This is a genomic window from Aeromicrobium senzhongii, assembly GCF_014334735.1.
Lineage (GTDB): Bacteria > Actinomycetota > Actinomycetes > Propionibacteriales > Nocardioidaceae > Aeromicrobium > Aeromicrobium senzhongii.
Genome location: NZ_CP060587.1, coordinates 1352851 through 1409335 on the forward strand (window position 1 = coordinate 1352851; position 56485 = coordinate 1409335).

General features: G+C 70.4%; 59 protein-coding genes and 1 pseudogene (2 of these 60 running past the window's edge). 43 read left to right on the forward strand and 17 right to left on the reverse strand.

Going from position 1 to position 56485, the window contains the following annotated elements:
• The 11 genes in view from alaS to nusB are tightly spaced (at most 36 nt apart) and all read left to right on the forward strand, a layout consistent with a single transcriptional unit that may run on beyond the window.
• A protein-coding gene (alaS, locus tag H9L21_RS06815; RefSeq protein ID WP_154595153.1) for an alanine--tRNA ligase crosses the window boundary here: on the forward strand, positions 1-1412 show its 3' portion. The gene continues 1246 nt to the left of window position 1, outside the view; the window shows 1412 of its 2658 coding nt (coding positions 1247-2658); its start codon lies off the left edge, out of view; the stop codon is at positions 1410-1412.
• Entirely contained in the window at positions 1409-1897 is a 489-nt protein-coding gene (gene ruvX / locus H9L21_RS06820; RefSeq protein WP_154595152.1) for a Holliday junction resolvase RuvX, read from the forward strand. The genes alaS and ruvX overlap by 4 nt, the downstream gene beginning before the upstream one ends.
• Entirely contained in the window at positions 1894-3033 is a 1140-nt protein-coding gene (mltG, locus tag H9L21_RS06825) for an endolytic transglycosylase MltG (protein WP_154595151.1), read from the forward strand. Before ruvX ends, mltG begins: the two co-directional genes overlap by 4 nt.
• A complete protein-coding gene (locus H9L21_RS06830) occupies positions 3026-3838 on the forward strand; it encodes a shikimate dehydrogenase (RefSeq protein ID WP_154595150.1) in 813 nt (270 codons plus the stop codon). The genes mltG and H9L21_RS06830 overlap by 8 nt, the downstream gene beginning before the upstream one ends.
• Positions 3839-3857: 19 nt before the next feature.
• Positions 3858-4511: a prepilin peptidase gene (locus tag H9L21_RS06835; RefSeq protein ID WP_230081381.1), complete on the forward strand. Its 654-nt coding sequence runs from the start codon at positions 3858-3860 to the stop codon at positions 4509-4511.
• A gap of 36 nt (positions 4512-4547) precedes the next feature.
• Positions 4548-5726 carry a chorismate synthase gene (gene aroC / locus H9L21_RS06840; RefSeq protein WP_154595148.1) on the forward strand — a complete coding sequence of 393 codons (1179 nt, stop codon included), beginning with the start codon at positions 4548-4550 and terminating at the stop codon, positions 5724-5726.
• Entirely contained in the window at positions 5723-6235 is a 513-nt protein-coding gene (locus H9L21_RS06845) for a shikimate kinase (RefSeq protein ID WP_187411882.1), read from the forward strand. The genes aroC and H9L21_RS06845 overlap by 4 nt, the downstream gene beginning before the upstream one ends.
• Entirely contained in the window at positions 6232-7314 is a 1083-nt protein-coding gene (gene aroB / locus H9L21_RS06850) for a 3-dehydroquinate synthase (protein WP_154595147.1), read from the forward strand. The genes H9L21_RS06845 and aroB overlap by 4 nt, the downstream gene beginning before the upstream one ends.
• Entirely contained in the window at positions 7307-8380 is a 1074-nt protein-coding gene (locus H9L21_RS06855; RefSeq protein ID WP_187411883.1) for a M24 family metallopeptidase, read from the forward strand. The genes aroB and H9L21_RS06855 overlap by 8 nt, the downstream gene beginning before the upstream one ends.
• Positions 8377-8943, forward strand: coding sequence for an elongation factor P (gene efp / locus H9L21_RS06860; RefSeq protein ID WP_255467504.1), 567 nt, complete (start codon positions 8377-8379; stop codon positions 8941-8943). Before H9L21_RS06855 ends, efp begins: the two co-directional genes overlap by 4 nt.
• The gene (gene nusB, locus H9L21_RS06865; protein ID WP_154595145.1) at positions 8943-9389 is read left to right on the forward strand and encodes a transcription antitermination factor NusB; all 447 of its coding nucleotides are present in this window, start codon (positions 8943-8945) and stop codon (positions 9387-9389) included. The genes efp and nusB overlap by 1 nt, the downstream gene beginning before the upstream one ends.
• Here nusB and H9L21_RS06870 read toward each other — a convergent pair.
• From H9L21_RS06870 to H9L21_RS06890, 5 genes are all read right to left on the reverse strand, one after another.
• Complete coding sequence (locus H9L21_RS06870; RefSeq protein ID WP_154595144.1) at positions 9331-10038, reverse strand: class F sortase; 708 nt, start codon at positions 10036-10038, stop codon at positions 9331-9333. The two genes, nusB and H9L21_RS06870, sit on opposite strands and share 59 nt — an antisense overlap.
• A 9-nt stretch (positions 10039-10047) precedes the next feature.
• Positions 10048-11289 (reverse strand): iron uptake transporter deferrochelatase/peroxidase subunit, encoded by a 1242-nt coding sequence (gene efeB / locus H9L21_RS06875; RefSeq protein ID WP_154595143.1) that lies wholly within the window; start codon positions 11287-11289, stop codon positions 10048-10050.
• Complete coding sequence (gene efeO / locus H9L21_RS06880) at positions 11286-12497, reverse strand: iron uptake system protein EfeO (RefSeq protein ID WP_154595142.1); 1212 nt, start codon at positions 12495-12497, stop codon at positions 11286-11288. The genes efeB and efeO overlap by 4 nt, the downstream gene beginning before the upstream one ends.
• Positions 12494-13348 carry an iron uptake transporter permease EfeU gene (efeU, locus tag H9L21_RS06885; RefSeq protein ID WP_154595141.1) on the reverse strand — a complete coding sequence of 285 codons (855 nt, stop codon included), beginning with the start codon at positions 13346-13348 and terminating at the stop codon, positions 12494-12496. The genes efeO and efeU overlap by 4 nt, the downstream gene beginning before the upstream one ends.
• Positions 13349-13470: 122 nt before the next feature.
• Positions 13471-13827 (reverse strand): nuclear transport factor 2 family protein, encoded by a 357-nt coding sequence (locus H9L21_RS06890; protein ID WP_154595140.1) that lies wholly within the window; start codon positions 13825-13827, stop codon positions 13471-13473.
• A gap of 187 nt (positions 13828-14014) precedes the next feature.
• On the opposite strand from H9L21_RS06890, the gene H9L21_RS06895 reads away from it, so the two are divergent.
• A complete protein-coding gene (locus H9L21_RS06895) occupies positions 14015-14833 on the forward strand; it encodes an alpha/beta hydrolase (protein ID WP_154595139.1) in 819 nt (272 codons plus the stop codon).
• Between the two features lie 142 nt (positions 14834-14975).
• Complete coding sequence (locus H9L21_RS06900; protein ID WP_154596202.1) at positions 14976-17369, forward strand: immune inhibitor A domain-containing protein; 2394 nt, start codon at positions 14976-14978, stop codon at positions 17367-17369.
• A 71-nt stretch (positions 17370-17440) separates the two neighbouring features.
• Here H9L21_RS06900 and H9L21_RS06905 read toward each other — a convergent pair whose 3' ends face one another.
• On the reverse strand, positions 17441-17956 hold the full coding sequence (locus H9L21_RS06905; RefSeq protein WP_154595138.1) for a DUF1269 domain-containing protein: 516 nt from the start codon (positions 17954-17956) through the stop codon (positions 17441-17443).
• A gap of 302 nt (positions 17957-18258) precedes the next feature.
• Between H9L21_RS06905 and H9L21_RS06910 the strand changes: the two genes are divergently transcribed.
• From H9L21_RS06910 to H9L21_RS06935, 6 genes are all read left to right on the forward strand, one after another.
• Complete coding sequence (locus H9L21_RS06910; RefSeq protein WP_154595137.1) at positions 18259-19212, forward strand: NAD(P)-dependent alcohol dehydrogenase; 954 nt, start codon at positions 18259-18261, stop codon at positions 19210-19212.
• A 20-nt stretch (positions 19213-19232) separates the two neighbouring features.
• Positions 19233-19688, forward strand: coding sequence for a GNAT family N-acetyltransferase (locus H9L21_RS06915; protein WP_154595136.1), 456 nt, complete (start codon positions 19233-19235; stop codon positions 19686-19688).
• A gap of 4 nt (positions 19689-19692) precedes the next feature.
• Positions 19693-20547: a GNAT family N-acetyltransferase gene (locus H9L21_RS06920; protein ID WP_154595135.1), complete on the forward strand. Its 855-nt coding sequence runs from the start codon at positions 19693-19695 to the stop codon at positions 20545-20547.
• A 63-nt stretch (positions 20548-20610) separates the two neighbouring features.
• The gene (locus H9L21_RS06925; RefSeq protein WP_187411884.1) at positions 20611-21279 is read left to right on the forward strand and encodes an enoyl-CoA hydratase-related protein; all 669 of its coding nucleotides are present in this window, start codon (positions 20611-20613) and stop codon (positions 21277-21279) included.
• Positions 21280-21354: 75 nt separating this feature from the next.
• Complete coding sequence (locus tag H9L21_RS06930; protein WP_154595134.1) at positions 21355-22338, forward strand: RNA polymerase subunit sigma-70; 984 nt, start codon at positions 21355-21357, stop codon at positions 22336-22338.
• Positions 22335-22778, forward strand: a complete 444-nt coding sequence (locus tag H9L21_RS06935) for a DUF6069 family protein (protein ID WP_154595133.1) — start codon at positions 22335-22337, stop codon at positions 22776-22778. Before H9L21_RS06930 ends, H9L21_RS06935 begins: the two co-directional genes overlap by 4 nt.
• A gap of 20 nt (positions 22779-22798) precedes the next feature.
• Here H9L21_RS06935 and H9L21_RS06940 read toward each other — a convergent pair whose 3' ends face one another.
• Positions 22799-23938 carry an HNH endonuclease signature motif containing protein gene (locus tag H9L21_RS06940; RefSeq protein ID WP_154595132.1) on the reverse strand — a complete coding sequence of 380 codons (1140 nt, stop codon included), beginning with the start codon at positions 23936-23938 and terminating at the stop codon, positions 22799-22801.
• Between the two features lie 103 nt (positions 23939-24041).
• Between H9L21_RS06940 and H9L21_RS06945 the strand changes: the two genes are divergently transcribed.
• Positions 24042-24521: a hypothetical protein gene (locus H9L21_RS06945; RefSeq protein WP_154595131.1), complete on the forward strand. Its 480-nt coding sequence runs from the start codon at positions 24042-24044 to the stop codon at positions 24519-24521.
• A gap of 3 nt (positions 24522-24524) precedes the next feature.
• Positions 24525-24941 (forward strand): NAD(+)--rifampin ADP-ribosyltransferase, encoded by a 417-nt coding sequence (gene arr / locus H9L21_RS06950; RefSeq protein ID WP_369412450.1) that lies wholly within the window; start codon positions 24525-24527, stop codon positions 24939-24941.
• Here arr and H9L21_RS06955 read toward each other — a convergent pair.
• Complete coding sequence (locus H9L21_RS06955; protein ID WP_154595130.1) at positions 24934-25635, reverse strand: alpha/beta fold hydrolase; 702 nt, start codon at positions 25633-25635, stop codon at positions 24934-24936. The two genes, arr and H9L21_RS06955, sit on opposite strands and share 8 nt — an antisense overlap.
• Before the next feature lie 191 nt (positions 25636-25826).
• On the opposite strand from H9L21_RS06955, the gene H9L21_RS06960 reads away from it, so the two are divergent.
• Both H9L21_RS06960 and H9L21_RS06965 read left to right on the forward strand, forming a co-directional pair.
• A complete protein-coding gene (locus H9L21_RS06960) occupies positions 25827-26864 on the forward strand; it encodes an alcohol dehydrogenase catalytic domain-containing protein (protein ID WP_187411886.1) in 1038 nt (345 codons plus the stop codon).
• A gap of 122 nt (positions 26865-26986) precedes the next feature.
• A complete protein-coding gene (locus H9L21_RS06965) occupies positions 26987-28090 on the forward strand; it encodes a ScyD/ScyE family protein (RefSeq protein ID WP_154595129.1) in 1104 nt (367 codons plus the stop codon).
• Between the two features lie 15 nt (positions 28091-28105).
• Here H9L21_RS06965 and H9L21_RS06970 read toward each other — a convergent pair whose 3' ends face one another.
• Entirely contained in the window at positions 28106-29797 is a 1692-nt protein-coding gene (locus tag H9L21_RS06970; RefSeq protein ID WP_154595128.1) for a TolB-like translocation protein, read from the reverse strand.
• Between the two features lie 21 nt (positions 29798-29818).
• Entirely contained in the window at positions 29819-30034 is a 216-nt protein-coding gene (locus H9L21_RS06975) for a hypothetical protein (RefSeq protein WP_154595127.1), read from the reverse strand.
• A gap of 500 nt (positions 30035-30534) precedes the next feature.
• Between H9L21_RS06975 and H9L21_RS06980 the strand changes: the two genes are divergently transcribed.
• The 5 genes from H9L21_RS06980 (at position 30535) to H9L21_RS07000 (ending at position 35204) form a co-directional block, all read left to right on the forward strand.
• Complete coding sequence (locus H9L21_RS06980; protein WP_187411887.1) at positions 30535-31680, forward strand: sensor histidine kinase; 1146 nt, start codon at positions 30535-30537, stop codon at positions 31678-31680.
• Positions 31677-32333 carry a response regulator gene (locus H9L21_RS06985; RefSeq protein ID WP_187411888.1) on the forward strand — a complete coding sequence of 219 codons (657 nt, stop codon included), beginning with the start codon at positions 31677-31679 and terminating at the stop codon, positions 32331-32333. The genes H9L21_RS06980 and H9L21_RS06985 overlap by 4 nt, the downstream gene beginning before the upstream one ends.
• Before the next feature lie 94 nt (positions 32334-32427).
• Positions 32428-33327 carry an ABC transporter ATP-binding protein gene (locus H9L21_RS06990; protein ID WP_154595124.1) on the forward strand — a complete coding sequence of 300 codons (900 nt, stop codon included), beginning with the start codon at positions 32428-32430 and terminating at the stop codon, positions 33325-33327.
• A complete protein-coding gene (locus H9L21_RS06995; RefSeq protein ID WP_154595123.1) occupies positions 33324-34088 on the forward strand; it encodes an ABC transporter permease in 765 nt (254 codons plus the stop codon). Before H9L21_RS06990 ends, H9L21_RS06995 begins: the two co-directional genes overlap by 4 nt.
• Positions 34089-34253: 165 nt before the next feature.
• Positions 34254-35204, forward strand: coding sequence for a class II glutamine amidotransferase (locus H9L21_RS07000; protein ID WP_154595122.1), 951 nt, complete (start codon positions 34254-34256; stop codon positions 35202-35204).
• A 6-nt stretch (positions 35205-35210) separates the two neighbouring features.
• On the opposite strand, the gene H9L21_RS07005 is transcribed toward H9L21_RS07000, so the two are convergent.
• Positions 35211-35678 (reverse strand): SAM-dependent methyltransferase, encoded by a 468-nt coding sequence (locus tag H9L21_RS07005; RefSeq protein ID WP_154595121.1) that lies wholly within the window; start codon positions 35676-35678, stop codon positions 35211-35213.
• Between the two features lie 343 nt (positions 35679-36021).
• Here H9L21_RS07005 and H9L21_RS07010 point away from each other — a divergent pair, with 343 nt between their 5' ends.
• From H9L21_RS07010 to H9L21_RS07015, 3 genes and pseudogenes are all read left to right on the forward strand, one after another.
• Complete coding sequence (locus tag H9L21_RS07010) at positions 36022-36702, forward strand: DUF2238 domain-containing protein (protein WP_154595120.1); 681 nt, start codon at positions 36022-36024, stop codon at positions 36700-36702.
• A 128-nt stretch (positions 36703-36830) separates the two neighbouring features.
• Positions 36831-37103 (forward strand): annotated as a pseudogene (locus H9L21_RS15600) (DUF6281 family protein); the annotation flags it as partial.
• Between the two features lie 73 nt (positions 37104-37176).
• A complete protein-coding gene (locus H9L21_RS07015) occupies positions 37177-38124 on the forward strand; it encodes a DUF2510 domain-containing protein (RefSeq protein WP_187411889.1) in 948 nt (315 codons plus the stop codon).
• A 20-nt stretch (positions 38125-38144) separates the two neighbouring features.
• Here H9L21_RS07015 and H9L21_RS07020 read toward each other — a convergent pair whose 3' ends face one another.
• Entirely contained in the window at positions 38145-38702 is a 558-nt protein-coding gene (locus H9L21_RS07020) for a hypothetical protein (RefSeq protein ID WP_154595118.1), read from the reverse strand.
• Positions 38703-38819: 117 nt separating this feature from the next.
• On the reverse strand, positions 38820-39191 hold the full coding sequence (locus H9L21_RS07025) for a hypothetical protein (RefSeq protein ID WP_154595117.1): 372 nt from the start codon (positions 39189-39191) through the stop codon (positions 38820-38822).
• A gap of 350 nt (positions 39192-39541) precedes the next feature.
• On the opposite strand from H9L21_RS07025, the gene pyrR reads away from it, so the two are divergent.
• From pyrR to pyrF, 6 genes are read left to right on the forward strand one after another with little or no spacing between them, the layout of a single operon-like run.
• Entirely contained in the window at positions 39542-40099 is a 558-nt protein-coding gene (pyrR, locus tag H9L21_RS07030; RefSeq protein ID WP_439647307.1) for a bifunctional pyr operon transcriptional regulator/uracil phosphoribosyltransferase PyrR, read from the forward strand.
• A complete protein-coding gene (locus H9L21_RS07035) occupies positions 40096-41028 on the forward strand; it encodes an aspartate carbamoyltransferase catalytic subunit (protein ID WP_154595116.1) in 933 nt (310 codons plus the stop codon). Before pyrR ends, H9L21_RS07035 begins: the two co-directional genes overlap by 4 nt.
• Positions 41025-42302, forward strand: coding sequence for a dihydroorotase (locus tag H9L21_RS07040; protein WP_154595115.1), 1278 nt, complete (start codon positions 41025-41027; stop codon positions 42300-42302). The genes H9L21_RS07035 and H9L21_RS07040 overlap by 4 nt, the downstream gene beginning before the upstream one ends.
• Entirely contained in the window at positions 42299-43423 is a 1125-nt protein-coding gene (gene carA / locus H9L21_RS07045; protein WP_187411890.1) for a glutamine-hydrolyzing carbamoyl-phosphate synthase small subunit, read from the forward strand. The genes H9L21_RS07040 and carA overlap by 4 nt, the downstream gene beginning before the upstream one ends.
• Positions 43407-46721, forward strand: a complete 3315-nt coding sequence (gene carB / locus H9L21_RS07050; RefSeq protein ID WP_187411891.1) for a carbamoyl-phosphate synthase large subunit — start codon at positions 43407-43409, stop codon at positions 46719-46721. The genes carA and carB overlap by 17 nt, the downstream gene beginning before the upstream one ends.
• Positions 46718-47539, forward strand: a complete 822-nt coding sequence (gene pyrF / locus H9L21_RS07055; protein WP_154595114.1) for an orotidine-5'-phosphate decarboxylase — start codon at positions 46718-46720, stop codon at positions 47537-47539. The genes carB and pyrF overlap by 4 nt, the downstream gene beginning before the upstream one ends.
• Here the strand turns inward: pyrF and H9L21_RS07060 are convergent, their stop codons facing one another.
• From H9L21_RS07060 to H9L21_RS07075, 4 genes are read right to left on the reverse strand one after another with little or no spacing between them, the layout of a single operon-like run.
• Positions 47540-49990 carry a CHAT domain-containing protein gene (locus H9L21_RS07060; protein WP_187411892.1) on the reverse strand — a complete coding sequence of 817 codons (2451 nt, stop codon included), beginning with the start codon at positions 49988-49990 and terminating at the stop codon, positions 47540-47542.
• Between the two features lie 7 nt (positions 49991-49997).
• Positions 49998-51626: a S8/S53 family peptidase gene (locus tag H9L21_RS07065; protein WP_154595112.1), complete on the reverse strand. Its 1629-nt coding sequence runs from the start codon at positions 51624-51626 to the stop codon at positions 49998-50000.
• A gap of 8 nt (positions 51627-51634) precedes the next feature.
• On the reverse strand, positions 51635-52081 hold the full coding sequence (locus tag H9L21_RS07070; RefSeq protein WP_154595111.1) for a hypothetical protein: 447 nt from the start codon (positions 52079-52081) through the stop codon (positions 51635-51637).
• Entirely contained in the window at positions 52078-52674 is a 597-nt protein-coding gene (locus H9L21_RS07075) for an RNA polymerase sigma factor (protein ID WP_255467395.1), read from the reverse strand. Before H9L21_RS07075 ends, H9L21_RS07070 begins: the two co-directional genes overlap by 4 nt.
• A gap of 103 nt (positions 52675-52777) precedes the next feature.
• Between H9L21_RS07075 and H9L21_RS07080 the strand changes: the two genes are divergently transcribed.
• The 6 genes from H9L21_RS07080 to metK all read left to right on the forward strand — a co-directional run.
• On the forward strand, positions 52778-53209 hold the full coding sequence (locus H9L21_RS07080; protein ID WP_154595109.1) for a hypothetical protein: 432 nt from the start codon (positions 52778-52780) through the stop codon (positions 53207-53209).
• A gap of 10 nt (positions 53210-53219) precedes the next feature.
• Positions 53220-53540, forward strand: a complete 321-nt coding sequence (gene mihF, locus H9L21_RS07085; RefSeq protein ID WP_187411893.1) for an integration host factor, actinobacterial type — start codon at positions 53220-53222, stop codon at positions 53538-53540.
• On the forward strand, positions 53533-54129 hold the full coding sequence (gene gmk / locus H9L21_RS07090; protein ID WP_222865873.1) for a guanylate kinase: 597 nt from the start codon (positions 53533-53535) through the stop codon (positions 54127-54129). The genes mihF and gmk overlap by 8 nt, the downstream gene beginning before the upstream one ends.
• 26 nt (positions 54130-54155) lie before the next feature.
• Positions 54156-54446: a DNA-directed RNA polymerase subunit omega gene (gene rpoZ, locus H9L21_RS07095; RefSeq protein WP_187411894.1), complete on the forward strand. Its 291-nt coding sequence runs from the start codon at positions 54156-54158 to the stop codon at positions 54444-54446.
• Positions 54447-54456: 10 nt separating this feature from the next.
• Complete coding sequence (coaBC, locus tag H9L21_RS07100; protein WP_154595107.1) at positions 54457-55659, forward strand: bifunctional phosphopantothenoylcysteine decarboxylase/phosphopantothenate--cysteine ligase CoaBC; 1203 nt, start codon at positions 54457-54459, stop codon at positions 55657-55659.
• Positions 55660-55737: 78 nt separating this feature from the next.
• Positions 55738-56485, forward strand: partial view of a methionine adenosyltransferase gene (gene metK / locus H9L21_RS07105; protein WP_187411895.1) — the 5' portion only. The gene runs 440 nt beyond the window's last position; the window shows 748 of its 1188 coding nt (coding positions 1-748); its start codon is at positions 55738-55740; the stop codon falls past the right edge of the window.

Below are 56485 nucleotides of genomic sequence, written 5' to 3' on the forward strand. Positions count from 1 at the left end.
AGGGCCTGTCGGTCGACCAGGAGGGCTTCCGGGCGCTCATGGCCGAGCAGCGGGCCCGCGCCAAGGCCGACGCGAAGGCCAAGAAGGGCGTCCACGCCGACACGACGATCTACCGCCAGACGATCGACGCCTTCGGGCCGACGGACTGGCTGGCCTACACGAACCTCATCACCGAGTCCAAGGTGCTGGCGCTGCTGTCCGGCGGCGCGCAGGTCCCCGTCCTGTCCGAGGGACAGGTCGGCGAGGTCGTCCTCGACCGCACGGGCTTCTACGCCGAGTCCGGCGGCCAGAACGCCGACGCCGGCATGCTGCGCTGGGACGGCGGCCAGGCCGAGGTCCTCGACGTCCAGCGGCCCATCCGCGGTCTGGTCGTCCACCAGGTCCGGGTCCAGTCCGGCGAGCTGACCACGGGCGCCGACCTGTCCGCCGAGGTCGACCACGACTGGCGCCTCGGTGCCCGTCAGGCGCACTCGGGCACGCACGTCGTGCACGCGGCGCTGCGCGAGGTGCTCGGCCCGACGGCGCTGCAGTCCGGCTCGTACAACCGTCCGGGCTACCTGCGCCTCGACTTCGGCTGGGGCGGTGCGCTCGATCCCGAGCAGCTGCACCAGGTCGAGCACGTCTCGAACCGGGCCCTGCGCGAGGACCTGCAGGTCTCGCAGCACTGGATGAGCCTGCCCGAGGCCAAGGAGTTCGGTGCCCTGGCGCTGTTCGGCGAGACCTACGGGGAGCAGGTGCGCGTCATCGAGATCGGCGGCCCCTGGTCGCGCGAGCTGTGCGGCGGCACCCACGTCGAGCGCTCGAGCCAGATCGGCACCGTCGTCCTGACGTCCGACACGTCCGTCGGCGCCGGCCACCGCCGCGTCGAGGCGTTCGTCGGCATCGAGGGCTTCGAGTACCTCGCCCGTGAGCGCGACCTGGTCTCGCAGCTGACCGAGATGCTCAAGGCCAAGCCCGACGACGTGCCCGCGAAGGTCAACGACCTCGTCTCGCGCCTGAAGGCGACCGAGAAGGAGCTCGAGAAGATCAAGAGCGCTCAGTTGCAGGGTGCGGCCGGCGACATCGCCGCGGCCGCGGTGGACGTCGACGGTGTCGCGTTCGTCGGTCACCGTGCCGAGGGCGTCGGCGGCGGTGACGTGCGTCAGCTCGCGCTCGACATCCGTGGTCGCCTGCAGGACCGCCCCGCGGTCGTCGTGGTCGTCGGCACCGCCGGTGACAAGCCGTCGGCCGTCGTGGCGCTCAACCCGCAGGCGGTCGACCGTGGCCTCTCGGCGCAGCAGCTGATCACGGTCGTGGGCCAGCACATCGGCGGACGCGGCGGCGGCAAGGCCGACGTCGCCCAGGGCGGCGGCACGGACCTCGGTGGCATCGAGCCCGCGTTCGGCGCGGTCCGGGAGGCCCTGCGCGGATGACCTGGCGCCGAGGACGCCGGCTCGGCGTCGACGTGGGGGATGCCCGGATCGGGGTCGCGTCGTGCGACCCCGACGGGATGATCGCCACGCCGGTCGAGACGGTGCCCGCCGGACCGCAGTCGATCGCTCGTCTCGTGGCCCTGGCGCAGGAGTACGAGGTGCTCGAGGTCGTCGTCGGCCTGCCGCTCGGGATGTCGGGTCGCGAAGGCCCTGCCGCCGTCAAGGTGAGGGCGTTCGCCGACACCCTCGCGGCGGCGGTCCATGCAGCGATGCCGGGCGTTTCGGTACGGTTGGTCGATGAACGTCTCTCGACCGTGGCGGGCCAGGCCCAGCTGCACGCGAGCGGACGGACGACGAAGTCGTCTCGTGCGGTCATCGATCAGGCGGCTGCCGTGGTGATTCTGCAGTCGGCGATCGACGCCGAGAAGACGCGGGGGACCGCCTCCGGCGAGGTGGTCGCCGTGACTGAAGGGAACGACGGATGAGTGGTGGCGACGGCGGTCTGACGATGCTGACCGGACCGGAGGAGCCCCGGCCCTCCCGACCCGGTTCGCGGCGCAAGGCCGAGCCGCCCGCGAAGAAGAAGTCGGGCTTGAAGAACATCATCGCGCTCATCGCGGTGGCCGCGATCCTCGTCGGCGGCTACGTCGTCGTCACGAAGGTCATGGACCGCATGGGCGGCGCCGACGACTACTCCGGCTCGGGCACGGGCACCGTCGAGGTGACCATCCCCTCGGGAGCCAGCGGCATCGACATCGCCCGGATCCTGGCCAAGGACGACGTGGTCAAGTCCTCCGAGGCGTTCTACCAACTCAGTCTCAGCGACAGCCGCGCCCAGCAGGTCCAGCCGGGCACGTACCGGCTCCGCAAGCAGATGTCGGCCGAGGCCGCGCTGACCGTGCTGGTCGACCCCTCCGCCCGCATCCAGGCCAAGTTCACGGTCCCCGAGGGCGCCCGGGTCGGGCAGATCGTCGAGATCATCTCCAAGAACACCCAGCTGAAGGCCGAGGACCTCGAGGCCGCGCTCGACGATCCCGCCACGATCGGCCTGCCGGACTACGCGAACGGCAACCCCGAGGGCTACCTGTACCCCGAGACGTACTTCGTCGAGCCCGGTGATGATGCCAAGGCCGTGTTGTCGCGCATGGTCAAGCAGACGCTGAAGGTGGCCAAGGACCTCGACATCGGCTCGCGCGCCCCCGCGCTGGGCCTGTCGGGCGAGGAGGTCCTCACGGTCGCCAGCATCCTGGAGTACGAGGGCCAGAAGGACGAGGACTACGCCAAGATCGCGCGGGTCCTCTACAACCGCATCGAGCAGGGCATGCCGCTGCAGCTGGACTCGACGGTCTCGTACGTCAGCGAGCGCAAGGGCGATGTCTGGACGACGGCCGAGGAGCGCGCCAACCCGTCGCTCTACAACACCTACCAGCACGCGGGCCTGCCCCCGGGACCGATCGGCTCGCCCGGCGAGGCCTCGATCCAGGCGGCGCTCAACCCCGCCCAGGGTCCGTGGCTGTACTTCTTCGCCACGAAGGACGGCTCGGTCATCTACAACGAGGACTTCGGCAAGCACACGCGTGACTGTCAGGCAGAGTACGGCGCCGGTTCGTGCGGTGGCTGAGGTGAGGTGCGCCGTCGTCGGCTCGCCCATCGCCCATTCGCTGTCGCCGGCGATGCACCGGGCGGCCTACCGGCTGCTCGGCCTGGACTGGAGCTACGGCGCGTTCGACGTGCAGGCGGGCGAGCTCACCGAGTTCGTCTCCGAGCATCGTGAGGGATGGCGGGGCTACTCGGTCACGGCCCCGCTCAAGCGCGAGGCGGCCGCACTCGCCGCTCGGCGCGACCGGGAGGTCGAGGCCCTCGGGGTGGCCAACACGCTCGTCGCGATCGATGGTGGCTGGTCCGCGGTCAACACCGATGTCCCCGGCGCGGTCAACGCCCTGCGCGACGTCGGCGTGGAGTCGCTCTCGACGGTGCGCATCCTCGGCGCCGGCGCGACCGCGGCGTCCATGGCCCTGGCCGCTCTGCGGCTCGGCGCACGCGAGGTCGAGCTGCGCGTACGCGACCAGGCGCGGGCGGCCCGCACGGCCGCGGCGATCGAGCAGCTGGGGCTGGCCGTGTCGGTCGTCCCGTTCCACGTCGACGTGACCGAGTCCGTCGACCTGCTGGTCTCGACGGTGCCCGGCGCGGCGATCGCGGGGCACGAGCACACCTTCGTGGGCACGGCGGACGCGGTGTTCGACGTCGTCTACGACCCGTGGCCCACCGGGCTGATGGCGTCGGCGCAGTCCGAGGGCCGGCCGCTCGTGAGCGGCCTCGACCTGCTGGCCCACCAGGCTGTGCTGCAGATCGAGCTCATGACCGGCGAGGCGGTCCAACCGGACGTCTTGGTGACAGCGGCCATGGAGGCGCTCGCCAGCCGTTAGGGTGCACCTCGTGCCCGTCATGACGATCGTCGCCATCGTGCTCGCCGGTCTGCTGGGCGGGGTCTCTCCGCGCCTGCTGGCCCGCCTGCCGGAGCCGACCGCCGAGCCCGAGCCGGACATGCCCGAGAAGATCGCGTACGCGGTCCTGGGCTCCACCCCGAGGTTGGGCTTGTGGCTCGCGTTGGCCGCGGCCTTGCTCGCCGCGATCGCCGCCGCCACCATCACCGAGCCGAAGTTGCTGCCGGTGTGGATCCCGATCGCTGCGGCCACGCCCGTCCTGGCGTGGGTCGACTGGAAGGTGCACCTGCTGCCGTACCTGATCGTCGCGCCGCTGTACGTCGTCACCTGGCTGCTCGTCGGCGTCAGCGCGCTGGTGATGCGGGACGCCTCGGTGCTGCTGCACGCGCTGCTGGGCAACCTCGCGGTGTTCGGCTTCTACTTCGTCATGGGCCTCATCGGGCCGATGGGCTACGGCGACGTGCGGCTCTCCGCCGTGGTCGGCACGGCGCTGGGCCCGCTGGGCGTCATGGCCACGTTCTACGGGGTGTTCTTCGGCATGGTGATCGGTGCGGTGGTGGGCCTGGCGCTCGTCCGTGGCCGGCTCGGCACGAAGACGCCGATCGCGTTCGGTCCCTACCTGCTGCTCGGTGCGTTCGCCGCACTCTGGGTCTGACAGATGGGTGCGGGGCGGGTCTGAGACAATCGCCGCATGCTTCGTTGGTTGACCGCCGGAGAGTCACACGGCCCCGCCCTTGTCGCCACCCTCGATGGCCTGCCGGCCGGGGTCGAGGTGACCAGCAAGGAGATCCAGGCCGCCCTGGCGCGCCGTCGCCTCGGCTACGGCCGCGGCGCCCGCATGGCGTTCGAGGCCGATGAGCTCGAGATCATCGGCGGCATCCGCCACGGCCGCACGCTCGGCAGCCCCATCGCGATGCGCATCGGCAACAGCGAGTGGCCCAAGTGGGAGCAGGTCATGGCGGCCGATCCCGTCGACCCCGAGACGCTCGCCGGGCTCAAGCGCAACGCGCCGCTGACCCGTCCGCGACCCGGTCACGCCGATCTCGCCGGCATGCAGAAGTTCGACTTCGACGAGGCCCGGCCGATCCTCGAGCGCGCCAGCGCCCGCGAGACCGCCGCCCGCGTCGCCCTGGGCGAGATCGCGGCGCAGTTCATCGCCCAGACGACGGGCGCCACGATCGTGAGCCACGTCGTCGAGCTGGGCACCGTCAAGGCCCCCGCCGGTCTGCTGCCGCGCCACCGCGACGTCGAGCGCCTCGACGCCGACCCGCTGCGCTGCTTCGATCCCGAGACGTCGACCGCGATGGTCGCCGAGGTCGACGCCGCGCACAAGGACGGCGACACGCTCGGCGGCGTCGTCGAGGTCATCGTCGAGGGCCTCCCGCCGGGTCTGGGCTCGCACACGCAGTGGGACCGTCGCCTCGACAGCCGTCTGGCCGCCGCGTTGATGGGCATCCAGGCCATCAAGGGAGTCGAGCTCGGCGACGGCTTCGAGCTGGCGCGCACCCGCGGCTCGTTGGCGCACGACGAGATCGTCCCCACGCCCGACGGCATCCGGCGCGTCTCGGGCCGCGCAGGCGGCACCGAGGGCGGCATGACCACCGGCGAGCTGCTGCGCGTCCGCGCGGCGATGAAGCCGATCGCCACGGTCCCGCGCGCGCTGCGCACGATCGACGTCCAGACCGGCGAGGAGACCCGGGCGCACCACCAGCGCTCCGACGTCTGCGCCGTCCCCGCCGCCGGCATCGTGGCCGAGGCGATGGTCGCGCTCGTCGTGGCCGACGCCCTGCTGGAGAAGTTCGGCGGCGACTCGGTCCGCGAGACCGCGCGCAACGTCCGCACCTACCTCGAGAACCTGAGCTACCGGTGACCACGAGCCGTCCCGTCGTCGTGGTCGTCGGCCCGCCCGGGGCCGGCAAGACCACGGTCGCCGAGCTGCTGGCCGAGCGGCTCGGGGTCGAGGTCCGCGACACCGACCAGGACGTCGAGGCCGCCGAGGGCGAGAGCGTCCAGGACATCTTCGTCGGCCGTGGCGAGCCGGTCTTCCGCGAGTTGGAGGCGGCCGCCGTCGCCGAGGCGCTGCGCTCCCACGGGGGCGTGCTGGCGCTGGGCGGCGGCGCCGTGATGGACGCCGGCACCCGCGCGCTGCTGGCCGACCACACGGTCGCGCACCTCGACGTCGGCCTGGCTCGTGCGGCCGCCCGCGTCGGCATGAACTCGGGCCGCCCGCTGCTGCTGGGCAACGTGCGGGGCCAGCTCAAGGCGCTCATGGACGCCCGCCGTCCGCTGTACAACGAGGTCGCGACGTTCACCGTCGACACGAACGACCTCACGCCCGATGAGGTCGTCGACCGCGTCCTGGCCGAGTTGGGCCGATGACGCGCCGCGTCGCCGTCCGGACGGCCGAGCCGTACGAGGTCGTCGTCGGCCACCACGTCCTGGCCGAGCTCGGGACGCTCGTCCCCGACGACGCGCTGCGCGTCGCGATCATCCACGCCGCACCGGTCCGTGGCGTCGCCGAGGGCCTCGCCCTGCACCTGCCCGGTCGCGAGGTGCTGCTGATCGAGGCTCCCGACGGCGAGCAGGCCAAGACGGTCGAGTTCCTCGCCCACTGCTGGGACCAGCTGGGGATGCACGGCTTCACCCGCTCCGATCTGGTGATCGGCGTCGGGGGAGGGGCCACGACCGACCTCGCCGGGTTCGTCGCCGCCAGCTGGCTGCGCGGCGTCCGTTTCGTCACCGTGCCCACCACCGTGCTGGGCATGGTCGACGCCGCCGTCGGGGGCAAGACGGGGATCAACATCGCCGCCGGCAAGAACCTGGTGGGCGCCTTCCACGAGCCGATCGGCGTGCTGTGCGATCTCAGCACCCTGGTGGACCTGCCGGTCCGCGAGCTGCGCGGAGGACTGGCCGAGGTCGTCAAGTGCGGCTTCATCGCCGACCCCACGATCCTGACCGACGTCGAGGCCGCCCCCGACCGTGCGCTCGACCCGACCGACGACCTGCTCGCCGATCTCGTCACGCGGGGCATCGCGGTCAAGGCCCGCACCGTGGCCGGCGACCTGCGCGAGACGGGCGCCGACGGGTCCATCGGCCGCGAGGCGCTCAACTACGGCCACACCCTCGGGCACGCGATCGAGCGACACGAGAAGTACACGCTCCGCCACGGAGAGGCGATCAGCATCGGCATGGTGTTCGTCGCCGAATTGGCCCACCGCAGCGGCATGATCGACGACGCGCTGCTGGCCCGTCATCGTGCCACGCTGGAGCTCGTGGGCCTGCCGACGAGCTACGACGGAGCGACGTTCGAGGAGCTGCTCAGCGGCATGCGGCTGGACAAGAAGACCCGCGGCGACCAGCTGCGCTTCGTGGTGCTCGACGGGCTCGCCTGCCCGACGATCCTGGCCGGGCCCGACGAGTCGGTCCTGCGCGACTGCTGGGACGCCGTCCGTGGCTGACGACTCCCGCCTCGCGCGACTGCGCGGGCTGGTGGCCGAGAGCGGTCACGGCGCGATGTTCGTGTCGGACCTGGTGAACCTGCGGTACCTGACCGGCTTCACCGGATCGAACGGCGCGCTGCTGGTCCCGACCGAGCACGATCCGGTCTTCCTGACCGACGGGCGCTACCGCGACCAGGCGGCCGCCGAGCTCGGCGCCGCGGGTCTGGGCGACGTCGAGATCGTCGTCACCCGCGACCTCATCGGCGTCGCAGCAGGACGTGCGCCGGCCGACCTCGTGGCCGAGACGCACCTGATCGACGTCGACTCGTGGGAGAAGCTGGGCCGCCCCGAGGCCTCGGGACGGCTCGTCGAGCGGCTGCGAGAGATCAAGGACGACTCCGAGATCGCCGCGCTGCGCCGGGCCTGCGAGATCTCGTGCTCCGCTCTGGAGGCGCTGCTGATCGGGCCGCTGGCCGGGCGTACCGAGCGCGAGGTGGCCCGAGACCTGGAATGGCGGATGCTCGAGCTGGGCGCAGAGGACCGGGCGTTCGACACGATCCTGGCCTCCGGCGAGAACTCGGCCATCCCGCACCACCAGCCCACCGACCGCCAGCTGCGCGCCGGCGACCTGGTCAAGATCGACTTCGGTGCCCGGGTCGACGGCTATCACGCCGACTGCACCCGCACGGTGGTCATCGGCCCTGCCGCCGACTGGCAGCGCGAGATCCACGCCGCTGTGCGCGAGTCGCAGGCCGCGGGCCTCGACCGGCTCCGTCCCGGCGTCCCGGTGGCCGAGTCCAACACCGCCGCGCGCGGCTCCCTCGAGCGCGCGGGCTGGCTGGACGCCTTCACGACGGGCCTCGGACACGGCGTCGGACTGCAGATCCACGAGGACCCGTTCATCGCCGCGGCGCACCCCGGTAGACTTGCCAGCCGCACCGTCCTGACGATGGAACCGGGGATCTATCTTCCGGGTCGAGGGGGCGTGCGCATCGAGGACACGGTCCTCGTCACCGACCCCGACCATGGCGGTGAGCCGGATGTGCTCACCGACATGACCACCGAACTTCTGGAGATCGACTGATGGCAACCACGAACGACCTCAAGAACGGCATGGTGCTCAAGATCGACGGACGGCTGCTCGCCGTCATCGAGTTCCAGCACGTCAAGCCCGGCAAGGGCCCGGCCTTCGTCCGGACCAAGCTCAAGGACGTCGAGTCCGGCAAGACGCTGGACCGTACCTTCAACGCCGGCACCAAGGTCGAGACGGCCAGCGTCGACAAGCGCGACATGCAGTACCTGTACAACGACGGCACGAACTACGTCTTCATGGACACTGCGACGTTCGACCAGATTGAGGTCACGCCCGAGATCATGGGGTCCACCGTCGACTACCTGCTCGAGAACCAGGACGCCGTCGTCGCCACGAACGAGGGCCGCGTCCTCTACGTCGAGCTGCCCGCCTCGGTCGAGCTCGTCATCGAGCACACCGACCCGGGCCTGCAGGGCGACCGCTCCAGCGGCGGCACCAAGCCCGCGCGTCTCGAGACGGGCAAGGAGATCCAGGTCCCGCTGTTCATCGACTCCGGCGAGAAGATCAAGGTCGACACCCGCGACGGCAGCTACCTCGGTCGTGTGAAGGCCTGATGGGAGCACGCACCAAGTACCGCAAGCGGGCCCTGGACATCCTCTTCGAGTCCGAGTCCCGCGGTCTGTCGGCCGACGGCACCCTGGCCGACCGGCTGGAGGTCAACGACCCGCCGGTCAACCCTTACACGGTCTCGCTCGTCAAGGGCGTGGCCGCGCACATCGGCGAGATCGACGCCCTGCTGGCGGAGTACTCCGTCGGGTGGACGCTCGACCGCATGCCGGCCGTCGACCGCAACCTGCTGCGGATCGCGGTGTACGAGATCAAGTACCTCGACGACGTGCCCGACGCCGTGGCGATCAGTGAGGCCGTCGAGCTGGCGAAGGAGCTGTCCACGGATGAGTCGCCGCGCTTCGTGAACGGACTGCTCTCGAAGGTCTCCCAGGTCAAGACGAAGCCGGTGCCGCCGTCGGAGCCCTCGGAGCCCTCGGAGCCGACGGAGTAGCGTTCACCGCTTTCGCGAACCAGATGGTGCGGTGCGACCAGTCGCCGGACGGCGAGCGGTCGCCCGAACAGGCCAGGATGGCCAGCCGGCGCGGCCCGTCGTCGTTCTCGTAGCCGCTGTCGCGGCTGTCGGCGGGGACCTCGAACCGGCGCTCGACGCTGTAGCACTGGACCTGCCCCTCGCCGCGGACCTGCAGGATCGTGCCGTTGGACAGCTGGTCGAACAAGAGGTTGCCCAGCGCCGATCCGTCGGGGTAGGTGTGCGCGTTCACCAGGACGTGTCCCTGCTTCGAGCCCGGCAGCGGGCTCGGTGCGACGTCCCAGCCGAACTCCCACTTCCCCGACTGCGTCAGCGGCGGCACACCGGGCACGTTCTGGGCGTCGCGCTGCAGGGCCAGGACGGAGTATTCCTTGCCCTCGACCGAGATCGTCTCGGGCACGAACGCCCGGTCGGCGCCGCCGAGGCACGGATCCGGCTCGGGAGTCGGAGTCGTCGGCGGCCGCGACGGGAACGTCGGCAGGGTGGGCTGGGGTCCGGCGTCGAAGTCGTCGGAACGTTGGAGCACGGCGACACCCACGGCCGCCGCAGCCACCGCGACGAGCGCGGCGGCGAGGGTCAGTGCGAGCCGTCGGCGTGTCTTCGGAGCCACCCGATCAGCCTAGAAGAGGCCGCTGCCCACCGACTCCCCGGTGCGGATGCCTCCCGGAACCGCGAAGATCGCCGACCCGATGTGGCGGATGTACTCGTTGAGCGCGTCCTGCGCCAGGGACCGCTGCACGCCGATGAACTGCTCCGGTGAGCGCACGAACGCGAGGAAGAAGAGCCCGGCGTTGAGCTGGCCCAGATCGTTGTTGCCCTCGACGAAGTTGTAGCCTCGCCGCAGCATTCGCGCGCCGCCGTTCCGTTCGGGGTGGGCCAGCCGGACGTGCGAGTCCGCCGGGATCGCCGGGCCGCGCGCGGCCGTGGACACCACGTCGAAATCGGGCTCGGTGAACTCCGAGCCGCCCGACAGCGGGGCGCCTCGTGCCTTGTCGCGGCCGACGATGGCCTCCTGCTCCTCCAGTCGGACGCGATCCCACGACTCGATCAGCATCTGGATCTTGCGCGCGACCAGGAACGTGCCGCCGTTCATCCAGGCCTGGTCCGAGCCGTCGGCCCAGACCCACCTCCCGAGGTCGGCGTCGTCGTTGCTGAAGACGTTGGCCGTGCCGTCCTTGAAGCCGAAGAGGTTGCGCGGCGTCGACTGGGACTTCGAGGTGGTGGAGGTGCGCCCGTAGCCCAGTTGGGTCCAGCGCACCTGCGCCCGGCCGAAGGCGATCCGCGAGAGGTTGCGGATCGCGTGCACCGCGACCTGGGGGTCGTCGGCACAGGCCTGGATGCACAGGTCGCCACCACTGAACCGGTCCTCGAGGAGGTCGAACGCGAAGGACGGCAGGTCGACGAGCTCCTTCGGGCGCTTGCTCTCGAGGCCGAACCGGTTCGCCGCGAACAGGGTGGGGCCGAAGCCGAAGGTGAGGGTCAGGGCGTTGGCCTCGAGGCCCAGCGCCTCGCCGGTGTCGTCCGGCGGCTTGTACGGACCGCCGCCGGTGGCGCCCTCCGGCGAGACCTCGCGGCCCTGCGTCAGGCGCGCGGCGGCGTCGGTCCAGTCGGCCAGCAGCGACTTCAGGTCCTCGCGGGTGGCCGTGGAGGTCATGTCGAAGGACGCGAAGTACAGGTGCTGCTGGACCCGCGTCGTGATCCCGGCCTGGTGCCGGCCGTGGAACGGGACGACGGACTCCTGCGGCGCCGCGGCGTCGTCGTCACGGGCCACACCGGCTGCGAAGCCGCCCGTGACGCCGACGGCACCTGCTGCTCCGATCAGCCCGAGGGCCGATCGACGCGACCACCGACCGCCGGTCATGACTTCGAGACGCCCAGGACCGTGTGGGTCAGCTGCGACAGGGGCTCGCTCAGGGCGTTGAGCTGGGCACCGAGCTCGTTGCGCTGGGGCTGCTCGACCGTGTCGTACGAGACGAAGCCCTTCTCGTAGTCGCCGTGGGTCTTCAGCAGGGCGAACATGGCCGCGAACTGACGGTCGAGGTCGCTGACCAGCTGCTTGCCCTCGGCGCCCTTGCCCACGGCGATCTCACGCACCGAGGTGTAGGCGACCTGGGCGCCCTCGACGTTCGCGTGGAAGTCGTACAGGTCGGTGTGGCTGAACTCGTCCTCCTCGCCGGGGAGCTTGCCGTCGGGGGCGGCGACCTCGTCCAACAGGCCGATGGCCCCGTTGGTGATGTCGCCGATCGTCAGCACGAACTCGGGGGAGTGCACCTTGTCGTAGAGCGCCTGGATGTCGTTGACCAGTTGCGCCCCGAGCTCCTTGCGGCCGGCGGTGTCGAGCGCGGTGATCTTCTCGTCGGGGTAGTTCTTCCTCGCCTCGTCGAGCCACAGGTCCATCTCGATGCGGTGGAACCCGGTGAACGGCAGGTTCTCGGCCTCGGCGCCGGGCTTGCGGTAGTCGATCTTGGGGTCGAGGTCGCCGAACTGCTCGGCCGTGGGCTCGATGCGCTCGTAGTTGATCCGGGTGATCGGGAAGAGTCGGCGGGCCGTGTCGTCGTCACCGGAGGTGTACGCCGCGACGAAGTCCTCGACGTTCGCCACGAGCTCGCCGACCTGGTCCTTCGTGTAGGCGGTGTACGAGGCGACGGCCGCGTCGATGGCTCGCTGGTCGTCCTGGTCGACCACGACGTCGTCACCGCTGACGGTGAACTTCGCGTTGCCGACGCCATCGCCGACCATGCCGGGCTTGCACTCGGTGAAGTAGTCGCCGGGCTGGGCCTGGACCGTGAGGCCGCGCGAGGTGCCCGGCGCGATGTTCTCGACCTCGCCGATGATCCGCAGCTTGTCGCTGTCGAGCAGGTAGAACTCGGTGACCTTGTCGCCCTCGTTGGTGACGTCGAAGGTGATGGTGCCGCTGTCGGCCTTCGTCGCCGAGACCTCACAGCCGTCGGCGGTGCTCGTGACCTTGATGGCGTCGTCGGACGAGTCGGAGTTCTTCACGCAGGCGCTCAGGGCGAGCGCGCCCGTCAGGGCGACGGCCAGCACGGCGCAGCGGGGACGACGATTCATGCACGGGTTCCTTCGGTGGTGGTGGCGGGCTGCCTCGGCTTGCGGACGACGCGCGCGTACGCGGCGCCGACGACCGCCAGGTAGGTCGCCCACGCGGCGAGTTCGAGCTTGGTCATGTCGGGGGAGAAGCCGATCGTTCCCTTGAGCAGGGCGGCGGGCAGGCCCGACGGGTCGATGGTGTCGCTCAGCTGGAACGCCCACGCGGAGGCGCCCTGGGTCCACGGTCCGGGCAGGACGCCGGCCTCCTGCAGGTCGTGGACGCCGTAGGCGAGGATGCCCGCTGCGACGACGATCAGCAGGGCGCCGGTCCAGGTGAAGAACGTGGCGAGGTTGATCCGCACGATGCCCCGGTAGATGAGCCAACCGATGCAGACGGCGGTCAGCAGTCCGAGTACCGCGCCGACCCAGGCCAGGGGAGCGTCGCCGCTCGAGCGGACGGCGCTCCACAGGAACAGGGCCGTCTCGAGTCCTTCGCGGGCGACCGCGACGAAGCCGACGGCCACGAGTCCCCAGCCGGGCCCGTCGAGCCGCGCGTCGATCTGGTGCTCGAGCTCGCGCTTGAGCCCTCGGGCCGTGCGCGCCATCCAGAAGATCATCCAGGTGACCAGCGCGACGGCCAGGATCGACAGGGTGCCCCCGATGATCTCCTGCGCCTCGAACGTCAGCCCGTAGGTGCCGAACGTCAACAGGGCGCCCAGCCCCAGGGAGAGGGCGACCGCGATCACCACGCCGGCCCAGATCCGGGGCACGACGTCGTCGCGACCGATCTTGCGGACGTAGGCGATGAGGATGCCGACCACGAGGGAGGCCTCGAGGCCCTCGCGCAGGCCGATCAGGAACGTGCCGAGCATGATCCCCCCGTCGGACGCCGAAGTTAGGCGAGCCTCAGCAAACGTACATCAGCCCGGGGGTTGCGGGGAACCACTGACGGGACCTCCGCAGGTGCCCACTTCGTCGTCCGGACACCGCGCGGTCAGCGAGCCGGAGGTGCTTGGTCGACCTCCGTCCAGACCTCGGTCATCTCGCTGACCCGGTCACCGCGTGCGGTGATGAACGTCGCCACCTCGAAGTGCGCCAGCTCGCCGTCGTGGCGGCCCGTCACGTGGCACCGGGCGACCGCCCGGTCGTCGGAGGCGACGACGTCCTCGATGGTCAGGTGGTCGAATCCCGGGTATTCCGCGTTCAGTCGGATCCAGCCCTGACGATCGAAGGTCTCGCCGGTGTGCACGTAGCGACACGCGAAGTCCTCGTGCAGCAGCGGCTCGAGGTCGGACCAGGCCTGCGTGTCGATGGCCCGACACAGGCGGGTCAGCAGCTCTTCGGCGCTCATGGCGCCAAACTAGCGTTTCCGGGTCCGGACCATGGCGCACTCCGCAGGCCCCGCACTAGAGTCACGATCAGACGCCGGTGTGCGCAATGACGCGGACACCAGAAGAGGTCACCGGGTATCCCGGGGCTGCGGTCCTCCCGGCTCGATCACGAGCCCCGCTTCACCCCGCGCCGCCGAAGGGCCCGCCATGAACGACCTCCACCACCCCGCCACCGTCGTCCTGGTCCACGGACTGTGGATGACCCCCCGCAGTTGGGACCACTGGAAGACCTACTACGAGAGCCAGGGCCTACGCGTCCTGACTCCCGCCTATCCCGGATTGGAGATCGAGGTCGAGGCCCTGCGCCAGGCTCCGCAGGTCATCGCGGACCTGACGGTGCCGGAGACCGTCGATCACTTGGCCGAGGTGATCGGCCGGCTCGACGAGCCGCCGATCATCATGGGTCACTCCTTCGGTGGCACCCTGACGCAGCTGCTGCTGGCGCGCGGCCTCGGGGCGGCGGGTGTGGCCATCAACTCCGCGCCGACGGAGGGCGTACGCGTCAGCCCGCCGTCGCAGGTGAAGGCCCTCCTGCCGGCGCTGAGCCACCCGGCCACCCGCAAGCGCGCCTTCGGCTTCACGCCCGAGCAGTTCCACTACGCCTTCACCAACACCCTGACCGAAGAGCAGTCGCGCGAGGTGTGGGACACGTTCCACATCCCCGCTCCGGGCCACTGGATCTGGGAGTACGGGCTGATCGCGAACTTCAAGCCCGGTCACCAGGAGACGTGGGTGGACTACTCCGCCGATCGGGCGCCGCTGCTGTTCATCGCCGGGGGCAGCGACCACATCATGCCGCCCGCGGTGAACCGATCGAACGCGCGTCGCTACCGCCGGTCACCGGCCGTCACCGCGTACATCGAGCTCGAGGGCCGTGACCACTGGACGTGCGCGGCACCCGGCTGGGAGGCGGTCGCCGACCGGGCCCTCGCGTGGGCGCTGCGCACCAGTGGCGCCCGTGCGTGACCTCCGACTGTCCAAGTGCGCTCCGGAGGCTTAATGTCGTAAATCACACAGGAGAGCCGCGACGCCCCCCGGCCGGATTCCCCTTTCTCTCGAAAGGAATGTCCACGTGAGAATCACGCATGCCGGGGTCAGCCTGGCTTTGATGGCGGGAGCCGGCCTGATCGCCGTCCCGACGGCTTCGGCCGCACCTGCCGGGCCCACAGGCCCCGGAGGAGAACCACAGGGGGCCACCCCCGCCCACGTTCTGCCCAACCCGAAGGCAGAGAAGCAGGTCGCACTGCGGCAGGAGGCCTGGGCCAAGGTGCTCAGCGGGGAGGCGACTCCCCAGACGATCAAGGGCAACGAGGTGCTGAAGGTCGGGCGCGAGCCAGCGGCCGCCAGCCCGAACGCCCGGCGCCAGGCCACCGCGGACGAGACGCAGGACCAGTACGTCGAGCTCTCCAACGAGCGCACCGACAAGGTCTTCGTCCTGCTGGTGGAGTTCGGTGACCAGCGTCATCCGAACTTCCCCGACCGCGACACCGCGCCGAGCATCGTCGGACCGAGCCGCTTCGACGGACCTCGGTTCAACGAGATCCCGAAGCCCGGCCCGGACGACAACCGGACCCAGTGGCGCAAGAACTACACGAAGAACTACTTCAAGAACCTCTACTTCGGAGAGGGTGACGGCGTCGAGTCGCTCAAGACGTACTACGAGCGTCAGTCGTCGGGTCGGTACAGCGTCGAGGGCATGGTCACCAACTTCACGCGGGTGCCCTACAACCAGGCGCGCTACGGCCGCAGTGACGGCTACCCGTGCGGATCCAACGTGTGCAGCAACACCTGGAACCTGGTCTCGGACGGCATGACCCAGTGGGTCGCCGACCAGAAGGCGGCGGGCAGGACCGACGCGCAGATCCGCCGGACGGTGGCGCAGTACGACATCCGCGACCGCTACGACTTCGACGGTGACGGCAACTTCGACGAGCCCGACGGCTACATCGACCGCTTCCAGATCATCCACTCCGGCGGCGACCAGGCCGACAGTGACCCGATCTACGGCGAGGACGCCATCTGGAGTCACCGCTGGAAGGCGTTCCAGAACGGTGACGGCGTGTTCGGCCCCGAGGGCAACCTCGACGGTGGTGCGCAGATCGGCGACACCGGCCTCTGGGTCGCGGACTACACGATCCAGCCCGAGAACGGCGGCCTGTCGGTCGTCGCTCACGAGTACGGTCACGACCTCGGTCTGCCCGACCACTACGACACCTCGGCGTCGGGTGACAACCCGGTGAACTGGTGGACGCTGATGGCACAGAGCCGCGTGTCCGACACAGGCGACCAGGGGCTCGGCACCCGTGCCGCGGACCTGGGCGTCTGGGACAAGCTGCAACTGGGGTGGCTCGACTACGAGACGGTGGTCGCCGGCCAGACCCGGACGATCGACCTCGGCCCGCACGAGTACAACTCCGAGGACGCCCAAGGTGTCGCCGTCGTGCTGCCGGACAAGCAGACCGTCACGCCGTTGCCCACGCCGCCGCAGGGCAGCAGGCAGTGGTGGTCCGGTCAGGGCGACGACTACGAGTCCTCCATGTCCCGTGCCGACATCGCGGTGCCGGCCGGTGGCGCGACGTTGAGCCTGCGGACGCAGTTCAACATCGAGGAGGACTACGACTACGCGTGGTTCGAGGTCGAGGCTCCCGCCGGAAGCGGGAACTGGGTCCAGCTGCCCACGGCGGCCATCGACCCTGATGCCGAGGCCGATGCCGACGAGGTCGCGATCGACGGTGTCAGCAACGGTTACGCCTCCGTGTCCTACGACCTGGCGCCCTATGCCGGCCAGACCATCGGCTTCCGGGCTCGGTACCGGACGGACGGTGCGGTGCAGGGTCAGGATCCCGATCTGGGCTGGTCGGGTCTGTTCGTGGACGACATCCGGGTCACCGCCGGTGGCACGGTCGTCTTCTCCGACGGCGCCGAGACCTCACCCAACGGGTGGACGCTCGACGGGTTCAGGTCGGTGGGCGCCAGCATCACTGCCGCCACCGACCAGTTCTACCTCGCGAGCAACCGCGCGTACGTGTCCTACGACAAGTACCTGCGGACCGGGCCGTACCACTTCGGGTTCCCGGACCGGCCGAACTTCGCGGAGAAGTTCCCGTACCAGAACGGCCTGCTGGTGAACTACTGGGACGCGTCGTACACCGACAACAACACCAGCCAGCACCCCGGTGCGGGCCTGGTGCTGCCGGTGGACGCCAACCCGCAGGTGCTCTACAACCTGCAGGGTCAGCCGTGGCGCGGACGGATCCAGACGTACGACGCACCGTTCGGTCTGGAGAAGTCGGACTCGTTCTACCTGACGGCCGACGGTCGCCGGAGCTACATCCGTGGAGCGGCGGCCAAGCCGCTGTTCGACGACTCCGACCCGAACCGGTACTTCAAGCCGTTCGCGGACGCGGGTCAGCCGCGCACGGGTGTGAAGGTCGCCGGAGCGGGGGTGAAGATCCGGGTGCTCGAGCAGTACGGCACCTCGATGCGGATCCGGGTGCAGTGACCCGCACAGATCACTGAGGAGACGGCCGGTGCCGGGGGCTTTCACCCCCGGCACCGGTCGTTCCGCGTCCGTCAGTGCGTGACGGCTTCGAAGACCTTCTCGTCGCCCTCGTTCACGGCCTTCACGACGGCGTCGTAGTCGCCCTTGTCGATGGCCTTGTCGATCTTCTTGGCCGCCTTCTTGACCGCCTTGTCGACGCGGTCCAGGTAGAGGTCGTCGACGACGGCCACCAACGCCGAGGAGCCCGGCGGCAGCCATTCCTCGGCGTCCACGCCGATCTTCTTCTCCTCATGTCGCTTCGCGATGGCGCCCGCGCCGGCGCCGATGGCGGCACCGATCACGCCGGACAGCAGCAGGTGCGGCGCGAAGAGCCCGACCACGAGGCCGCCGACGGCGCCGACGGTGGTGCCCGCGGCGACCACGCGGCCGCCGTGTTCCTCGACCTTCGTCTGCCCCGACGCGTCGCGCGACAGCACGACGCCGGCCACGACCAGGTCGTCGGTGTCCTTGATCGCCTCGAAGTCGTCGGCTGCGGATGCGGTGTCGTCGTACGTCGCGACGAACAGGGTGTAGTTGTGCTCTGACATGCTGGGCCCCCATGGGCGGTGGACGTCTGTTGGACCACCTCGAGATGTCGACCGGGCGGCTGCTCGGCCGATGAGATCGACGGAGGAGCGCCGTGCCGATGTGAGGTCAGCCAGACCATCCGCCTCCTTCGACGGTAAGTCGGGTGATGGGCTGCCGCCTCCCCGCCGCAGCGCCCACAGGATCGGGGTGAAGCCGGCCAGCGTGCGCCCTGGCCCTGGCCGAGCTGGGGGAGAGACGAGCGCTTCGCGAAGCTCGGGCCGATTCCTGGTGGGATGCTCGCGCGCAGGGGATGATGGCGCGCATGAGAGCTGCGGTGTACGACCGGTACGGCGGACCGGATCAGCTCCAGGTGCAGGACGTGCCCGTGCCGTCTCCATCGTCGGACCAGGTGCTCGTCCGGGTCGAGGCGACATCGGTGAACCTGAGCGACTGGGAGTGCCTCACGGGTTCGCCGATCTATGCGCGGCTCGGTGGCCTGCGCCGTCCGGCGCGCAGGACACTCGGGTCGGACATCGCCGGTGTCGTCGAGCGGGTGGGCGAGAGCGTGACCCGCTTCCGGCCCGGGGATCAGGTGTACGGCGACAACCTGGCGCTCAAGGGCGGCTTCGCCGAGTACGCAGTCGCCCCGGAGTCCGCGCTGGCCCAGGTGCCGGACGGCCTCGGCTTCGCGGAGGCGTCCACGATCCCGCAGGCCGGTGCCATCGCCTGGCAGGGCACCGAGAAGGTGGGACCCGGTGCGCGGGTGCTGATCAACGGAGCCGGAGGCGGGTCGGGCTCGTTCGCGATCCAGCTCGCGAAGCGGCGCGGTGCCCACGTCACGGCCGTCGACCACGGGACGAAACAGGAGTTCATGCGCTCGCTGGGCGCCGACGAGGTCATCGACTACGAGCACGAGGACTTCACCCGGACGTCCCAGCCCTACGACGTCGTCCTCGATCTGGTCGCCCATCGGTCGCCGCTGGCGTACCGCCGCGCGCTCTCACGCGGTGGGACCTACCGCTGCGTGGGCGGCTCGGTGGGCACGCTCCTGGGCGTGCTCACCGTCGGCGCGGTGGCCGGTGCGGTCACCGGCCGTTCCCTCGGCGTCCTCGCCGTCAAGCAGGGACCCGCCTTCTTCGAGCCGATCAGCGCACTCGTGGCAAGCGGTGAACTGAACACCCACACCGAACGGGTCTTCTCCCTCGAGCAGGTCGCGGACGCCCTGGCCCACGTCGGCGAGGGGCGTGCCCGAGGCAAGGTCGTCGTCGTGCCGTGAGCTCCGGGGACAATGGGCGCATGGTTGTCCTGACTCCCGCCAACGCAGACAACTGGCGCGCCATCGCTCGCGTCCGAGCCGCGGCGGGACAGCGCGAGTGGGTGGCCGACTCGACGTACTACCTGTGCCTGTCGGCGTACGGCGACCTGTGGCGCTCCTACGCCGTCGAAGCCGACGGCGCGACTGTCGGACACGTGATGTGGGCCGTGGACCCCGATGACGGCAGCCACTGGATCGGCGGCCTCGTCATCGACTCCGAGCACCAGCGCCGTGGCCTGGGTCGAGCGACCGTTCAGGCGCTGCTCGATCTGTGGGAGCGCGAGGAGCCGTCCCTGTCCGGTACCCCGTACCGGGAGGCCGCCCTGTCCGTGTCGCCGGACAATCAGGCCGCGATCGGTCTGTACCGGTCGCTCGGGTTCGTGGAGACTGGCGAGATGGAGGACGACGAGATCGTGCTGCGCCGGCCGCGGGCCTGACGCGGTGACCGGCGACGTCAGCGCTCTCACGGTCCGGCCGGCCCGGCACGATGACCAGCCCACGCTCGAAGCGTGGTCGAGCAGGGAACCGGTGGAGTGGGTCGACCGAGCCCGTCTCTCAGCCGAGCTGGGGACACGGAACTACCGGTACGAGTGGTCGTGGATCGCTGAGCGCGGTGACCGCCCGGTCGGCCGCGCCCTGTGGTGGGGGAGCGAGAATGCCGAGCGCCCGGTGACTCTCGACTGCCTCCTCGTCGCGGAGTCCGAGCCCCGTCCCGACGAGGTCGGCGCCGCGCTGATCCGTGCCGGGATCGCCGACTTCGGGGCCGGCCCGGAGTTGGAGTTCAACGTCGACGTCGACGTCCGGTGGACGCAGAACCCGGCCGCGACGCCGCGTCCGCAGCGGCCTCGGCGGCTCGGCTTCCGGCCCGGGACCGACGACGAGTTCCGAACCCTGTTCGCGGCGGTCGCGCCGGGCAGCCTCGATGCCCACACCCTCGCGATGGTGGCGGAGCAGGGCGTCGATGCGCTGGCCGACGACGATCTGCAGTTCTACCTCTCCCTGCCGGGCAGCCGCGACGCCTGGCGGATCGCGACTCTCGCCGACGGCACGACGGTCGGCTTCACGATCGCGACCAGGACGGCCTACGACGCCAGCATCAGCTACCTCGGTGTCCTGCCGGAGCACCGCGGGCGCGGGTTCGTGGACGAGCTGCTGGCGCAGATGGTCCACCTGCACCACGACGACGGGGAGCAGCGCATCGTGGGAACGACCGACGCCGCGAACGCTCCGATGGCCGCCGCCTTCGGGCGCGCCGGGTTCGAGACGACGCGGGTGCGGATCGTCCACGCCCGGTAGGCCGAACCGCGCAGGGCTGCGGCACACTCGTGGGTGATCGCGCCGCCGACCGAAGGACCCGATGTGAGCCAAGCCGCCCCCCAGCTCGACCGCCGTGACGACGTCTTCGTCCTGAACCTCGGTGACGGAGAGAACCGCTTCCACCCCGACTGGATCGCCGCGGTCGATGCCGCCCTCGATGAGGTCGAGCAGGCCGACGGCGCCAAGGCGCTCGTCACCACGGCGACCGGCAAGTTCTTCTCCAACGGCCTCGACCTCGACTGGCTGGGCAGCCATGCCGAGCAGATGGGCGAGTACGTCGCGGCCGTGGAGGGCCTGTTCGCGCGGGTGCTGGCCCTGCCCCTGATCACCGTCGCTGCCGTCCAGGGTCACGCGTTCGCCGCCGGCGCGATGCTGACGCTGGCCCACGACTTCCGGGTGATGCGCGACGACCGCGGCTTCTGGTGCCTGCCCGAGGTCGACATCCACATCCCGTTCACGCCGGGCATGAACGCGCTCATCACGTCGCGCCTCGCGCCGCAGGTCGCCCACGAGTCCATGACGACGGGTCGCCGCTACGGCGGTGCCGATGCGCGTGACCTCGCGATCGTCGACCGGGCGGTCTCGGAAGACGCGGTGCTGCCGACGGCACTCGAGATCGCCACGGCGAACGCCGGCAAGGCCGGCGAGACGCTCGGCACGATCAAGGCCCGCATGTACGAGGAGACGCTGAAGGTCCTGCGCGACCACTGAGCCTCGAGTGATGAGTTCCTGAGCTCCCGACCGTCATACGTGTGACAGGACACGAACCGACGGAAGAGGATGACCATGAGTGTGAACACACGAGTGGGGGAGCGGGGCGACATGACCGGGGTCGAGGAGCCGACGTTCTCCGCGATGACGGAGCCGCACCGGCGCGAGCTGCACGTGCACTGCTACCGGATGCTCGGCTCGTTCGAGGATGCCGAGGACGCGGTGCAGGAGACGTTCCTGCGGGCGTGGCGGCGGCGCGCGACCTTCGAGGGGCGCTCGACGTTCCGGGCGTGGCTCTACAAGATCGCGACGAACACCTGCCTGGACCTGCTGGCGAAGCGACGTCCCGCCCCGGCGACCGGTGGTGAGGTGGTGTGGCTCCAGCCGTACCCGGACCGGTTGCTGGACGAGCTCCGCGCCGACGAGAACGGACCCGAGGCGGCGGCGCTCGCGCGCGAGACCATCGAGCTGGCATACGTCGTCGCGTTGCAGCACCTCGCGCCCCGGCCACGGGCGGCGCTGATCCTGCGCGACGTGATCGGCTGGCCCGCGAAGCAGGTGGCCGAGCTGCTGGGGGACTCGGTGAACTCGGTCAACAGTGCGCTGCAGCGTGGGCGGGCGGCGATGCGCGAGCATCTGCCGGCCGAGCGACAGGACTGGACGGGAGGCGAGGAGGACGTCGCCACCCGTGAGCTGGTGCGGCGCTACACCGAGGCGAGCATCGCCGCCGACATCGACGCGCTCGCCGCGATGCTCAGCGACGACGTCCGCTTCTCCATGCCGCCCACGCCGGGTCTGCACGTCGGCCGCGACACGGTGGTCGCCGACTGGGTGCAGGACGGTTTCGAGACCATGACCGGACTGCGGGTCCTGCCGACCGCGGTGAACCGGCAGCCCGCCCTGGCCGCGTACATCTGGCAGGACGAGGAGCAGGCCTACCTGCCGCTGACGCTGGACGCCCTGCGGATCGAGGGCGGGGAGATCACCGAGATCTTCATCTTCCACGGCGACCGGTTCCCGCAGCTGGGTCTGCCCGACCGGCTGGAGGCGGACGCATGAGCGCCCTGACCGCGGGCCGTCCCCGCCTGGGTCGCGTGGCGGTCATGGGTGTCCTCGCGACGGTCGCCGCCGCGGTGGTCACGACGACGCTCGGAGCCCTGGCGAAGAGGGCCGGTGTCGAGTTCGAGATCCCCGCCGGCGGCGACGCGATCCCCACCGGCGCGTTCGCGACCGTGACGTCGTTCTTCTCCCTGATCGGGGTGGGCGTCGCGCTGGCCGCAGGACGGTGGAGCGATCGTCCCGCGCAGCGCTTCGTGGCGATCACCGTCCCGCTGGCGGTGGCGTCCCTCGTTCCGCCGTTCGTCGTGGGGGCGAGCGCCGAGACTTCCCTCGTGCTCGTCGTGTTGCACCTTGCCGCCGCGGCGGTGGTGATCCCGACGCTCGCCCGCACCCTGCGGGTGTCCAGCGTCAGCCCGCGCGCTGCAGCCAGTCGACGATGAGGCCGCCGACCAGCGTTGACTCACTCGGTCCAGCGCGCAGGCGCGTCGAGGTGCCGGTCGTCCAGGTGACCGTGGGACTTCATGTTGTGGTGCTTGCGGCACAGGCACCGCAGATTGGCTCCGGTGGTTCTGCCGCCGTGGCCGTAGGGGATGTGGTGGTCGAGGTCGGTGTCGTGGACCGGGGCTCGGCATCCGGCGACGCGGCAGCTGCCGTCTCTCCAGCGGAGTGCTTGTCGGAGGGACTCGGGTGGTCGATAGGTGAGGACCTCCGTGTCCAGGACGTGGCCGACCGGATCGAGGACCAACCGCCGGAGGACGGCGTGCTCACTCGCGGCCAGCTCGCGGACCCAGTCGGCCGGGACAGGTTCGCCGTCGAGGGTGACGCCGGGGCCGTTGGTGTGCCCGAGTAGGTCGGTGGCGGCGATGCTGATGGCGATCTCGGCACGGATGTCGGTCGAGGTTCCGGTACTGGACGTGAGCCAGTGGGCGAGGACGTCGGCCTGCTTCTGCTCGCGGGTGCGGTGATCCTTCTCGCCGGTCTCGGGGTCGATGACGGGCAGGGCCCGGGCGGTACGACGCAGCCGGTCGGCGATGACGATCGCGACCCCGGTGGGCAGCAGGGCGTTGAGCCAGCTGGTGCCGTCGTCGTTGTGGGTGATGGTGACGCGCCGGTCCTCGACAGCGCGGGCGGTCTCGGCGTCGGCGACGTCGGGTTCGAGCCGGCGGCGCAGCCGGCGCAACCACGCCCGGAGCTCGGCGATGGTGTGGGCGGCGGCGTAGGCCGGTGCGGTCTGCTCCAACTGGGCCCACGCCTCGGGCGTGACGAGCCGGTCGGCGGTGTCGGCGATCGCGGTGACCCGGACGCCGTCGATGTCCCCGGCGGCGAACGCGCGCCAGATCGCCGGGGTCTTGCGCTGGAGCGTGGCTGCTTCACGCACCATCGCCCAGACCTGGTGCTCGGTCACGTGCAGTGCCTGGGCCAACTCCAGGGTGACCTCGCGCCGAGCGAGCTCCTTGGACAGCACGATGTCGTCGGAGCGATCGATCTCAGCGACGCGCCGGCCGTGGTGCCGCGCGACGAAGTCCCACTCCTCGAACTCCGCGATCGCCCGGGCACGACGGACCGCGTCACCGGTGACCACTGCCTGACTCGAGCTCATGCACCCAACGTAGTGGGCGCCACTGACACTTCCTCGAGGCCCGTGCAGGGAGGCCGCGCATCACCGACGGGACGACCTGCTCTCCATCCCGGAGGAGGTCGCGATGGATGTCAGCACGTTCTACGCGGTGTTCTCCGCGACCTGCTTCGCCCTCGTGGGGCTGTGGTGGGGCGTCACGTTGCGCGACACGCGGTGGGTCGCCGAGCCGGCGCGCCGACGGGCGATCGGCGGGGTCTACCTGGCCTTCCTGCTCCCGGCGCTGATGGGCCTGTTCGCGCAGGTCGGCGGAGTCGAGGAGCCGCTGGTCTGGCGGATCAGCTTCATCATCATCTCGGTGGTCGGGTGCGTGGCCACGATTCGCCTGCTCGCCACCGATGCGAAGCCCGCCGTCACCGGTATCCGTGCCGGGGCCGCCGCCGTCTACGTGCTGGTGGCGCTCCTGGGCGTGTTTCCCGCCTCCTCCGACGTCCTGGACCTGCGGCCCATCCAGGTCGAGGCGCTGCTGCTGGTCGTCCTGGTCGCACTCGGGCATGCGCTCGCCTGGCATTTCGTGGTGCATGACGCGATCGAGGAGGACGCCTAGTCTGTGGCCGTGAGCGAGATTCTGGACGAGGGGCCGTTCTTCCACGGGACGAAAGCAGACCTGCGCGTGGGTGACATCCTCACTGCGGGCTTCCGGTCGAACTACCGGCCCGAGGTGGTCATGAACCACATCTACTTCTCGGCACTGCTGGCCGGCGCGGGTCTCGCGGCCGAGTTGGCGGCGGGCGACGGCGAGCCACGCGTCTACGAGGTCGAGCCGACCGGCGACTTCGAGAACGACCCGAACGTCACCGACAAGAAGTTCCCCGGCAACCCGACGAGGTCCTACCGCAGCACCGAGCCGCTGCGCGTCGTCCGCGAGGTGCTCGACTGGCCGCGGCTGACTCCCGAAGGTCTCCAGGACTGGCGCGACCGAATCGCAGCGCTCCGCGCCGAGGGGACCGACGAGATCATCAACTGAGCGAGCTCGCGGCGAACCAGTCGGCGATCGAGGGCAGGACCAGGTCGAGCCGCCGCAGCATCGCGTCGTGATCGAGCCCGGGCACGACCGCGTACGGAATCCGGCGCGCGTCCAGGTCGCGGCGGAACTCGGCGGGGGACAGGAGTGACGCCACGAGGGTGTCGTCGGCACCCCACCAGGCGTGAAGTGGCCGGCCGAGGTCCGCCAGCGCGGCCAGCGGCAGCCTGGCGACCTCATCCCAGAAGACCTCGGCGGCGATCGGATCGTAGGTGGCCAGCACGTCCGCCCATGCGTCCGGGTCGCGCCGAGCGTCATCGTTGCGTGCGCGAGCCCGCTCGCCCATGCCGGCGAGGTCCGCCGTGAGCGGAAAGCCGCCGCACGCCACCGCCGTGACGCGAAGGCTGTTCAGTGCGAGACGGGCCGCCATCACCCCGTTCATCGAGTAGCCGAACGTGGCGTAGGAGTCGATGCCCACGTGGTCCACGACCCGTTCGACGTCGCCGACGAATCCGTCCATGTCGTACCGACCCGGACGCGAGCTCGGACCGAACCCTCGCGGCGCCACGGTCACCACGCGGAAGCGGTCGGTCAGTGCCGAGAGATCGACCGTGTTCCAGTCGACGTTCAGCCGAGGCACCACGACCGCGGGCCCGTCGCCCGTGGCCGTCCACCAGATCCCGTCGAGTTCCGCCACGCGGCCAGCCTAGGCCGCGAGGAGCGCTGATTACTGTGGACGACGGCCACCCCCGACCACCTCGATCCGGCTCGGCAAGTTTGCTCGGGTGACCGATGTCGTCGAGCGGATCGGTGGCCGCACCCCACCTCGCTCGAGAGCCTGGTCGCCGTTCCGGACTGAGTGGACCGCGCGCCTGAGAGGATGTCGCCGTGCGCGCTCTCGTCCTCGATTCGGTTCGTTCCCAGCCGGAGATCCGTGACGTTCCCGCGCCCGTGGCTCCCGCCGGTGGCGTCGTCGTCCGCGTGGTCGCCACGGGGCTGTGCCGCAGCGACTGGCATGCGTGGGCCGGCCACGACGACGGTGTCGCCTTCCCTCACGTGCCGGGTCACGAGCTGGCCGGAGAGATCAGCGAGGTCGGTGCCGGCGTCACGCAGTGGAAGGTCGGCGACCGGGTCACGGTCCCGTTCGTGGCCGGCTGCGGCACGTGCGAGTGGTGCCTGGCCGGGGACGCGCAGGTGTGCCCGGACCAGGAGCAGCCGGGCTTCACGTACTGGGGCTCGTTCGCCGAGTACGTCGTGGTCCACGCCGCCGACACCAACCTGGTGGCGATCCCCGAGTCGGTCGACTTCGCGACGGCCGCCAGTCTGGGCTGCCGTTTCGCCACCGCGTACCGGGCGCTCGTCGGCCGGGTCCGCGTCGCCGAGGGTGAGTGGGTCACGGTGATCGGCGCCGGGGGAGTGGGACTGAGCTCGGTCATGATCGCCCGCGCTCTGGGTGCCCGGGTGATCGCGGTGGATCGGAACGCCGAGGCACTCGCCGTCGCCGCCGAGCTCGGTGCCGAGCACACGGTCCTGGCCGACGGGCGCGACATCCCCGCAGCGGTCACCGAGCTCACCGGCGGCAGCCACGTCGCCGTGGACGCGGTGGGCAGCGAGCAGACCTGCGCCGACGCGATCCTCAGCCTGCGTCGCCGTGGACGCCTGGCCCAGGTGGGTCTGCTGCCGGCGCTTGACGGGAACCCGCGCGTGCCGATGGGTCGCGTGATCGGCTGGGAGCTGGACGTGCTCGGCAGTCACGGCATGGCCGCGGCGGACTACCCGGGGATGATGGCGCTGATCGAGTCCGGTGCGCTGCGGCCCGACCGTCTGATCGAGCGCACGATCGGGCTCGCCGAGGCGGCGGAGCTGCTGCCGGTCTTCGACGGGGCGACGGTCGCGGGGATGACCATCATCGACCCGCGTCGCTGAGGGAACTAGGTCCGACGAACCCGCCCGAACCCCTCGGATGAGCGGTCCCGGGCGCGGCCCGACCCTGCCTACGGTGATGGGGTCCACGTCTCGGGAACCCCTCTGGAACCGGAGTGTTCGAGATGCGCACCACCTTCAGAACGATCACCGCCATCGGCATCGCAGCCGGCGTGGCCCTGGGGCTGGCTCCCTCGGCGTCAGCCCACGGCAAGCACCGCCCGCCTGCTCCCGTCACCGTCGTCGCCAGCGGCTTGGCCGGTCCCTATCAGGTCTCGTCGTCGGGTCGAGATCTGATCGTCACCGAGGCCGACGCCGGTCGCGTGGTCGCGATCAACCGACACCGGCGCGGCTCCGTGAGGACGCTCGTCAGCGGCCTGGGCGAAGGTGCCGCGGCGGGCGCGGTGCGGATCGGCAACAAGGTGCTCATCGCGACCGCCGAGGCGGGCGGACCTCCGGATGCTCCGCCGCGGCCGCCGTCGCCGTATCCCGGGTCCTCGGTGCTGGTGGCGTCGAAGGGCCGGGTCAGCCAGTTCGCCGACCTGCTCGCGTACGAGCTGAGGAACAACCCCGACGGTCAGACGCAGTTCGGACCCGACGGGGCGCCGCTCGATGCGCTGTCCAACCCGTTCAGCCTGCTCGCCGCCCGGGGCGGGGGAGTCCTGGTGGCCGATGGCGGTGCGAACGTCGTGCTGCGCGTCAGTGCGAGTGGACGGGTGTCGACGTTCTTCGTCCCGCCGGTCGTCACGACCGGTGCGTGCGCGGGCCGGCCGAACAACGACGCCGCCTCGACGGGCTGTGACCCCGTGCCGACGGGCCTGGCGTACGGACCTCGCAACACGCTCTACGTCTCGACGCTCTCGGGTGAGGCACCCGGCCAGGGTCGGGTCTACGTCCTGGACGCGCGTCGAGGCACCGTCAATCGGGTCATCAGCGGCTTCACGTCGCCGACCGGTGTCGCGGTCGCTCCCGACGGAACCGTCTACGTGTCCGAGGCGCTCGAGGGCCAGCCGACATCGGAGCCGGGTCCGGACTTCGATCCCTCGACCGTGGGTCAGGTCGTGAAGGTCAGCCCGCGCGGTCAGCGCACCTACGCGCAGATCACGACGCCGACCGGCATCGTCTGGACGGGTGGGAAGCTCTACTCCACCGCCTGGTCGCTAGGCAGCTTCTTCGGCCAGTTCGGCACCGGCCAGATCGTGGCGCTGAGCCCGCGAGCGTTCCGATGACAGGACCTCACCGACTCAGCGCAGGCGGTCCCAGAGGAAGACGTCCTCGCGTCGGTTGCCGTCACCGCTGACCAGGTCGGTCGCGTAGCTGGTGTAGACGATGTGGCGGCCGTTGCGGGAGGTGCGGGCGTACCAGCCGGACTGCTGGTTGCCCGCCATCCCCGCGGCGCCCGCGCTGATCAGTGACGAGGCGGCGGCGGGCGAGGTGCGGTCCCAGAGGAAGATGTCGCTGGCCCCGTTCTCGTCGCCGGGGGCGATGTCGCTGGCCCAGCTGACGTACGAGACGTAGCGTCCGTCGCCCGAGATGTCGCCATGCCTCGACCGTTCGTCAGCCGCTCCGCCGCCCATCCGCCGGGAGACCAGGACGGCCGCCGTGGAGGGAGCCAGCCGGTCCCACACGAAGACGTCGTGGTGTCCGCCCGTGTGACCTGCTGAGATGTCGTCGGCGCTGCTGCTGAAGGTGATGAAGCGACCGTCGTCGGAGAGCGACTCTGCCGCGGACTCCCCGTCGGGTTGGCCACCCGTGGCGGCCCGCGAGACCAGGATGGGGCGCGTCGTCGCAGCGGACAGGTCGATCACGTAGGCCGAGGGGGTCGAGGAGCTCTCCGTCGCCATGAGGTTGGTCGCCGCCGAGGTGAAGGCGACGAACCGGCCGTTGCCGGAGATCACCGGGTTGACCGAGTCCCCGTCGGCGCTGCCACCGCCCGCCGCGCGCGTCAGCAGGGTGACGCCTTCACCGCGCGTCCACAGGAACGCGTTCGACCGGCTCTGGGTGTCGTCATCGACGAGGTTGGTGGCCGAGGTGCTCCACACGACGCGGTTGCCGTCATCGGAGATGGAGGGCACTCCCGACTCGTGACTCGACGACCAGCCCAGCTGCTTCGAGCTGATCAACTGGGTGGCGTCAGGGTTCTCGCGATCCCACAGGAACACCTGGAAGTGGTCGGGACCGCGGCCACCTGCCGCCATCTCCATGGCTCTCGACCGGTACGCGATCCAGCGTCCGTCCGCCGAGATGGAGGGCGCCTCGGAGCGGCCCGATCCGTATCCCCCGCTCGGGGGACGGCTGACCCGGACGGTGGCGCCTGTCGTGTTGTTGGTCGCGTAGACGTCGCCGGCCGCCTGGGTCGCCCCGGTCACCAGGTTCGAGGAGTCGGACACGTAGGCGGTCCAGGTGCCGTCCGCCGAGACGGCCGGAAATCCTGACCCCCCGTCGGCGCCGGCGCCCGACGGCGACCGGCTGATCAGCGTCGTGCGGGGCTGGGGAGCGGGCGGCTTGGGTGCCGGCGTCGCCTTGGGCCTGGGACGTGCCGTGATGGCGCGGGTCCTGGAGGCCTTGGCCCGCAGTCGGCCGGTCTTCGGAGCGAGGACCCGGAACTTCGTCCGGCCCGCGGCCGTGAGCGTGATCGAGAGCTTGTAGGTGCCCGTGCGCTTGGTGCGCACCGTGCGGACGGTGCGCCACTTCTTGCCGGTCTGCTTCTGGACTCGGACCTTGATGCGCTTCTTGGTGCGAGTGACCTTGCCCGACAACGAGACCTTGCTGCCGACGTAGACGGTGGTCGCCGACGTCTTGAGGCTGACCTTCCGCTGCGGGGCCGCCTCGGCGGGCGCGGAGACGGCGATGAGGCACGTGAGGGCGACGGCGAGCGCGGCGAGGATCGCGATGGAGGGGCGAGGGACGCTGATGGCGCGCGGAGGTCGGGTCACCGGCCAAGGCTAGGGGTCCGATCACCTGCCGTCCGACGTTTGGTACAGCCAGTGGACGATTCTCCCGGATCCATGCCCCGGGACGTAGGAGGCCGAGACTCCCGTCTCCTCGGCGGGAACCGACAGTTGGGAGCCGACGGACCCGACGATGCCGCGGTCGAGGACGTAGGAGCCCTTCGACTCGAGGGCGGGGTTCGCCTCGAGCAGGCCGGCGACGTGCGCCGTCGCGTCGTCCATCGTCACTCCATCGGGCAGGGGGAGCGACGAGGGGGCCAGCTTCTCGGCGACCAGCCTGAGGCCCGTTGCACGCACCACATCGGTCTCGGGCGTGGAACCCGGTCGGTGGTGCCCAGCCACGCCGTTCCGGCGCAGACCGCCGCGAGCCCGCCGGCGAGAACGACGCGACGTGCGCGGTGTGTCGAGTGCAGCGGTCGACGCTCACCTTTCGTGATCGATCTGGCGGTCGCGGCCATGGCGGGACCCGCGGCAGGGGGGGACGTGCACCTCCGGTGACGTCTGGCGCAGCAGGTGGTCGAGGTCGGTACTGGGCATGTGGTGCTCCTTCGGCTGGGGTCCTTCAGGAAGGAAATGTCCAGACGATCGAGAAATGTGACGCCATGCGTCCAGCTCTTTCAGTCGTGCGTGAGGCGCGGCGACCTCGGGCGTGGTCGTCCAGCGATACGACCTCAGACTTTCGGACGGTCCGCTGACGGCGTTCCATCTCTACGCTGAAGGGCGTGAGCAACCTGTTGCGCTCCTTCCTGGGGGAACCCCGGCCTCCGGCCCCGCCGGTGCACCTCTGGCGCGACTGGACGCTGGTGGCGCTCGTGGTGGTCGCTGGGGTGCTGGAGGGCGTCCTGCGCACGGACATGCCGCTACGGGTGCTGTCGGTGATCCTGGTGGTCGCACTGGCGCCGCTGCTGCTGTGGCGACGCACCCATCCGCTCGCCGTGGTGGCGACCGTCTTCGGTGTGATCGCGCTGACCGACATCGCCTTGCTCGTGGCAGGCGCGCGGGCGCTCGACGTGAACACCTTGCTCTTCGTCCTGCTGCTGGCCTACTCCCTGTTCCGCTGGGGCTCAGGGCGCGAGGTCGTGGCGGGGCTGGCGATCATCGCCGTTCCGGCCACCCTGGCCATCGTCGTCAGCTGGACCGGGTTCGCGGAGGCGATCGGCGGGGTCGCCGTCCTGTTCTCCGCGTTCGCCCTGGGCTGGGCCGTGCGTGCCCAGCACGGGGCCCGCGAGCGATGGCTGGAACAGGTGAAGTCGCAGGAGCGGGTCCTGCTGGCGCGGGAGCTGCACGACACGGTGGCCCACCACGTCTCGGCCATCGCCATCCACGCCCAGGCTGGACGAGTCCTCGCGGCGACCAGTCCGTCGGCGTCGCTCGAAGCGCTGGAGGTGATCGAGGTGGAGGCGTCGAGAACCCTGGCCGAGATGCGGACGATGGTCCGCGTGCTGCGCAACGAGGCGCCCGTCGACTACGCGCCGCAACGCGGTGTGGCCGACCTCGAGCTGTTGTCCGGTGCCTCGCCTGCCGGGCCGCGGGTGGAGGTCACGGTCTCGGGCGACCTGGTCGCCCTTCCGGCGGCGATCGACGCCGCGGTCTTCCGGATCGCTCAAGAGGCGGTCACCAACGCCCTGCGGCATGCCCGGAACGCCACGCTGGTCGACGTGCGCGTCGCCGGCGAGCCGACGACGGTCAGCCTCGTCGTGCGCGATGACGGTGACCCGGGAGGACCCGACCCCGCGCCTGATGCGGGGTTCGGGCTCACCGGGATGGTGGAACGCGCGTTGCTCCTGGGCGGCGCCTGCCAGGCCGGACCCTGCCCCGATCGTGGCTGGGTCGTCAGCGCCACCCTGCCGCGGGAGGTGCCGGCGTGAGCATCCGGGTGCTGGTCGCCGACGACCAGGATCTCGTGCGGACCGGACTGCGGCTGATCCTCGGCACCCTGGAGGGCATCGAGGTCGTGGGGGAGGCGCGCGACGGCCAGGAGGCGGTCCGGCTGGCTCGCGAGCTGCGTCCCGACGTGTGCCTGATGGACATCCGGATGCCCGTGCTCGACGGCGTCGAGGCGACCCGCCTCCTGGCCGGGCCGAGCGTCGTGGACCCGGTCGCGGTCGTCGTGATCACCACCTTCGACCTCGACGAGTACGTGCACGGTGCGCTGGCGGCCGGCGCCACAGGGTTCCTGCTGAAGGACGCCGGGCCCGAACTGCTGGGCGAGGCGATCCGGGCGGCCACCCGAGGGGACTCGCTCATCTCGCCGAGCATCACCCGCCGACTGCTGTCGACCTTCGCGCGCACGGGTCGGGCAGCACCTCCCGCGCAGCCTATCGACCCGCTCACCGAACGCGAGGAGCAGGTGCTGCTCACCCTCGCGCGCGGCAGCACCAACGCCGAGATCGCCGCCGAACTGCACATCAGCCTCAGCACCGTGAAGACCCACATCGGCAGCCTCATGGCCAAGCTCGGCGCCCGGAATCGGGTGGAGGTCGCGATGTGGGGGTACGAGACCGGCCGGATCCGGGAGTAGGCGAGACCCGGGGCCCGGCCTCGTACTTTCGGTCAGGACAGGACGGGCCGTCAGACCGATCCGCGACCGCCGCGTTGCCGCGAGCGTGGAACCCATGATCACTGTCGAGTCACTGACCCGGAGGTACGCCGGCTTCACCGCCGTCGACAACGTCTCCTTCACTGCCCAGCCCGGCCGCGTGACCGGATTCCTCGGTCCGAACGGCGCCGGCAAGTCCACCACGATGCGCGTCATGGTCGGACTGACCGCCCCGACGTCCGGCTCGGCCACCATCGACGGGGTCCGGTTCACCGACCTGCCCAACCCCGGGCTCGAGGTCGGCGTCCTCCTCGACGCCTCGGCACAGCACGCCGGCCGTACCGGGCGCGAGATCCTCACCGTGGCCGCCGACACGATGGGGCTGCCCCGAGCCCGCGTCGACGAGATGATCGAGCTGGTGAGCCTGACGCCCACCGAGGCCCGGCGCCGCGTGCGCCACTACTCGCTCGGGATGCGTCAACGCCTCGGCATCGCCACCGCACTGCTCGGGGATCCCCGGGTGCTGATCCTCGACGAGCCCGCCAACGGGCTCGACCCCGCGGGGATCCGGTGGATGCGCGACCTGCTGACGGACTTCGCCGGCCGCGGCGGCACCGTGCTGCTGTCCTCCCACCTGCTCCACGAGATCGAGGTCATCGCCGACGACCTGGTCGTGATCGGCCACGGCAGGATCGTCGCGTCCGGTACGAAGGAGGGACTCCTCGCGGCGGTCGGGACGCTCGCCCGCTCGACCTCGCCCCTCGATCTCGCCCACGCCCTCGAGCAGGCCGGGATCGCCAGCACGCTCGCCGGCGACGGTTCGGTCCGCACGGAAGCCGACCCCGCACGCGTGGGAGCCGTCGCCCTGACCGCCGGCATCGCCCTCACCGAGCTCCGATCGGCCGATGGCGCCGGTCTCGAAGAGATGTTCCTGTCGCTCACCGCCGACACCCAGCGCGAAGGAGTCGCAGCATGACCACCACGATCACCATCCCGATCACTCGGCTCGTCCGAGTCGAGTTGCGCAAGATGTTCGACACCCGCTCGGGGTTCTGGTTGCTCGTCAGCATCGGCGTCCTGGCGGTCGCCTCGACCGTGGCGGTCGTCGTCGTCGCTCCCGACGCCAACATCACCTACTGGAGCTTCGGGACGGCGATCGGCTTCCCGATGTCCGTGATCCTGCCGATCATCGCGATCCTGGCCGTCACGAGCGAGTGGAGCCAGCGCAGTGGGCTCACGACCTTCACCCTGGTCCCGAGTCGCGGGCGCGTGATCGGAGCCAAGGGGATCGCGGCCCTCCTGGTGGGCGTCGGTTCCATGGTGGTCGCCTTCGCGGTGGGCGCCCTCGGGAACCTCGTCGGCCCCGGACTCGCCGGCGTCGACACCGTCTGGGACGTCTCCCTGACCGCCGCGCCCCAGATCGTGCTCGGCAACCTCGTCGGCATGGGCATCGGCTTCACCCTCGGCGTGGTCCTGCGCAACTCCGCGGCCGCGATCGTGGGCTACTTCGTCGTCTCCTTCGTCCTGTCGGGCATCCTCGTCCTCCTGGCGCAGGTGCGCCCGTGGTTCGAGGACCTGCAGCCGTGGGTCGACTGGAACCAGACGCAGGTGGTGCTCTTCGACGGCACCACGAACACCGCTGAGGAGTGGGCGATGCTCGCCTCGACGACGATGATCTGGATCGTCGCGCCCCTCGTCCTCGGACTGCTGTCCCTGCGTCATGGCGAGGTCAAGTGACCGGACTCGCCACCAGCGTGTGGGCATGCCTGTCGTCGAAGCGAAGCTGAGGGTCCCGGTCCAACGGTGCCGTCATCCGTCGTCCTCAGCGGCCGCCGCGGATCGGCCCTAGGCTCGGGAGGCTTGCGTCGACACCACGTCAGCCCCCAACAGTGAAGGAAGCCCATGTGCCGCGTTCTCGCCTATCTCGGGTCCGAAGTTCCGCTTGAGGATCTGCTCATCAAGCCCGAGAACAGCCTGATCAACCAGTCCCTCGACCCGGAGCGCCACCCGCAGCTGCAACTGGCCGGCTGGGGTTTCGGGGCGTGGGGCGAGCACCTGCTCAAGCCGGAGAAGCCCTTCCTCTACCACCGGCCGATGGCGGCCTTCTACGACGACAACGTCGCCGGAATCGTGCCCAGCCTCCAGGTCAGCACGATGCTCGCCCATGTGAGGGCGGCGGACTACAACGCCAAGACGGTGCTGGCCGACGAGAACTGCCACCCGTTCTCCTTCGAGGGGACTCCGTGGATCGTCGCGCAGAACGGCGACGTGCCGAACTGGCAGCTCTTGCAGCGCGAGCTGCTGCAGCACTGCAAGGACGAGTACCTCGAGCAGATGGTGGGCACCACGGACACGGAGTTCCTCTACGTGCTCCTGCTCTCGGTGCTCGAGAGCAACAGCGACGAGGACGTGAAGCGCGCCTTCGAGGAGGTCATCCGACTCCTCGTGCAGGCGATGGAGGATCTCGATCTGCCGGCGCTGGCCAAGCTGAAGATGGCTCTGGTCTCCCCCAACCGGATCATCGGCGTCAACGTCGGAACCGGGCACCAGGGAGAGCCGGATCCAGAAGGTGACTGGCGCGAGCTGCGCAAGTCCGGTCCGGGCACGGACGACTACGCCCTCTCGATGCTCCTGGAGCCGATGTACCTGCTGATGGGTCGCAACTTCGACTACGACGGCCCGACGTACGACTTCGAGGAGACCACCGCCGACGAGGCGACCTCCGTCATCTTCGCCTCCGAGCCGCTGACCGAGAGCACCGAGGACTGGTCGACGTTGGAGTTCGGCGAGATCGTGTTCCTGGAGAGGGACGGCGAGAAGATCACCAAGACCGTCGACAAGCTGAAGGTGTAGACCGCCTCAGGGCTCGAAGTACTCGGACATGACGTCGCCAACCCATTCGGGTTGGCGCACGTCTGTCGGGAGGAACTCGCGCATCACCGGTTTGAGGTCGACGACCGGGGTGCCGGCGACGGCGTCGAGGCCGATCACGGTCAGCTCGCGACCGTCGACCGACTCGATCGCGCAGCAGGTCACCCCGATGCGGTTCGGCCGACGGGGCGCGCGGCCCGCGAAGACGCCGACCGACGGCAGGTCGGTGCGACCGCGGTAGGGCTTCGGCTCGCGGTGGTCGTCGAGCTCCTCGAACTGGTCGAAGACGAAGAGCACCTCGACGTGCGAGAACCCCTCCAGGCCCTGGAGGCACCTGTCGCCGAACCGCTCATCGACGGTGATGGTGCTGCGAACCGCACCCCACTGGTCCGAGTGCTGGACGTCGGTTCGGTCGTTGCGGACCGAGCCGATGGCGGTGATGGTGAAAGGGCCCATACCCACGTTGTAACTGATGACGTGACACCCGCCTATCCCTCGGCCGGGTGCTCCTGGGCCACGTCGAAGTCGGTCAGCCTGACGTCCGGCTGGTCGGGGCCGCTCAACGCCATGATCAGGGGCGCGAAGATCGCGAGACCTGCACTGGGGGATCAGCTCCGACCGGTTGTCTGACCAACACGGTTGCCGTTCGGTCGACGCCGCCTTCACGCGGGAAGGACGCGGCCGCTTGGCCAATACTGGTGCCCGGTTGCTGTCGGTGGCCGCCAGCAGTGCCACCAGATGCCCGCGGGGGTCCCGACTCCTCGGCCCGCTTACGTAAAATCCGGCTAGCGTGGGTTGCGTGAGCGAACTCACCGTGGTTCCGGCCCGCCCTCCGGTTCGGGGGGTGATCATCGTCCTCGACGTGGCGGCCAAGGCGATGCTCCTGCTCCTGCTGATGACCGCGCTCCGGTACCCCGAGCTCGGCCACCTCGAGGGCAAGGGCGCCACCGCGCGGGCGGTCGGCTATCCACTGGCGGCGTTCATCATCCCCGCCGCGTGGTTCCTGATCTGGCGCCGCCGGGTGACGTTTCCGTGGCTCGTGGACCTGCTGGTGACCCTCACCTGCTTCACGGACACGCTGGGCAACCGGATGGATCTCTACGACACGGTCCGACGGTTCGACGACCTGATGCACTTCGTCAACACCGGCGTGCTGACTGCGGCGTTCATCCTCCTCACTCTGCCGCCGCGGGCGACGCGTGCACAGGTGCTCGAGCGCTCCCTGGCCTTCGGGGTGACCGCAGCGCTCGTCTGGGAGATCGCCGAGTACTACGCCTTCCTCAGCACCTCGGGCATCGTCGACCGGTACGCCGACACGCTGGGCGACATGGCGCTCGGTTCGCTCGGCTCGGTGGCCGCTGGGCAGCTCGTGTACTGGGCTTGGCAGCACCACCACCTTCTGACCGCGGGGCCGCAGCCCTTGCCGGCCTACCCGGGGGCCGACGAACGTCCACCGGCCAGTCGGCAGCCGGGGTTCTGAGCAGGAGCGGTCCTGCCAGTCGCCGTCGCCTCGTGTTCGTGCGCTGGGTGGCCGGCGCGGTGCGCGGGTCGTCGGGCCACGTGACCCGTCCGCTGATCATGAAGGCTGGCGTCGTGACCGTCGCTGCTATGGCGCTTTCCCTGGGCCTGACCGGTTGTTCGACGGCCGGCAGCGATGGGGCGAGTGACTGCGACACTCAGGTGAGAGTGGACGGCATCATCTACACCTCCGTCGGCATCGCCGAGCACGCGGCCACGAAGTTCTCGACGGCAGAACTGGCTGACTGCGACGACGTGGGGAGAGGCGCCCGCGGGTCCGTGTTCCCCGAGCACCCACGCCGAATCACCACCGGGAAGCTCACGGGCTACCCACCCAGCGACGTCCTCGGCATCCGCTTCCAGTTGGATGGTCGACGTCGCACGGTTCTTACTCGATTCGGCATTTCTCGACGGCCGCCCGTGGGACGCTCGCCCCATGACGAACGGTCCCCTTCCGCCGGCGGGCTGGTATCCAGATGCGCAGGGCGAGCTGCGTTACTGGGACGGTGCGGCGTGGACCGACCACACGGCGAGCAACTACCCGCACGCGCAGGATGCTGACCAGCCGACGCCCACCGGTCTCGCAGCCGGGAAGTCCTCGGCGAGTGCGAAGGTTCCGTGGACACGTCGGTGGCAGGTCTGGGTGGTGGGCGGCTGCGCTGCACTCCTGGGGGTCGGGGCCCTCGGAAATGCCGCCACCCCGGACACCGCCGACGACCCCAAGCCGCAGTCCGTCCAGGCAACCGAATCTGCTCCGACGGCGGAGCAGACCACGCCCAGCCCTGAACCGTCTCCCACGCCCACCGAGGAACCAACAGAAGAACCCGTTGTCCTTCTGATCATGAAGGACCAGAAGGACGGCGATTCCTGGGTGGGATCAGATGGCAAGGAGTACCGCCTGGGGCTCGTCAACACACCGGAGCGGAACGAGAAGTGCGGCCCTGAGGCGACCGCTTTCACGCGCAAATTCCTCAGCGACGGCTTCACGGTCGATGCGTACGCGACCGACACGTACGGTCGCGCGGTCGCCGAGGTGTTCGATCCGAAGGGCAGGTCGCTCAACGTCGAGCTCGCCAAGAGCGGGCTCGGCGACGGCCGCTACCTCGATCAGTTCCGTCATGAGAACCCGGACCTGGGTCGTCGTCTCGACCGTGCCTTGGCGTCGGCCGCCAAGCCGGACTGCCGGAAGTCTGCGGCACCGGTCCCTCTCGTCAAGAAGCCCCGCAAGACCAAGGCTCCAGCGAAGGACTGCATGGCCGGGTACGAACCATGCTTGCCGATCGTTGACGACCTCGACTGTGGCGAGATCGGCCACTCGGTCGCCGTGACCGGCAGCGACCCGTACCGGCTGGACCGGGACGGCGACGGCACTGGGTGCGACTGAACACCCGGAGTGACGTAACCTCAGGCCGTTCGGTCACCTCGGTAGATGTTGCTCTCATGAACTGCCCAGGCCGTCCCGTCAGCGGCGACGATGTAGTCCTTGGTCGCCGAGACGAATCGGCGGGCCTGACGTCGAGTGAGTGGCAGGCCGGTCGCGCTCCTGGCCGAAGCGACGACTGCGTTCCGCTCCGACCTGGTTTCGCGCCGGTGGCGCCAGATCAGGACCGACGTCGCAACCATCCCGATCGCCGCGACCACGGTGGCGACGAGCGTCACGATCTGCCCCCGCGACGACCAGCCATTGTCGCGGGCGACCGAAGTCACGAGGAGCATCAGGATTCCGACACCGCAGCAGAACGCACTGGCCGACCACCACGACCACACCTGGGGCGGAGCGGTCGGTGGCATGGGCGCGATGACCTCGCCGGTCGGGGCCAGCGCGAACGACCTGTAGTCGCTTCGAATGTGGAGGGTCCCGTCCCCGTCGATCTCAAATTCGGTTCCTCGTTCGAGATCGAAATGGATGTCTCCGGCGTCTGCAGCGGCGCCTGCGCCCAAGAACATGACCCAAGTGTCCACGGCCAGGACCGTTGTGTCCCGAACACCGCTCGGCGGCACGCGGGTGAGGGCGTGCCCTCAACCCGGCGGAATGGGCCCCGGGCGCCCATCGCGTGTCCGACACCTAGGGCGACGTGGTCACGGAGCTGCCGCGTGAAGGAGCCGTGCGAGGAGTTCTGCCAAGGGCGCCATCGCCGCCTCGAAGGGAACGCCCTCCAGCTCCTCGGCTCTCGACGCATCCTCCTCGAGTCGGAGTGCACGGAAGGTGTCCGGTAGAGAAATGCCCTCGAAGTCGACCTCCACGCCGCGACCGTGTCCGACTGCAAGGTCAATGCAGGCGCCGGTGTCGCGTGGCTGATCGTTCGACTGGGGCAGGCCCGGGAACCGATCGCTCAGGTCGTCGTGGCCCGCACAGTAGATGACATGGGTATCGGAGGCTTGCCCGGGGGCGAAGCCCACCGGGACTAGAAGCGGGTCGAGTGCGGCCAAGACCGATCGCGCGAAGTCCATGCCCGAATCGTCGCCTCAATGACCAGTCTGCGGTGCCATTCGAAGAAATCCGAGCCTTGCTCAATTTCAGTCCTCACCGTCGTGTGGGGCTTCACCGATTCCCTTGTCATCGGGACCGTGGTGCAGACCACCGTGGGTGGGGTCGTCGTCTGTCAGCACGTGCGCGGTGCCGGTGCTCGGAGACCAACGAGAACGACTCGCCGATCATGGGCCACCCGCGGGAATCCGGCGGGACGCATCTGTGGCCGTGGCGCACGGGGGACGGGTTCGCAAGGGCGATGGCGGGTCCCGGAGGGCGGGTGAGTCCGCACTGATAACCTCGACGAGAACCATCCTTTAACCACCGTCCTGTGAGGCGGAGAAGGAGGTCGGCTTTGAGCACCGTCATGGATGCCACCGACATCTCGCGTGCGCTGACACGCATCACCCACGAGATCCTCGAGCGAAATCGCGACGCCGAAGGCGTGGTGATCCTGGGGATTCCCACCCGCGGCGTCGAACTCGCCGAGCGGATCGCCGCGAAGATGGCCGAGGTCGAGGGGACCACCATCAAGCCCGGCGCTCTCGACGTCACGATGTACCGCGACGACCTGCGCCTGAAGGCACCCCGCGCGCTGGAGCGCACCAACGTCCCCGAGGACATCGACGGTCGCGTCGTCGTCCTGGTCGACGACGTGCTGATGAGCGGCCGCACGATCCGGGCCGCGCTCGACGCGCTCAGCGACCTCGGTCGCCCGAAGGCCGTGCAGCTGGCCGTCCTGGTCGACCGCGGCCACCGCGAGCTGCCGATCCGGGCCGACTTCGTCGGCAAGAACCTGCCCACGTCGAAGACCGAGAAGGTCCGCGTCCGGCTCACCGAGACCGACGGCGCCGCTGACTCGGTCTCGATCGAGGGGAGCGACGCATGAAGCACCTCCTGAGCGCCGGCGACCTGAGCCGCGACGAGGCCACCTTGATCCTCGACACCGCCGAGCAGCTGCTCAGCGTCGCGAAGCGGCCCATCAAGAAGCTGCCCACCCTGCGCGGCCGCACGATCGTCAACCTGTTCTTCGAGGACTCGACCCGTACGCGGATCAGCTTCGAGGCCGCGGCCAAGCGCCTCTCGGCCGACGTCATCAACTTCAGCGCCAAGGGCTCCAGCGTCAGCAAGGGGGAGTCCCTCAAGGACACCGCGCTGACCCTGCAGGCCATGGGCGCCGATGCGGTCGTCATCCGCCACCACGCCTCCGGCGCCCCGCACCGCCTCGCCACCTCCGAGTGGACGCGCGGCGCGGTGGTCAACGCCGGCGACGGCACCCACGAGCACCCCACGCAGGCGCTGCTCGACGCGTTCACGATGCGCTCGCGCCTGGGCGACCTCGAGGGCAAGAACGTCACGATCGTCGGCGACGTCCTGCACAGTCGCGTCGCCCGCTCGAACGCGCTGCTGCTCGACACGCTCGGTGCCAACGTCACGCTCGTCGCCCCTCCGACCCTGCTGCCGGTGGGCGTCGAGACCTGGCCCGTCCAGACCTCGTACAACCTCGACGCGAGCCTCGAGAAGGCCGACGCGGTGATGATGCTGCGCGTCCAGCGCGAGCGGATGAACGCCTCGTACTTCCCGAGCGCCCGCGAGTACAGCCGACGCTACGGGCTCGACGTCGCCCGCATGAACCGCCTGCCCGACCACGCCATCGTCATGCACCCCGGACCGATGAACCGCGGCATGGAGATCGGAGCCGACGTCGCCGACAGCGACCGGTCCGTCATCGTCGAGCAGGTCACCAACGGCGTCGCCGTCCGCATGGCCGTCCTGTACCTGCTGCTGGGCGGCGCCACCGAAGGAGAAACAGCATGAGCACCGTCATCAAGGGCGCCCGCATCCTGGGCGACGAGGTGGCCGACATCTTGATGGAGGGCGGTGTCATCACTCAGATCGGCACCGACCTGACCGGTGACGAGGTCGTCGACGCCGAGGGCCTCATCGCCCTGCCCGGCCTCGTCGACCTGCACACCCATCTGCGCGAGCCGGGCCGCGAGGACGCCGAGACCGTCCTCACCGGCACCCAGGCCGCCGCCAAGGGCGGCTTCACCTGCGTCTTCGCGATGGCCAACACCGAGCCCGTCGCCGACACCGCCGGCGTCGTCGAGCAGGTCTGGCGCCTCGGTCGCGAGCACGGCTACGCCGACGTCCAGCCCATCGGCGCCGTCACCGTCGGCCTGGCGGGGGAGCACCTCGCCGAGCTGGGCGCGATGGCCGACTCGGCCGCCCAGGTCCGCGTCTTCAGCGACGACGGCAAGTGCGTCAGCGACGCCGTCCTCATGCGCCGCGCCCTGGAGTACGTCAAGGCGTTCGACGGCGTCATCGCCCAGCACGCGCAGGAGCCGCGCCTCACCGAGGGCGCCCAGATGAACGAGGGCCCGCTCTCGGGGGAGCTCGGCCTCACCGGCTGGCCCGCGGTCGCCGAGGAGGCGATCATCGCCCGCGACGTCCTGCTGGCCGAGCACGTCGGCAGCCGCCTGCACGTGTGCCACCTGTCCACGCGCGGCTCGGTCGAGATCGTGCGCTGGGCCAAGAGCCGCGGCATCGACGTCACCGCCGAGGTCACGCCCCACCACCTGCTGCTCGACGACGAACTGGTCCGCAGCTACGACCCGATCTACAAGGTCAACCCGCCGCTGCGCAGCAAGGACGACGTCCTCGCCGTCCGCGAGGGCCTGGCCGACGGCACGATCGACATCGTCGCCACCGACCACGCCCCGCACCCCATGGAGGACAAGGAGTGCGAGTGGCAGGCCGCGGCCTTCGGCATGATCGGCCTCGAGACCGCGCTGTCGATCGTGCAGCAGACCATGGTCGACACCGGCGCCCTCACCTGGGCCCGCGTCGCCGAGGTGATGAGCGCCAATCCGGCGCGCATCGGCCGAGCCACCACCCACGGCCGCCCGCTGGCGATCGGCGAGCCCGCCCACGTGGTGCTCTACGACCCGACGGCGAAGCGTACGATCGAGCCCGCCGACACCGCGAGCCTCTCGCGCAACACACCGTACGCCGGAAGGGAACTTCCCGGCCGCGTGGTCGCGACGTTCCTCGCCGGCAAGCCCACCGTCCTGGAAGGAAAGCTGCAGTGACGTTCACCCCCGCCATCCTCGTGCTCGAGGACGGACGCACCTTCCGCGGCCGCTCCTACGGCGCGACCGGCACCACCATCGCCGAGATCGTCTTCAACACCGGCATGACCGGCTACCAGGAGACGCTCACCGACCCGTCGTACCGCGGCCAGATCGTCGTCATGACGGCCCCGCACATCGGCAACACCGGCGCCAACCCCGAGGACTTCGAGTCCGGCCGGGTCTGGGTCGACGGCTACGTCGTGCGCGACCCCGCCCGCCAGCGCTCCAACTGGCGCTCCGACCGCACCCTCGACGAGCTGCTCGCCGAGCAGGGCGTCGTCGGCATCAGCGGCATCGACACCCGCGCCCTGACGCGCCACCTGCGCGAGCGCGGCTCCATGCGCGCCGGCATCAGCACCGAGGTCCTCGACCCCGAGCAGCTGCTCGAGCAGGTGCAGCAGGCGCCGGGCATGACCGGCTCGAACTACCTCGCCGACGTCACCGTCCCCGAGGCGCACGTCGTCCCGGCCGAGGGTGAGAAGAAGTACACGGTCGTCGCGCTCGACCTGGGCATCAAGGGCATGACCCCCAAGCTCATGGCCAAGCGCGGCATCGAGGTGCACGTGCTGCCCGCCACGGCCTCGCTCGACGAGGTCCTCGCGATCGAGCCCGACGGCGTCTTCATGTCGAACGGCCCCGGCGACCCGGCCACCGCCGACCACCAGGTCGAACTGGTCCAGGGCGTCCTCGAGCGTGGCACGCCGTACTTCGGCATCTGCCTGGGCAACCAGATCTTCGGCCGCGCCCTCGGACGCGGCACCTACAAGCTCAAGTACGGACACCGCGGCGTCAACCAGCCGGTGCAGGACCGCACGACGGGCAAGGTCGAGATCACCGCGCACAACCACGGGTTCGCCGTGGACGCGCCGCTCGACGAGGACTTCGAGACGCCCTTCGGGCCGGCTCGGGTCACCCACGTGTGCCTGAACGACGACGTCGTCGAGGGCATCGCCCTGCTGGACCAGCCCGGGTTCAGCGTCCAGTACCACCCCGAGGCCGCCGCGGGTCCGCACGACGCCGGCTACCTCTTCGACCGCTTCACCGACCTCATGGAGGCAGCTCGTGCCGAAGCGCACTGACATCGAGTCCGTTCTCGTCATCGGGTCCGGCCCGATCGTCATCGGCCAGGCGGCCGAGTTCGACTACTCCGGCACCCAGGCCTGCCGCGTCCTGCGCGAGGAGGGCCTGCGGGTCATCTTGGTCAACTCCAACCCGGCCACGATCATGACCGACCCGGAGTTCGCCGACGCCACGTACGTCGAGCCGATCACGCCCGAGTACGTCGAGAAGGTCATCGCCGCGGAGCGTCCCGACGCCCTGCTGGCCACCCTGGGCGGCCAGACCGCCCTCAACGCGGCCATCGAGCTGGACAAGCGCGGCATCCTCGAGAAGTACGGCGTCGAGCTGATCGGCGCGTCCATCGACGCGATCGAGAAGGGCGAGAACCGCGAGTCGTTCAAGCGGATCGTCGAGGGCCTGCCGGCCGAGTGGGGCGCCGAGGTCGCCAAGTCCGTCATCTGCCACACGATGGCCGAGTGCGAGGCCGGCGTCGAGGAGCTCGGCGGCTACCCGGTCGTCGTTCGTCCGTCGTTCACGATGGGCGGCTCCGGCTCCGGCCTGGCGTACGACCACGAGGACCTGCTGCGCATCGCCGGCAGCGGCCTGGCGCTCAGCCCCACCACCGAGGTGCTCCTCGAGGAGTCGATCCTCGGCTGGAAGGAGTACGAGCTCGAGGTCATGCGCGACACCGCCGACAACGTGGTGATCGTCTGCTCGATCGAGAACCTCGACCCGATGGGCGTCCACACCGGCGACTCGATCACCGTCGCCCCGGCCATGACGCTGACCGACGTCGAGTACCAGCGCCTGCGCGACATCTCGATCGGCGTCATCCGCGAGGTCGGCGTCGACACCGGCGGCTGCAACATCCAGTTCGCGGTCAACCCCGAGGACGGCCGCATCGTCGTCATCGAGATGAACCCCCGCGTCTCGCGCTCCTCGGCGCTGGCGTCGAAGGCCACCGGCTTCCCGATCGCCAAGATCGCCGCCAAGGTCGCCATCGGCTACACGCTCGACGAGATCCCCAACGACATCACGCAGGAGACCCCGGCCAGCTTCGAGCCGAGCCTGGACTACGTCGTCGTCAAGGTGCCGCGGTTCGCGTTCGAGAAGTTCCCGGCCGCCGACGCCACGCTGACGACGCACATGAAGTCCGTCGGCGAGGCCATGGCGATCGGCCGCAACTTCACCGAGGCCCTGCAGAAGGCGCTGCGCTCGCTCGACCGGCCCGCCGCCGCGTTCTCGTGGGAGCGCGAGTGGGTCGACCTGGACAAGGACGACCTGCTGCAGCGCGCCTCCGTGCCGCACGACGGCCGGCTCAAGCTGGTCATGGACGCGCTGCGTGCCGGCGCCACCGCCGACGAGGTCTTCGAGGCCACTCGCATCGACCCGTGGTTCGTCGACCAGTTGGCGCTGCTCAACGAGGTCGCGGCCGAGCTGACGGCGGCCGAGCGGCTGACGCCCGACCTGCTGCGCCACGCCAAGCGCCACGGCTTCTCCGACGCGCAGATCGGTCGCATCCGCGGCATGTCCGAGGACGTTGTCCGCGGCGTCCGGCACGCCCTGGGCGTCCGTCCGGTCTACAAGACCGTCGACACCTGCGCGGCCGAGTTCGCGGCCAAGACGCCGTACCACTACTCGTCCTACGACGAGGAGACCGAGGTCGAGCCGCGTGAGCGTCCGGCGGTGCTGATCCTGGGCTCCGGCCCGAACCGCATCGGCCAGGGCATCGAGTTCGACTACTCGTGCGTCCACGCGTCGCTCGCGCTGTCCGATGCCGGGTACGAGACCGTCATGGTCAACTGCAACCCCGAGACCGTCTCGACCGACTACGACACGAGCGACCGGCTGTACTTCGAGCCGCTGACGCTCGAGGACGTGCTCGAGGTCGTGCACGCCGAGTCGCAGGCCGGCCCCATCGCGGGCGTCGTCGTGCAGCTCGGCGGCCAGACTCCGCTGGGCCTCGCAGCCGGGCTCAAGGCCAACGGCGTGCCCGTCGTGGGCACCCAGCCCGAGGCGATCGACCTGGCCGAGGAGCGCGGTGCCTTCGGCCGCGTCCTGGCCGAGGCCGGTCTGCCCGCACCCAAGCACGGCACCGCCACCACGTTCGACGGTGCCAAGCGCATCGCCGACGAGATCGGCTACCCGGTCCTGGTGCGCCCGTCCTACGTGCTCGGCGGCCGCGGTATGGAGATCGTGTACGACGAGGAGTCGCTCTCGTCCTACATCGAGAACGCCACCGAGATCTCGCCCGACCGGCCCGTGCTGGTCGACCGCTTCCTCGACGACGCGGTGGAGATCGACGTCGACGCGCTGTTCGACGGCGAGGAGCTGTTCCTCGGCGGCGTCATGGAGCACATCGAGGAGGCCGGGGTCCACTCCGGCGACTCGGCGTGCGCCCTGCCCCCGATCACCCTGGGCAGTCTCGAGATCGACCGGATCCGCGCCTCGACCGAGGCGATCGCCCGCGGTGTCGGCGTCCACGGCCTGCTGAACATCCAGTTCGCGCTCAGCTCGGACACGCTCTACGTGCTCGAGGCCAACCCGCGCGCCTCGCGCACCGTGCCGTTCGTCTCCAAGGCGACCGCGACGCCGCTGGCCAAGGCCGCCGCCCGGATCATGCTCGGCGAGTCCATCGCCGACCTGCGCACCGCCGGTGTCCTGCCCGCCGAGGGTGACGGAGGCCGACTGCCGGCCACCGCGCCGATCGCGGTCAAGGAGGCGGTCATGCCGTTCAACCGCTTCCGGACCTACGACGGTCGATATGTCGACACGTTGCTCGGCCCCGAGATGCGCTCGACCGGCGAGGTCATGGGCATCGACGCCTCGTTCGGCTCGGCGTTCGCCAAGAGCCAGTCCGCGTCCGGTCCGCAGAACGGCCTGCCCACCTCGGGCACGGTGTTCGTGTCGGTGGCCAACCGCGACAAGCGCCACATGATCTTCCCGATCAAGCGTCTGGCCGATCTCGGCTTCGAGATCCTGGCCACCAGCGGCACGGCCGAGGTCCTGCAGCGCAACGGCGTCCAGGCCACGGTCCTGCGCAAGCTGCACGAGGAGGGCTCGACCGGCAGCACCGTGGTCGAGAAGATCAACGACCGCGAGGTCCAGCTGATCGTCAACACCCCGCACGGCCTGGGCAGCGGTGTGAACGCGCGCATCGACGGCTACGAGATCCGCACGGCCGCCGTGGCCGAGGGCATCCCGTGCCTCACGACGGTGCAGGCGCTCGCCGCCGCGGTCCAGGGCATCGAGGCCGAGATCGCCGGCAGCATCGGCGTCCGCTCGCTGCAGTCCTGGGCGGAGACGGTGACGCGATGAGCTTCGGCAGTCGCGCCCAGGTGGCGATGCAGGCGTACGGTCCGCTGTGCGTCGGCATCGACCCCCACCCTCATCTGCTCGAGGAGTGGGGGCTGGAGGACTCGGTCGAGGGACTCGATCGGTTCGCCGCCACCTGCGTCGAGGCGTTCGCCGGCAAGGTCGCGTTCGTGAAGCCGCAGTCGGCCTTCTTCGAGCGCTTCGGCGCCCGCGGCGTCGCCATCCTCGAGCGCACGCTGCAGGACCTGCGGCACACCGGGTCGTTGACGATCCTGGACGTCAAGCGCGGGGACATCGGCAGCACCACCGAGGCCTACGCCGACGCCTACCTCGACGACGACGCCCCGATGGCCGCCGACGCGATCACCGTCAGCCCGTACCTGGGCTTCGGGTCGCTGACGCCGTTCTTCGCGGCCGCCGAGAAGAACGACGCCGGCGTGTTCGTGCTGGCGTTCACCTCGAACCCCGAGGCGATCCGCCTGCAGACCGCGACGACCTCGTCGGGGATGACGGTCGGCGACCAGACCCTGGCCCAGTTGGCGCTGGCCAACGAGGGTGCCGAGCCGATGGGCTCCTTCGGTGCCGTCATCGGGGCGCGCGTGGCCCACGTCGACGCGCGGCGCCTGGACATCAACGGGCCGATCCTGGTGCCGGGCTTCGGCGCCCAGGGCGGCACGGTCGAGCACCTGCGCGAGCTGTTCGGGTCGGTCCTCGACTCGATCATCCCCAGCACCTCCCGCGAGGTGCTGGCGAAGGGCCCCGACGTCATCGCGCTGCGTGCCGCTGCCGCTGCGGCGAACGACTCGCTGTCCCTGCTCTAGTCACCAGCCGGCGCCGAAGCAGACGAACGAGGTCGGCCGGTCGGCCGTGGCCTCGGCCAGCGCGACGGCCGGGGGAGTGCCACCGGCCATGAGCCGGTGTACGTCCTGCAGGAGCTCGCAGGCCTCGTCGTCGGCGACGGCGGCCGGCGAGGCGATGACGCAGCGGGCGCCCGCGTGCAGCCATGCGTTGACCATGCCGAGCGACTCCTCGGCCCAGCGCTGGGTCGAGCGGCCCACCTCACAGGCCGAGAGGATCACCACGTCGGGCACTCGGGCCAGTTCGTCGAGGTCGTAGCCGAAGAGGGGGCCGTCGGCCAGCCGGAGACCCGAGAAGAGGGGGTTCTCCACCGCGTGGCGGCCATGCGCGGAGATGTGCAGCAGGTCGACCTGTCCCGCGGCGGCCAAGGTGGCGGCGACCGTCGCTGCGTCGTCGGTGAGCGTCACTGCTCGCGGCCATCGCGCCGCCGACTGCTTGACCTCCTCCATGGCGCGGACCACCTCGGGCCCGGCCACGAAGGCTGCTCGGCGCGGCTGCGGCAGGCCGCGGGTGGCCAGCCAGCGGGTGGCCGCGGAGGCGACCGTGACGGGCCGTCCCGCGAAGCCGGGAAGCATCGACCACGGGATGCCGGCGAGGACGCCGGCCTGGGTGACGACGACGCGCCGATCGCCGACCCGGTCGAGGAGCGGCGCGACCAGCGCATCGCCCACCTCACCCAGACGACGCAGCAGACCTGCCCGCACCACGCGAGCGATGGCGTCACCGGAGCGCCCTGCGCTGACGTCGAGGTCCGCACGCAGGCCGCCGAGCAGGCGCAGGATCGGACCGGACGCGCCCAGGTCGACCACGGATCGGGCCGCATCGGTGACGACGAGGGCGCTGATCCGCGCGGCGCCGTCCCACACGTAGCTGACCAGGGCGCTGTCGTGACCGAGCGCCCGTTCGAGGTCGTCGAGCGCGCAGATCTCGTTCACCTCGCCGGAGCCCGCGTCCAGCCACGCCCGTTGCCGGACGCGCTCGCGCAGGTTCTCGAGTCGCCGGGCCGCGCTCGTGTCCGGTTCGGGCTCGGCCACGGTCAGCGCACGGATCTCCATCAGGTCTGCGGCCGTGGCGCCGTCGCGGGGCGGTCGCACGGGAACGACCCGTGTCGTCAGCGCCCGGGCGCGCTCCGACCACTCGAAGACCAGCTCGGGCGATCCGCCGTCCAGCGTCAGGCGGATGCCCGATGCGGCGAGTCCGCGGCCGTGGCCGACCACCGAGCTCATCATGTCGAGGCTGCCGAACGTCGACTGCCAGTCGTGGAGGAGACCCAGCCCCGCGCGCAGGTGCGCCAAGGCGTCGTCACGGGACCCCTCAGCCAGTGCGAGATCGGCCATCGCGGCCCGCTCGAGCAGCCGCTCGGTGAGGGAGTCGGTGCTGGTGGTGCGGCTGCGCTGCATCCGCGTCCGTGCCGCGGTCAGGTCGCCCACGGCGATCGCGGCGCGGGCAGCGTTGAGATCGAGCAACTGTGCCTCGTGATCGAGGCGGCGCTCGCGCAGGGCGGCAGCCAACCGGTCCGTCTCCGGCAACCAGGCCGCGGGCACGGTGGCGATGCGCGCCTGCGCGACCGCCTCGAGGATCTCGGCGCGAAGAGCCCATGACTCGCTCCCGATCCGGCGCAGTCGCTGTGCCGTGAGGCGCGCGAGTCGCCGGGACCGCTGCGGGTCCGTGGCCAGCAGGGCTCGGGCGGCGACCAGGTCGCACTCCGCCCGCATCTGGTGGTGGCGGTGTCGTCCCAGGATCGCGGCGCTGGCCTCCAGCAGGCCGATCGCCTCGCTGGCCATGCCGGCATTGAGCAGTGCCTCGGCCCGGTCCTGGTCGACGAGCGCCAGCGCCACCTGCGAGCCCTCGGCCAGGACGGGACGTGCCGCCTCCATCAGGCGCAGTGCGGTGGCGAGGTCCCACCGGCGCATCGCCGCATAACCGCTGTTGTGCTGCGCCGTCGCGTGGCCCACCGCGTCGCCGAGTTGCTGGAAGGCGGCAGCGGCGCGGGCGAAGTCGCGCTCGGCCGCGGCGAAGTCGCCGAGTCGCAGCCGGACGACACCCAGATCGTTGAGGCTGTTGGCGAGCTCCAAGGACGCGTCGGGCAGGTGGTCGATCGACTGCTCGTAGAGCGCCAAGGATCGGTCGTACTCGCCGCGCCGCTGGTGCAGCGCCGCCTCCTGGCTCGTGATGAGCGCGGTGACCTGCGGCGAGTCGACGCCGAGGCCATGGGCCTGCCCGCACAGTTCGAGACCTGTCTCGGGCTCGCCCAGCTCCGTCACTGCCAGGGCCAGGCTGACCAGGATCCGCGCCTGCAACTCCAGCGACGGGTCGCGGGTCAGGGCGCGCTGGAACTCACGGCGTGCCGAGGCGTACCGCCACTGGTGGAGGTGTTCGAGCCCCCGACGGTGCAGCTCCTGCGCGGTGAGCATGCCTCCATCATGGTCGAGCGGCGACGAGCTTGGCCACGACCGACGCGTTCTGCTGGACGATCTCCTCGGCCGGACGTTCAGGTGCGTCGGGTGGCGGCAGTTCGCGGCTGAGACGCTGGGCGAGCTCCGCCGCGAACACGGGGGCGGCGAACGAGGTCCCGCTCCACACGGCGAAACCGCCTCGGTAGTCGTCCGGGTCGATCGCCTCGCGGACCCGCGAGCCATGGCGGATCCGAGCGACGGGCTCGAGTCCGCCCTGGAACGGTGGCACGGTGCTGACCAGGGACGAGCCGGGGCGATGCACGGCGACCCAGGGCCCGGCGTTCGAGTACAGCGCGTCGGTGACGGCGTTCGGGTTGAGCGCGCCCACCGCCACGATCGGAGTGCTGCGGGGGTCGTGGACCACGATCTGGTCGGCGCCGTCCCACGGCGCGAACGCCGCCGGGAACATCGGGCGAGTGGTGGCGTCGTTGCCCGACGAGCAGACGACGACGGTTCCGGTCCGGCCGATCGCGGCGAGGATCTCGTAGAGCGTCGGGTCGAAGAGGTGGTCGACCGGCGTCTCGTGGTAGTACCCGAACGAGAGGTTGAGGACGTCGAGGTCGAGTCCGCCACCGGTGTCGCCGAGGCGCACCAGCTGGGCGATCCGCATGAGCACCGTCGCGAGGTCGGACTCGGGCGTGGTGCCGTCGGAGTCCAGGACCCGCCACCAGTGGATGTCGGCGTCGGGCGCACCCTGATGGAGCAGACCGACGATGAACGTGCCGTGACCGGAGGCCTCGTCGAGCGAGCCGTCCAGCGGTCCGGAGACGTCACCCACGGACTCGGGGTCGGTGGCCGTGTCGGTCCGACCGATCGTCGCGCCCGGCAACAGCCCGCTGCCGTCGTGCACGGCGACGGTGAACCAGGGATGGGCCCCGCAGCCCGTGTCGACCACTCCGATCCGGGCGCGACGCGGCCCGTCGGGGTCGTCCGGGGCACGCCCCGGAGCCGGGCCGACGTACGAGACGGGTTGACGGCCCCCGCTGCCCTGGTCGGCGTACGAGTCGACTCCGTTGCCTCGCGTCAGGGGATTGCCTCGGGTCAACGGGTTGCCCCGGGTGAGCGGGTTGCCCCGCGTGAGGGGGTTCCCGCGGGTGAGCGGCGAGGTCGACAGGACGTGGTCCAGGCCGATGCCCCGCAGCAGGTCGCCGTCCGGCGAGCTGGCGCGCGCCGCCTGCAGGAGCGTCCAGGCGTCCGGCGGGCGCGTGGGGGAGTTCTGGGTGGCCGAGATGACCACCCGGGCGAGGCCGAGCACACCGGCGGCCCACGGGTAGCGCTCGAGGCGCTCGCGACGCTCCTGGGGTGACTCGTCGAGCGTGATGCGGGGGAAGTCGGGGTCCTCCTCGACGAGCCAGTCGAACGCCCGCGCGGCATCGCGCAACAGGGCGATCGCCGCGTCGACGTCGATCAGCGTCGACACCAGGAGCCGGGTGCTGAGGTAGGCGGTCGGGTTCGCCCGCACACCGTCGACCAGCGCCCCGGACTCGGCCGCGAGCAGGCGGCCCTGCTCCTCGGCGATCGATCGGGCGCGCGTCCAGTCGTCGAACGACTCGAACCGCGGGGTCCGGCGGTGGCCGTTGTCCTCGGGGGCCATGGTGCTCCTCAGATCTCGAAGGTCGGGGTGGCGAGGTTGTCGCGGTCCGCGACCTCGAACCAGATGCGCACCAGGCCGGCGGGCACCTCGTCGAACTCGAACCGTCCGGCGACGAGGTCGGCCGTCAGGGCATCGTCTCCGCGCTGGAGCCGGGCCCCGCCGTCGTGGGCCGGGGTGACCCAGCCGTCGATGCGGCGGGTGTCGGACGTCGGTCCCTCGGTCACGCGCACCAACACCGTGACGTCGTCGTAGGCGAACTCGATCGTGAGCGGGCCGGAGCCGCGCGTGCCGACCAGTGCCGTGCTGCGGTTGACCAGGCTCAGCAACTCGTACTCGTTGTCGAGGTCCTCGGCGGCGATCACGGCGATCATGGCGTCGGCCAGGTGCGCCGGCGGCGGGTCGATGGCCTCGTACATGGCCCGGAGGTCGCTGAAGACCGGTTCGCGTTCAGTCATGACGAGGCCCCCTTGGCGATGACGGACTTGAGCTTCTCGAGGCAGCGGCGCCGCGTCGGGCCGATGCTGCCCACGGGCATGCCGAGGTCCTCGGAGATGTGGTGGTAGTCGGGCCGGTCGTCGAACGCGATCACCCGCAACAACCGCTGGCACCGTTCGTTCAGCTGCGCGACCGCGTGCCAGAGCCGATGGTTCTCGTCGGCCTCGACGGCCTCGGACTCGGCGGCGCGCGTGGTCGGCAGGACCGGCGCCAGCACCTCGTCGTCGGTGGCGTCCTCGCGGCGGTTGCGCGTGGCGACGCGCCACGCCTGGCGCCGGGCGGTGATGATCAACCACGACGCCACGGCGCGGGGGTTCTCGACCGCATCGGCCTTGCGCACCAGGGTCAGCCAGGTGAACTGGATGACGTCCTCGCAGACGTCCTCATCGAGCCGGTAGGCGCGGACCACGTGCCACAGCACCGGGGTCATCTCGCGCACGAGCTCGTCGATCGCTGCTCGGTCTCCGTCACGCCAGCGTGCGAAGGCCTCACCGGAGCGGATCCACGGGCCGTCGTCGGCTTCTGCTGGTTCGTGTGACTTGCTGTCGGTCACAGGTTTCATTGTGCGCACATCCGGGACGAGTCGAGAAGGGGTCGGCCTGATACACGCCGACACGGAGCGCTGTCCAATCGACCCGCGCAGGTAGCCTGTCGGGGTGCGACGACCCATCCTGATGCTCTGCCTGGTCCTCGGTCTCGGCACGGTGGCGGGGTGCTCCGGTGGCGGTCCGTACTGCGACGCGATCGACGAGGCCAAGGAGCCGTTGACCTCCTTCGGCAAGCAGACCGACACCGCCTTCGCCTCGTACGCCGAGGTCACGCAGGACATCGCCGAGGTCGCACCGGCGGAGGTCAAGAAGGAGTGGCAGGCGATCGCCAAGGCCACCCGCAGGGTCGTCGTCGCGCACCGCAAGGCCGACTTCCGCCTCCAGGACATGAAGGACGAGGTGAAGGTGAACGCGTTGTCCAAGGAGGACATCGACCGCATCACCGCGGCCCACGAGGCCTTCAACGACACGAAGTCCCAGCGGGTCACGGTCGTCGAGAACGTGGACGCCGAGTGCGGCATCGACCTGTCCCAGAAGTGAGGAGTTGATCGTGGCACTGCCCGAACTGACCGACGAACAGCGCCGCCAGGCGCTGGCCAAGGCTGCCGAGGCGCGCCAGGTGCGCGCCGAGGTGAAGAACCGGCTGCGTCACTCCGGTGCCTCGGTCGCCCAGGTGCTCGCCGAGGCCGAGCGCAACGAGGCGATCGCCAAGATCAAGGTGCTCGACCTGCTGCAGAGCATCCCGGGCATCGGCAAGCTGACCGCCCAGCAGATCATGGACGACCTCAAGATCGCCCAGAGCCGGCGCCTGCGCGGCCTCGGGGCCAACCAGGCCAAGGGCCTCATCGCCGAGATCGCCCGTCGTGGCTGACCGGCACGGGGCCGTGCGCGGCCGACTGATCGTCCTGGCCGGCCCGACCGCCGTCGGCAAGGGCACCGTGGCGGCGTGGGTGCGCGAGCACCACCCCGAGATCTGGATGTCGGTCTCGGCGACGACGCGTCCGCCGCGCCCCGGCGAGATCGACGGCAAGCACTACCACTTCGTCTCGAACGAGGAGTTCGACCGGCTGGTCGCCACCGACGGTCTGCTCGAGTGGGCCGTCGTCCACGGGGTCAACCGCTACGGCACCCCGCGCGCCGCGGTCGAGGCGAAACTGGCCGAGGGCGAGTCGGTCCTGCTCGAGATCGACCTGCAGGGCGCTCGCCAGGTGCGCGAGCACATGCCCGAGGCGTACCTGGTGTTCCTGGCACCGCCCAGCTGGGAGGAACTGGTCAAGCGCCTCGTCGGGCGCGGCACCGAGACCGAGGCCGAGCGCGAGCGACGCCTGGAGACGGCGCGCGAGGAGTTGGCGGCGGTCTCGGAGTTCGACACCACCATCGTCAACACCGAAGTCGATGAAGCGGGGCGCGAGTTGGTAGACTTGTTCAGATCCCACCCGACGGCCGACCCTGCCGGGTGACCCCACCACACTTCTGGAGATTCTGAGTGTCCACGACACGTTCTGCTGCCGAAGGCATCACCAACCCGCCGATCGACGACCTGCTCGAGAAGGCGGACTCCAAGTACAAGCTGGTCCTGTACAGCGCCAAGCGCGCCCGTCAGATCAACGCCTACTACTCCCAGCTGGGCGAGGGCCTGCTCGAGTACGTCGGCCCGCTGCTCGAGACGCAGGTCCAGGAGAAGCCCCTGTCGATCGCGCTGCGCGAGATCAACGCCGGCCTGCTGACCGTCGAGGACATCACGCCCGACGCCGCCGCGTCCACCGACGAGGCCTGAGCCTCTCGCGATGAGTCGCATCGTCCTCGGCGTCACCGGAGGCGTCGCCGTCTACAAGGCGGCGCTGCTGCTGCGGCTCTTCACCGAGGCGGGGCACGACGTCCGCGTCGTCCCCACCGATGCCGCACTCGAGTTCGTCGGCGCGCCGACGTGGGAGGCGCTGTCGGGCCACCCGGTCCAGACCGGCGTCTTCGAGAACGTCCCCGAGGTCCCGCACGTCAAGCTCGGCCAGACCGCTGACCTCGTCGTCGTGGTGCCGGCCACCGCCAACACCCTGGCGCGGGCCGCCCACGGACTGGCCGACGACCTGTTGACCAACACCTTGCTGACGGCGCGGTGTCCGGTGGTCATGGCCCCGGCCATGCACACCGAGATGTGGCAGCACCCGGCCACCGTCGCCAACGTCGAGACGCTGCGTGAGCGCGGCGTCCTGGTGATCGACCCCGACTCCGGGCGCCTCACCGGCACCGACACCGGTCCGGGACGCCTGCCCGATCCCGAGGCGATCTTCGCCTTCTGCCTGCAGGTCCTGCACGGGCGTCCGCGCGATCTCGCCGGCCGGCACGTCGTCGTCTCGGCCGGCGGCACCCGCGAGTTCCTCGATCCGGTGCGCTTCCTGGGCAACCGGTCGTCGGGCCGCCAGGGGATCGCCCTGGCCGAGGCCGCGCTGGCCCGCGGCGCCTCCGTCACGCTCGTCGCCGCCAACGTCAGCCTCGACGTCCCGGCCGGTGCCGAGGTCGTGCGTGTCGTCACGACCGCCGAGCTGCGCGAGGCGATGCTCAAGGCCTCCGCGTCGGCCGACGCCGTCGTCATGGCGGCCGCCCCGGCCGACTTCCGGCCCGTCTCGATGGCCGACGCCAAGATCAAGAAGCAGGCCGACGGCGTCGCGCCCACGATCGAGCTGACCGAGAATCCCGACATCCTCGTCGAACTCGTGCGCACCCGCACGGGGCGATCCCCGGTCATCGCCGGCTTCGCCGCCGAGACCGGCGACGCGAACGGCACGGTCCTGGACCACGCCCGCGCCAAGTTGGCCCGCAAGGGCTGCGACCTGCTCGTGGTCAACGACGTCGGATCCGAGCGCGTGTTCGGGCGCCCCGACAACGAAGTCACCATCTTGTCCGACGATGGATCCGAGCAGCCGGTGCCCCGGGCGGCGAAGGGCGAAATCGCCCACGCCATCTGGGACGCGGTCGTCCAACGGGTGGAATGAACCGGGCGCGTCACCGTACGCCCACTACAGTCGACACGACGTCCGCGACGTCGTAGCCCATCAGCCAGAGAGGTAACCGTGAGCCGTCTTTTCACCTCCGAGTCCGTGACCGAGGGTCACCCGGACAAGATCGCCGACCAGATCAGCGACAGCATCCTGGACGCCCTGCTCGCGCAGGACCCCAAGAGCCGTGTCGCCGCGGAGACGTTCGTGACCACCGGTCTGGTCCTGGTGGGCGGCGAGGTCACCACCGAGGCCTACGCCGACATCGCACGGATCGCCCGTGACCGCGTGCTCGAGATCGGCTACGACTCGTCCACCAAGGGCTTCGACGGCGAGTCCTGCGCCGTGCAGGTCACGCTGGACGCGCAGTCGCCCGACATCGCCCAGGGCGTCGACACGGCCGAGGAGGCCCGCGTCGGCGGCGCCACCGACCCGCTCGACCTGCAGGGCGCCGGCGACCAGGGCCTGATGTTCGGCTTCGCGTGCGACGAGACGCCTGAGCTGATGCCGCTGCCGATCACGATCGCGCACCGCCTCTCCGAGCAGCTGACCAAGGTCCGCAAGGACGGCACGCTCCCGTACCTGCGTCCTGACGGCAAGACCCAGGTCACCATCGAGTACGACGACAACGACCGGCCCGTCCGCGTCGAGGCCATCGTCATCTCGACCCAGCACGAAGAGGGCGTCGACCTCGAGACCCAGCTGCCCGCCGACCTCAAGAAGCACGTCATCGACGAGGTCCTGAGCCAGTACGACATCGACGCGTCGAACTACAAGTCGCACATCAACCCGACCGGCAAGTTCGTCATCGGCGGCCCCATGG

Bases quoted from the DNA above. Each gene is read 5' to 3' on its own strand.
- ruvX (WP_154595152.1), top strand. From the start codon at position 1,409: ATGACCTGGCGCCGAGGACGCCGGCTCGGCGTCGACGTGGGGGATGCC.
- mltG (WP_154595151.1), top strand. From the start codon at position 1,894: ATGAGTGGTGGCGACGGCGGTCTGACGATGCTGACCGGACCGGAGGAG.
- H9L21_RS06835 (WP_230081381.1), top strand. From the start codon at position 3,858: ATGACGATCGTCGCCATCGTGCTCGCCGGTCTGCTGGGCGGGGTCTCT.
- aroC (WP_154595148.1), top strand. From the start codon at position 4,548: ATGCTTCGTTGGTTGACCGCCGGAGAGTCACACGGCCCCGCCCTTGTC.
- aroB (WP_154595147.1), top strand. From the start codon at position 6,232: ATGACGCGCCGCGTCGCCGTCCGGACGGCCGAGCCGTACGAGGTCGTC.
- nusB (WP_154595145.1), top strand. From the start codon at position 8,943: ATGGGAGCACGCACCAAGTACCGCAAGCGGGCCCTGGACATCCTCTTC.
- efeB (WP_154595143.1), bottom strand. From the start codon at position 11,289: ATGACCGGCGGTCGGTGGTCGCGTCGATCGGCCCTCGGGCTGATCGGA.
- efeO (WP_154595142.1), bottom strand. From the start codon at position 12,497: ATGAATCGTCGTCCCCGCTGCGCCGTGCTGGCCGTCGCCCTGACGGGC.
- efeU (WP_154595141.1), bottom strand. From the start codon at position 13,348: ATGCTCGGCACGTTCCTGATCGGCCTGCGCGAGGGCCTCGAGGCCTCC.
- H9L21_RS06890 (WP_154595140.1), bottom strand. From the start codon at position 13,827: ATGAGCGCCGAAGAGCTGCTGACCCGCCTGTGTCGGGCCATCGACACG.
- H9L21_RS06895 (WP_154595139.1), top strand. From the start codon at position 14,015: ATGAACGACCTCCACCACCCCGCCACCGTCGTCCTGGTCCACGGACTG.
- H9L21_RS06900 (WP_154596202.1), top strand. From the start codon at position 14,976: ATGGCGGGAGCCGGCCTGATCGCCGTCCCGACGGCTTCGGCCGCACCT.
- H9L21_RS06905 (WP_154595138.1), bottom strand. From the start codon at position 17,956: ATGTCAGAGCACAACTACACCCTGTTCGTCGCGACGTACGACGACACC.
- H9L21_RS06910 (WP_154595137.1), top strand. From the start codon at position 18,259: ATGAGAGCTGCGGTGTACGACCGGTACGGCGGACCGGATCAGCTCCAG.
- H9L21_RS06915 (WP_154595136.1), top strand. From the start codon at position 19,233: ATGGTTGTCCTGACTCCCGCCAACGCAGACAACTGGCGCGCCATCGCT.
- H9L21_RS06930 (WP_154595134.1), top strand. From the start codon at position 21,355: ATGAGTGTGAACACACGAGTGGGGGAGCGGGGCGACATGACCGGGGTC.
- H9L21_RS06935 (WP_154595133.1), top strand. From the start codon at position 22,335: ATGAGCGCCCTGACCGCGGGCCGTCCCCGCCTGGGTCGCGTGGCGGTC.
- H9L21_RS06940 (WP_154595132.1), bottom strand. From the start codon at position 23,938: ATGAGCTCGAGTCAGGCAGTGGTCACCGGTGACGCGGTCCGTCGTGCC.
- H9L21_RS06945 (WP_154595131.1), top strand. From the start codon at position 24,042: ATGGATGTCAGCACGTTCTACGCGGTGTTCTCCGCGACCTGCTTCGCC.
- H9L21_RS06965 (WP_154595129.1), top strand. From the start codon at position 26,987: ATGCGCACCACCTTCAGAACGATCACCGCCATCGGCATCGCAGCCGGC.
- H9L21_RS06975 (WP_154595127.1), bottom strand. From the start codon at position 30,034: ATGGACGACGCGACGGCGCACGTCGCCGGCCTGCTCGAGGCGAACCCC.
- H9L21_RS06990 (WP_154595124.1), top strand. From the start codon at position 32,428: ATGATCACTGTCGAGTCACTGACCCGGAGGTACGCCGGCTTCACCGCC.
- H9L21_RS06995 (WP_154595123.1), top strand. From the start codon at position 33,324: ATGACCACCACGATCACCATCCCGATCACTCGGCTCGTCCGAGTCGAG.
- H9L21_RS07000 (WP_154595122.1), top strand. From the start codon at position 34,254: ATGTGCCGCGTTCTCGCCTATCTCGGGTCCGAAGTTCCGCTTGAGGAT.
- H9L21_RS07005 (WP_154595121.1), bottom strand. From the start codon at position 35,678: ATGGGCCCTTTCACCATCACCGCCATCGGCTCGGTCCGCAACGACCGA.
- H9L21_RS07015 (WP_187411889.1), top strand. From the start codon at position 37,177: ATGACGAACGGTCCCCTTCCGCCGGCGGGCTGGTATCCAGATGCGCAG.
- H9L21_RS07025 (WP_154595117.1), bottom strand. From the start codon at position 39,191: ATGGACTTCGCGCGATCGGTCTTGGCCGCACTCGACCCGCTTCTAGTC.
- H9L21_RS07035 (WP_154595116.1), top strand. From the start codon at position 40,096: ATGAAGCACCTCCTGAGCGCCGGCGACCTGAGCCGCGACGAGGCCACC.
- H9L21_RS07040 (WP_154595115.1), top strand. From the start codon at position 41,025: ATGAGCACCGTCATCAAGGGCGCCCGCATCCTGGGCGACGAGGTGGCC.
- pyrF (WP_154595114.1), top strand. From the start codon at position 46,718: ATGAGCTTCGGCAGTCGCGCCCAGGTGGCGATGCAGGCGTACGGTCCG.
- H9L21_RS07060 (WP_187411892.1), bottom strand. From the start codon at position 49,990: ATGCTCACCGCGCAGGAGCTGCACCGTCGGGGGCTCGAACACCTCCAC.
- H9L21_RS07065 (WP_154595112.1), bottom strand. From the start codon at position 51,626: ATGGCCCCCGAGGACAACGGCCACCGCCGGACCCCGCGGTTCGAGTCG.
- H9L21_RS07070 (WP_154595111.1), bottom strand. From the start codon at position 52,081: ATGACTGAACGCGAACCGGTCTTCAGCGACCTCCGGGCCATGTACGAG.
- coaBC (WP_154595107.1), top strand. From the start codon at position 54,457: ATGAGTCGCATCGTCCTCGGCGTCACCGGAGGCGTCGCCGTCTACAAG.